The following is a 57671-nucleotide window of genomic DNA, read 5'->3' as shown; positions in this document are numbered from 1 at the left end:
GCGATAGGCGCTGAAATCGAACGGCGGTTTCTTGAAACCGTGGAACGCCTGCACCAGACCGGTGGTGAACGAGTCCAGCCGATGCGGGTCGGTACCCAGGGTGTCGATGGGCACCGTGACCTGGCCGGTGTCGGCCTTGCCAAAGGCATGGCAGCCAGCGCAGTTATGCTCCCAAAGCGGCTTGCCCTGGGCCACCCGGGCCTGGTCCAGGGCGAATGGCCAGGCCGGTGGCTGGGTACCGAGCAGCCAGTTGGTGACCCGGTTGAAACTCTCCGGCAGCACCGACTGCGGCGTTGCGCCCACGGCCATCGCCGCCGCGTAGTTGCGCTCGTGGATATTGTTGTTATTACCGTCCCAGTGCAGGTACAGCGACTCGCGCGGCTTCTGGTTCCAGATCTGCGGCAGGTCGACAGTGCCGATGGTCGAGTCATCCGGGAAGCCGAACACCACCATCTTGGTCGGGTTGAAGGTGTCGGTACGCCCCGGTCCTTGGGCCGGGCGCAGTTTCTGCCAGGCATAGGCCTGCTTCTGCTTGAGCAGCGCGGTCTTGGCCATGGGAATGATCAGGTAGCGGTTGTACAGCTTCTCGAAGAAACCGAGCTGGAACTTGGCATTGATCGCCGTCATCACCGCATCGGCGGTGAATTTCGGATCACTGGCGCAGTCGTAGGCGAACCACTGGAAGGCCTGCAACTGCAGGGTATTGGCCGGTGCCGTGACCAGCGGTCGGGCGACATCGCTGGCCGCGGCACGGTACGAGCCGGTGTGGCACAGCGCGCAGTTGGGCTCCACGGTCGGATAGCCGATCTGTCGCTTGGCCATGCCGATGGGCAGGTCGCGGCCGTTTTCATAGAGAAAGCCGAAGGCCTCCCAGCCGGCACCCGGCTTGGGCATCTTCTCCGGGCACATCTGCGGCAGCACGGAAAACAGGTAGTAGGGAATCCGTGCCTCGATCCCCAGGCCGATGGCGGCGTACTTGAAGTGGTCTTCGTCGGCGGCGAACTTCTCCTCGGGCACCACCCGCAGCATGTTGTACCAGGTCTGGTAGCCGATGAAACCGAGCACCAGCAAGGTGACCAGCAGTCCGACCCGGAAGCCGTGGCGCTGCCAGCGCACCTGCCAACCGTGGCACCAGGCATGCCAGCCGTCGACCAGAAGCGCCCAGGGCCGGGTGGCCGGTGGGCTGCCCAGGTACAGCGTGATGCCCAGCAGCAGGAACATGCTCAGGTCGCCGTAGAGCATCGGCACGAACACCGAAGGCGTGGTGCTGGTCTGGATCAGGTAGATCCAGAACGCCACGGCCACCAGCCGACTGAGTACGCAAAGCCAGGAGTTGATCGGAAAACGCCGGGCATTGAAGCCCGACGGCATGTAGAACAGGCTGATGCCCACCAACAGCATGCCGGCGTTTTCCAGCCAGGGGTCCGACAGCACCGGCGGCAGGCCGACCACCGAGGTCAGTAGCGCCGGAGCAAACAGGGCCGGCAGTGCGAACACCATGTTCATCACGATGCCGAGCCAGATGAAGCGTTGGTACCAGCGGATGTAATTGTCCATATCACCTTCTACCTGCAGATCCATTTTCGATCACGGGATTACTGACTGTGGCTGTAGCCATGACTGTGACTGTGGCTGTGACTGTGGCTGTGGCTGTGGCTGTGGCTGTGGCTGTGGCGAGCAGGCTTGCCTGCGCTGGGGCGCGAAGCGGCCCTGAAATCGACTGACGCGAACTGTCAGGAAAACGCGCCCAGCTGATTTGCGGCTGCTGCGCAGCCGAGCGCAGGCAAGCCTGCTCGCCACAAACAACCAGCAACAAACCACTGACCACCAGCCATAAGCCATAAGCCATAAGCCATAAGCCATAAGCCACCAACGGTGACCCATCAGCCAAGCGCGGTTTTCTCCAGATGCGCCAGGATCAGCGGATACACGTCGACCACCGCGTCCTTGCCGAACATGCAGTCAATATGGCCGTACCCGGGCACCACATGCCGGCTGTACAGCTGCGGCCCATGCATCTGCACCAGTCGCTCGTAGGTCTTCTCGGTACTCTCTGGCAGGTAGCACTGGTTGTCCGCACCGCTGATGAAACAGATCGGCAGATCCAGGCGGTCGAAATGCGGCATGTAGATGTCGTTGCCCTTGAAATTCACCAGGTGCCCCTTGCGGCAGATCAGCGCCAGGTGTTCGAAGGTTTCGATGTTCGACTCGCCGAACAACTCGTGCAGGTTGTCGTGCAGGGTTTCGTTGAGGGTGTCGTGGCGGTACAGCGAGGCGTACATGAAGGTGATCCGGTGACAGACCGGGTTGGTGCAGTAACCCTGCGCCTCGACGCGCGCATAGGCGTTGAGGGCCTTGTCATAGAGCTTGTTGAACCAGCTCTCCTTGCTGTCGGCGTAGGCGGTCAGGGACTTGATGCCAATCGTGTCGAGTACCCCCGGCAGGTGCAGGCCGGCCTTGATCCCGGTCGCCGTCGCCACCACCGTGTCGGCGGCGATCTGCGAGCAGACCACCGAGCGCACATCCTCCAGCCCCGCCAGCAGCGCCATGAAGAACGTCGTAGCCCCATAGCAATGCACCACGCACTGTACGTCCAGGGCACCGGTGGCCTGGCGGATCTGGGCAATGGCCGCCTTGAAGTCGTACTGGGCGATCTGGTCGCCATTGCACTCCTGCCTGCTCGCCGGCAGCAGGATGCTGACGCGAAAATCCAGCAGCCAGACGTCATAGTCATGCTTGCACAGATACTCCAGCAGGTTGGTCTGGATGGTATCGGTGGAGAAGATGTTCGAGCCCACGCCGAGGCCATGCACCAGCATCACCGGGCCCTTGCTGCCGGCCTGGTAGCGGGTCAGGCGCAGTTGCACCTGGTCCTCGGTCTCGAAGAAGTGCACGGTCGGCACCGGTGCGTCCAGCGGCCGCTTGTACCGGGGTGGCGCGTCTGGGTTGAAATAGATGTCGCCGGCGAAGACTCCGCCATAGCTTTCCCAGAGAATCCCGGCGAAGAACTTGCCGAAACGCGCCAGGGCGTCGATGCGCTCGCGTTCGTTACGTGCGTTGAGCACCTTCATGGTGGTCATCTGCCTGGCGAAGTCGGCCGGCTTGATATGCATGACCCCGGAGCCGATCACCGTGCCGGTCTTGTCCGGGCCCTGGTAGAGCGTGACGTAGAGAGTGCTGGTGTCCGGCCAGATGTTGAGCAGGCCATGATCCTCGGGGACCGTCTTGAAGGCACTGAAGTAGTAGTCGCGGCCGTCCTCGGCGGTCAGCTTCATGTCGTAGTTCATGTGCCGTACGCCCACCTGCTGCTCATATTGCTCGAACAGGTTGAACACCCCGTTGCTGGCGGTCAGCGGATAGGGCGACAGCGCCGGTGCATCGAGGGTGCCGACCAGGGTCGCGACATGCGCCGGCTCGCGGATCATCCGGTCGAGGTCATTGGCGGTGATGGTCAGGGTGAACTCGATGGGCGAGTTCTGCGCCTCGCCGCTTTTCGCCGCCGCCTGGTACACCCCCAGGTCCGTGCCCTGGGGCTGGGTGAAGTCCCGGGAGAAATAGCCCTTCATGGTCTCGGTGAACTGCACGCCCAGGGTGGGCGGCGCCACCGGTTTGCGTGGCGCCGACGGCAGGGTGTAGTCGATGATCCAGCCACGATCGGCCGCCAGCAGGCTCATGTTGCGCTCGCTGACGGCGGAAATGGTCAGCAGCGGATTGACCGCCAGGGAGGTCGGGATCACCGCACCATCGGCCACGTACAATCCCGCGTACACCTCGGTGCCGGTGGCGCCGCTGAACACCTGGCCCTTGTGGTTGACCACCCCCTGCCCGGCATCCTCGCCCATCACGCAGCCACCCAGCGGATGCACCGAGACGATGCTGTGCCGCAGCAACCGGGTCCAGATCGGGTTGGGCACCCAGACGCCGCCCAAGGCCTGGGTCGAGCGATGCAGGCGCTCGTTGCCCAGCTTGAAGTTCTCCTGCTCGCCGACGCCCGGCCAGTCAATGCGCAACTGGTCCTTGTCATCGAGCACCATGCGCCCCTGGCCGCTGTCGTGGCTCATGATCAGGTAGGTCTGCATGTTGTGCAGCGCGCCGTAGTACGGGCCCCGCAGGAAACTCTCGGCCTCGCGGGCCTTGTAGTGCAGTTCGGCGCTGACGCCCTTTTCGGTCGCCACCCCTTCCAGTTCGGCGAAGCCGGCCATGGCTGGCACCATGGACCGCCCCAGCGCTCCCGGGATCGACCCCTCCTCTATCACCATGCGGCTACGCCAGTCGCCATCGCCGCGCATGTCGATGATCGAGGTGATGCAGGGGCCGACCGGCTGCAGTTCCTTCGCCGAGTGATTGCCGAAACCGATGCCGTTGATCGCCTGCCCGCAATTGTGGCCAAAGCCGAGGATGTCGCCGTTGCCACTCATGTTTTCGCCGAGCTGGTTGGACAACGACAGGCCCTTGGCGCGCGAGCGCAACAGGATCTCCGTGGACCCCAGGGTGCCGGCGGAGAGCACGACGATGTCGGCCTTGACGAACAGGGTCGGTGCCGAGAATTTCTCGCGACCGCTGTCCAGGTACTGGAAGTGCACGATCCAACCCTCGCCGTCACGCTCCAGGTGACGGACCTCGGCCTGGCAGAAGATTTCCGCGCCATGGTTCCAGGCGTCCGGCAGGTAGTTCATCAGGGTGGTGTTCTTGGCCTTGTTGTTACAACCCGAGACGCAGTCGCCGCAGTGATTGCACGGCAGTTGCTCGACACCGACGTGGTTGAGGTTGTCGGGCAACGGGTCGAAGGTCACGTTGATCGGCGGCGTATAGAAATGCGTCTCCTCCTGCAGGTAGTCCGCCGACTTGCGATTGGCTTCCAGCTTGGCCAGCGCGGGGGCCGCGGCCGGATACGGGTTGGGCTTGAGCATCTCGCGGGCACGGGCATAACCGTCGGCCAGCAGCGTGTCGCGGTGTTCGCGCACCGCCTGGGGCCAGCGCGGGTCCTCGAAGACACCCGGCATCGGCTCCAGGGACACGTTGGCGTTGATCAGCGAGGTGCCGCCCAGGCCGCAACCGACCACCACGTTCTGCTGGGCATTGACGTGCAGGTCGTACAAGCCGGTGCGCGAACCGATGTGGCCATCGGGATCATGCACCTGCAGTTGCTCCGTCGCCGCGATCAGGGTGTTGGGGTACTCGCCCGGACGGATCTCCCGCCCGCGTTCGAGCAGGCACACGCGTTTGCCGGCACGGGACAGGCGCGATGCGGCAATGCCGCCGCCATAGCCGGAGCCGATCACGATGACATCGTAATGCTCCTTGATTGCGCTGATGGATGTGGAAATCCGAGTCATGGTCGTTTCCTCTATCGGGCTAAGTCGGGCAACTCTGCGGTTGCCGCTACGGGGCAGACGGTGGTGCAACAGGCGAGAGGCGAGCGCGCGCGTTCTCCGGACAGGTCGGGCATGCGCGTGGGATCAGGATTGGCGGACGGGCGCCGGTTCAGGCGCTACAGGCGCGCCCGCGGGTTGTTGGAGGCCGAACGATGGACACGCCCGGATGCCAGGATGAAGAGCCTGGCCAAGGCGCTGGCAAGAGGGGGTTGCAGCAAGCGATGAAACAACTGGGAACTCATGAAACGTTCTCCCTGAACCTGGCATGGATGCCGACGACGCTCTGTCCTTGTGCCATCAGTGAAGACTTTGCCCGCAGGGGTGTCAATAAACCCCCTTAGAACTGTATGAAATTTGATCTATAGCGCCCCGCGCTATAAAAACCGGGGCCTGCCGGACTCGGCGAACAACTTATCCACAGAGCCACCCACAGCAAATGTGGGCAAGTGGCGGTTTATGCACCGCGACCCGCGAGAGAATCTGAATAAAATCCGTGACTTATTCATGAACACCGATTACGGCAAGGATTGAACATTTTTTGACCAATCCTCTACAAGCCAGGTAATTAGAGGCTTGCAGAGGATGGCGAACACCTTATCCACAGAAAGGCCAACAGACTTTGTGCGCAACTCGCCCACCGCCGCGCACGACTGTGGAAAACCGCTGAAAACCGCGCAGAATGAAGCGCTCAGGTCTTTCAGCCATTGAAAAACGGCCTACCGATCATTTTTTGATCAATCCTTCAGAAGCCATATGGGACAAGGCTTGCGTGAGATAGCGAACAACTTATCCACAAAAGCGCCAACAGACTTTGTTGAAAACCCCGGGGACGTCGCCCTCGGCCGCCAACCGTTATCCACATGAAAAAGCCAATAGAAACCGCAAGTTAGGCTGGTCATTTTTCGTACGACGGTCTACAGGCGTTGATTTCAGCAGGCTACAGCGATGCGCGAACATGTTATCCACAGATCGGCCAACAGTCTCTGTGGACACTTGTACAAAACACTGCCCGACAGGCCTGGCTGGCGCTGCCAGACTTTCAGCTACACTCCTTGGCACAGCGCGCCATGTTCTTGCAGTAAAGGTGTCTTGGCCTGACGCATTTACTCGAGGAACTCCAGATGGTGCGATCTCCATGTGGCCGCTTGCGCTATTTCCCCTAGCCGCTCGCCGCCCATCCACAGCCGGCTTCACCCTGATCGAGTTGCTACTGGCCCTGGCCCTGCTGGCAACCCTGGCCACGGTGGCCTATCCGCTGACCGCCCTGATGGGTAAGCGCGAACGTGAACTCGACCTGCAACGCTCGTTGCGGGAGATCCGCCGTGCCATCGACGCCTACAAGGAGGCCGTCGATGACGGGCGGATCGACAAGGGCATCACCAACGGTTATCCACCGTCCCTCGAAACCCTGGTCGACGGGGTCGTCGACAAGAGCGACCTGGGCGGCAAGAGGATCTTTTTCCTGCGCCGTATTCCCCGAGACCCGGTCTGCGAGTGCCCCGACCTGCCCGCCGGGAAAACCTGGCGCCTGCGCAGCTACAAGAGCACCGCCGAGGACCCGGCCGAAGGTGACGACGTCTTCGACATCAGCTCCACCAGCCAGCGGGAGGGCCTCAATGGCATTCCGTACGACCAATGGTAGTGCCCGCAAGGGCCGCGCCAGGGGCTTCACCCTGATCGAGCTGCTGGTGGTGATGGCCATCATCGCGACGCTGATGACCCTGGTGATGCCGCAGTACTTCCGCCAGCACACCAAGGCCCAGGAAACCGTGCTGCGCCACAACCTGGTGTCGATCCGCCAGGCGCTCGATCACTACCGCGAAGACAAGGGCGGCAACCCCGAGTCCCTGGAGGACCTGGTCAACGGTCGCTACCTGCGCGAGATTCCGCGCGACCCGCTCACCGGCCGGCGTGATACCTGGCGCCTGCAGAGCAGCGAAGACGGTGGTTTCGGCGATGTGCACAGCGGTGCCCCCGGCCGGGCGGTGGATGGAAGCGATTATGGCACCTGGTAGCGCCCGGCCGGCGCGCACCGCGCAGCGCGGCTCGGTGTTCATGGGCCTGCTGGTGTCGGTGGCCATCGTCGCCGTGCTGCTGATGGAAGTCGGCGTGCTCTGGTCGACCCAGCTACGCCGCGAGCGCGAGGCGAACCTGCTGGCCCATGGCGAGGAAATCCGCCGCGCCATCGGCCTGTATTACGAACGGCAGGGACAGTACCCGAAGCGCCTCGAAGACCTGCTGCTGGACCGCCGCCAAGCGACGATCCAGCGCTACCTGCGACGGGTCTACCCCGACCCCATGAGCGGCACGACCGACTGGGGCATCATCGCCGGCCCCGGGGAAACCATCATGGGCGTGTTCAGCCAGGCGGCGGGGCACCCCCTCAAGCAAGGCAACTTTCGCCGATACCAGGAGAGCTTCACAGGGCAAGGCAGTTATCAGGGGTGGCAGTTTCTGTACCGGCCTGGACAGAGTAACTCCTCCAAGAGGACGTGGAACCGGGAGGTGGGCATGTGGCGTGATCAAGCCAGCCGTTGAGCGAAATACCGAAAGCCCGACCGGTTCGGGAGGTTTTTTCCAACTTGAACGTGGACTGAACGATGAACAGCTTACATTTCTACGCACGACCCCTTACCCGCTGCGCCCTGACGACGCTCTTGGCCCTGCCCGCGCTCGGCTGGGGCCATGGGGCGATCGAAACGCCTCCGACACGCCAGGTCCTGTGTCGAAGCTTTCAGGACTTCCACGGGCCTGTCGAGCAAATGAAGAACGAAGGTTGCCGCAAGGCCAGGACCGAACGCCCTGCGCAGCTGGTTCACGGGATCACTCAGTGGCATGAGGTCAGCGCGAATATCAAGGGGCACTACGCGGACCAGGACGGCGGCGACGCGGCCACCCGGAACGTCGTCCCCGACGGCACGCTGTGCTCGGCAAACCGCTCGGGGATGGATGTGCTGAACACCGCCATGCCGGAGTGGACCAAGACCCTGGTGACACCCGATGCCTCGGGCAAGATCAAGGTACGCCTCGCCACCACCCAGCCCCACATCCCCAGCTTCATCAGGGTCTACCTGAGCAAGCCCGGCTACGACAGCGCGACCCGTAAACTGGGCTGGGACGACCTGGAACTGATTCACGCCCAGGAGTTGACCGAGGTCCGCAAGGACTGGGCGCCGGCCCCCATCATCTCCGACCCCAACACCTTCTTCCTGCTCGATGTCCAGCTTCCGCGCGGTCGCACGGGCAATGCCGTGCTCTTTACCCGCTGGCAACGCCGGGACCCCGAAGGTGAAGGCTTCTACGGCTGCAGTGATATCGCCTTCGATGACCAGGGCCAACCTCCCGCCTGGGTCAAGGAAAAGGTGTTCATCGACGGCAACGGGATAGCGCCCAAACCCGGCGACAAGGTGCACTATCGCGTGTTCGGGCATGACCGGGCCGTCACCGAGCTGGTTGACCTGAAACTGCCCATCGACGCCAGCAACCAGGCCCCCGCGGTCTGGGGCAAGCAACTGGCGGACCGCCTGGCGAGTCATCAGAACCTGATTCGTGTCGGCGTCGAAAGAAACGGGAATATCGCCTTCGACACGACTCGCCCCTACGCCAACTACAACTACCTGAGCGACGCCAGGAACTCCACGCAGATGTCCATCGATTCGGGCGGCGATGGCGAGGATCCCGGCCAGGTGGATCAACGTCCGCCAGTGGCCGTGATCGAAGGGGCGACCCAGATCAAGGCCGGTGAGCGGTTCGTCCTGGATGGCAGGAAATCCCTCTCCTACAACACCACGCCCTTGCGCTATACATGGGCCTTCGTGGGCGGACCGGGTTGGACTTACGGCTCGAACACCGAGCAAGCCTTCACCATCGACACGCCGGCCAGCGACAAGGTCTCGACCGCGAAGCTGCTGCTCAACGTCTACGATGAGACCAACAGGAAACGCCACGAAACCGAAGTGACCCTGACAGCGACACCCGCAGCCGGAGGGGGTGATGCCCCAGCCTACCAGGAGGGCACGGACTACAAGGCAGGCGACGTCGTGAGCAATGCCGGCGCTACCTACAAGTGCAAGCCTTGGCCCTATACCGCCTGGTGCAAGGGCGCGGCCTGGGCCTATGCCCCCGGCACCGGCGTGCACTGGCAGGAAGCCTGGGAAAAACTCTAGCTCACTGAGCGATAGCGCCGTACAGAGGGTACGGCGTTATCCCGGCGAGCCGTCTCTTTTATATTCCACGGCCAGAAGAAACACGCCGTCTAATCGTAAAGAGATATAACGTGCCGCCAAGGGTCTTGAACTAGAGTTACATTCAGTCATTCACCCATGAGACATGTTCGACGTGTACCTGCCGGTGGTGCCCACCTGATGTAGGGCCGGAATAGGTTATGAAGTAACCGCGTTCCCTGCCTCATCAGCCGAGCGGCCTCCATGAACGGTCTATCGTCACGCCTGCGCCCCGCCCACCCCTCACGCGGCTTCACCCTGCTCGAACTGCTGGTGGTGCTACTGATCATCGCCCTGCTGGCCGGCTACGTCGGGCCGAAGATGTTCGATCGCCTCGAACTGGCCAAGGTCCAGACCGCCAAGGGCCAGATGAAATCCCTGGCCGATGCCCTGCACCAGTACCGCCTCGACAACGGCCACTACCCCAGCGAGGCCCAGGGCTTGAACGTGCTGGTCGAGCGGCCCGCCAGCGAACCCGGCTGGCACGGACCGTACCTGTCCAAGGGCGTACCACCCGATCCGTGGAACAACCCCTACCTGTTCAAGAACCCCGGCACCGGCCATGAAGCCGAGATCATCTCCCTCGGCCGCGACGGCAAGGCGGCGGGCGACGGGACCAACGCCGACATCGTCTATGGCTTCTGAGCCCGGAGGCCACCATGCGTCACTCACTCGAACTGCTGCTCGCCCTGGGCGCTCTCGCGATAGCCGGTACCGGCGGCGCCAACTGTTTCCAGGACGCCGGCGAACGCTACCGCATCGATCCGCTGCTGCTCTACGCCATCGCCCAGGTCGAGTCCGGGCTCGATCCCCGGGCCCGCAACACCAACCGTGACGGCAGCCGCGACATCGGCCTGATGCAGATCAACAGCCGGCACCTGGGTCGCCTCGCCGCCTTCGGGATCGGCGAGCAGAACCTGCTGGACGAGCCCTGCACCAGTGTCATGGCCGGCGCCTGGATTCTCGCCCAGTTCATCCAGCAACTGGGTTACGGCTGGCAGGCGGTGGGCGCCTACAACGCCGGCGCCCGCGTCGAGCGCGACGCCAACCGCCACCGCTACGCACGGCGGGTCTGGGGTTACTACGCCAGCCTGCTGGAGCTGCGCCAGCGCCACGCGGGCACGCTCGCCGTGCGCAACGGTGCACGCCCATGAGGGAATTCGACGCCCGCGTCGTCAGCCAGGGCCAACTGCGCAACCTGCGCCTGCAGGCCGTCGACCTCGACGATGCCCGCCGCCAGCTGCAGGACGCCCAGGTGGTCTCGCTGCGCCCGCGCCCCTCGTTCAAGTGGCCGGGGCGCGGCGCTCGCTTTGCCCTGGGCCTGTTCATCCAGGAACTGGTGGTGTTGCTCGATGCCGGGCTGGTGCTGGTGGAGTCGGTGGAAACCCTGCGCGACAAGGCCGCGCCGGGGATCAACCGGCAGGTGCTGAGCGAACTGCTGGAGTCGATGTACCAGGGCAACGCCTTTTCCCGGGCCATGCAGGCCAAGCCGGCGATCTTCCCGAGCCTGCTGGTGGCGACTGCCGCGTCGTCCGAACACAGCGGCCAGTTGTCGCTAGCGCTGCGACGCTACCATCATTTCGAAGCGCATCTGGAAACCGTGAAGAAGCGTGTCGGCAGTGCGCTGATGTACCCCCTGGTGGTGCTCGGCGTCGGCGCGGTGATCCTGCTGTTCCTGTTGTTCTTCGTGATCCCGCGCTTCGCCTCGGTGTTCGACGCCATGAACGACCTGCCGGCGACCGCCCGGTTCATGGTCTGGTGGGGGGAGTTGGTAGAGCAGCAGGGCGGCCTGCTGATGAGCGGCCTGCTGATCGTGATCGCCGCCCTGGTGCTGCTGGGGCGAACCGCGACGGTCAAGCGTGAACTGGCCGCGCTGCTATGGAAAATCCCCAGCCTCGGCGCCCAACGCACCCTGTTCATCCTCGCCCGTTTCTACCGCACCGCCGGCATGCTGCTGATGGGCGGCATGCCGGCGGTGGCGGCCCTGGAAATGGCCGGGGCACTGCTCCCGGCCGAGCGCCAGGGCGACCTGGGCCGCAGCCTCGGCGATATCCGCGCCGGCCAGCCGCTGTCGAGCACCCTCGCCCGGCACCGGCTCACAACGCCGGTCGCCGAACGCCTGCTGCGCGTCGGCGAGCAGAGCGGCGAACTGGCGTCCATGTGCGAGCGGATCGCGCAGTTCCACGACGAAGCACTGGAGCGCGCCATCGAGCTGTTCAGCAAGGTCTTCGAGCCGCTGCTGATGCTGGTGGTCGGCGGGCTGATCGGGTTGATCGTGTTCCTGCTGTACATGCCGATCTTCGAACTGGCCGGTTCCATCCAGGGGTAGCACGATGGACACACTCAGGCAGCAATGGCAGCAGCAGGCACGGCAGGACAACATCCCGTTGGCGCAGTACCTGCAACAGGTGCTGGCGGACACCCCGGAACACCTGGCCGATGTCGCCGCCCTTCTCGGCCTGACGCCCCTCAGCGAGACCCAGCTCGACGGACACGAGCGCTTCGACACCCTGTCCCTGCCCCAGGCCCTGAACCGCCGGACCCTGCCGGTGGAGATCGACGGCCAGGCCTACCTGGTGCTCGGCGCGCCCTTCTCCCTGAGTGGCCGCCAATGGCTGCAGGCCCATGCCGAACTGGCGCCGATGACCCTGGCGATGAGCCTGCCGGGGGTGGTCGAGGCGCAGTTGAAGAAGGCCGAGACCAGCCAACGCGTGATGGACCCGTTCGCCCGCGACGACGAGGACGCCCGGGTCGCCGACGCGGTGCCGGAGATTTCCCTGAGCAGCATCGCCCGCGACGACAACCCGGTGGTGCGACTGGTCAACTCGATGCTCTTCGACGCCCTGCAGAGCCGGGCCAGCGATATCCATGTCGAGAGCACGCCCGACGGCCTGGTGATCAAGTACCGGATCGACGGCGTGCTGCAACAGATCGGCCAGAGTGCCGGGCTCGACACCGCCGAGCAGGCGCTGTCACGTCTCAAGGTCCTTTCCGGGCTGGATATCGGTGAACGCCGGGTCCCCCAGGACGGTCGCTTCAAGGCACGCATCCAGCAGCGCGACGTCGACTTCCGGGTCTCTATCATGCCCAGCATCCACGGCGAGGACGCAGTGCTGCGGGTACTCGACAAGTCGCAGCGCGGCGAGTCCCTGAGCCTCGACAGCCTGGGCCTGGACGCGGACGCGATCCGCCGCATCCGCCTGCTGGCCAGCGAACCCTACGGCATGCTGCTGGTCACCGGCCCGACCGGCAGCGGCAAGTCGACCACGCTCTATGCCGCCCTGTCGGAGACCAACACCGGCGAGAAGAAAATCATCACCATCGAAGACCCGGTGGAGTACGAACTGCCCGGCGTGCTGCAGATCCCGGTGAACGACAAGAAGGGCCTGACCTTCGCCCGTGGCCTGCGCTCGATCCTGCGGCACGACCCGGACACCATCCTGGTGGGCGAGATCCGCGACGGCGAGACCGCCGGGATCGCCGTACAGGCCGCCCTGACCGGCCACCTGGTGCTGTCCTCGGTGCATGCCAACAGTGCGTTCAGCGTGCTGGAGCGCTTCAACTACCTGAAGGTCGAACCGGCCAGCTTTGTCGAGGCGCTCAACGGCGTGGTCGCGCAGCGGCTGCTGCGCCGGGTCTGCAGCGAATGCGCCGAGCCCAGCGAACCCGATGCGCAACTGCTGCAACTGGCGCACCTGCCGGCCCATTCGTCCGCCCGCCACTACCGGGTCGGCCGTGGCTGCGAGGCCTGCCGCCAAACCGGCTATCGCGGCCGCCTGGCGCTGGCGGAAGTGCTGACCGTCACCGATGCGCTCAAGGAAGGCCTGCTGCAACGCCGCTCGGCCGCCGCCCTGCGCGAGCTGGCAGGCGAGTCGGGCCACCGTTTCATGCGCGATATCGCGCTGGCGAGCGCGGCGGCCGGAGAGACCACCCTGCAGGAGGTTCATCGTGTCCTCTCCCTTTATTGATCATGTGGTGCTGCTGGGGCAGGACGAGTTCCACTGGGCCAGCCGCCCACGCTGGCCCGCCGGTCCCCTGTGGCAGGGGCGCGAGTCGGGCGAGCCGCTGGCGGCCTGTGCGACGCTGCTGGAACGGGCCCCGCATGGCCGCCTCGGCTACCTGGAGCGGATCACCCTGCTGCTGGGTTTTCCCCATGTGCATTACCAGATCCTGCCCTGGCAGGCAGGTCTCTACGCGCCACTCGACTGGCAAGGGTTCGCCCTGGCGCTGTTCAGCCAGCACAACGATCTCGATCCCGGCCAATGGCAGGTTGCGGTCGACCCCGCGCCGTTCGGCCGCGCGCGCCTGGCCGCAGCGGTCAATATGGCGTTGATCACGTCGCTCAAGGCACTGTTCCAGGCCCGCCACCTGCCGATCCGGCGTTGCACGCCGTTGCTGACCGATGCCTTGCAACGCCACTGGCGTGACTTGCCGCCGGACTGTCGCTTCGCCGTCCGCGAACCCGGTGCCCTCGCCTGCGTGTTCGCCCGCCAGGGCTGGCCAACGCAGGTCTGCATGCTGCCGCTGGCGCCACAGACAGCCTTGTCCGACGCCTTGCTGATGGCCGATGTGCTGTGCGACGAGCAGGCACCGCAGACCCTGGTGGTGGCCGCCGGGGCCGCTCGCGAACCTTCGGCGCATTTGTCATGGCGCTGGCTGGGCCCCCTGCACCCGTGGTTCGCGGAGCAGGCCGGATGAACCGCTCGTGGATCCGCCGCTGGCGGCAGCCACGGGCACCGCAGATCGACCTGCGCGGCGCGCGAGCCCGCCCCTGGCTGGTGATCCCGCTCGGCACGGTGGCCCTCGGCCTGTGGCTGCTGCTGTTCTCGGACTGGCAGGCCCTGCAGGTCCGGGAAGCCGAGGCGGAGCAGGTGGAGCGGCAATTCACCGCCCTGGCGATCCGCCAGGAACAGCTGATGCAGGCCGCCCTGCGTACTTCGCCCGAGCAGAAAAAACAGCTGGAAGCCTTTGCCCGCCAGGGCGCCACGCCCTTCGCCCTGCTCGATGCCCTCGGCCGGGCCTGGTCACCGGACGTCGCGCTGTTGCGCCTGGAACTCAACACCGTGGCCCGCGAACTCAGCCTGGACCTGGAAAGCCAGCGCCTGGAAGGCAGCCTGCGCTTCATCGAGCACCTCAAGCGCGACACCGGCCTCACCGTCAGCCTGCAACAGAGCGCCCGCAACACCCAGGACCCGATGCGGCCGATGAGCGTCAAATTCAAACTTGGCGGCCCCTCGGGAGCGGACCGGCCATGAAACCGATCTCTCGCCCATGGCCCGACGCCGCGCAACTGCAGGCCCGGCTGCGCTGGTCCGTGGCCCAGGGGCAGCGCCTGCTCGGGTTCTCGGGCGGCCTGGCACTGCTGTTGATCGTTGCGGCCCTGGTGATTCGCCAGGGGCTGATCGTTCCCGGCCTCGACGCCAGTGCGGTGCGCCTGCGCGAGGCCCGCGCGGGTATCGCCGAACGCCCGCTGGACCTGCAGGCCAGCGAACCGCAGGCGGTCCGGCGGTTGCCCGACACCGACAGCTTCGAGGCCCGCCTGGAAAGCCTGCTGACGGTCTTGCAGCGCAATGGCTTCGCGGTCCTGCAAACCGACTTCCAGTACTCGTCGGCGGCAGACGAACAGACCCGGCGCCTGGAGCTGGATATCCCGTTGAGCGGCGCCTACCCGAACCTGCGCACGACGCTCGACGAGGTGGCACGGCAACCGGCGGTCCGCATAGAGAGCCTGAGCCTGCAACGCAAGGAGATCGCCAGCGCGCAACTCGACATCCGCCTGCGCGTCAGCCTGCTGGCGGTGCTCAAGTGAAACTGTCGCTGTATCTGCGCGTACTGCTCGGGGCCGTGCTGCTCGGCTGTGGCTGGCTGTTCTGGCAGGAGCGCGTCACGCCGTTGCCAGCCAACACCCCGGCGCCCGCCCCGGCAGCGCCGAAGCCGGACGCCACGACACCACCGACGCCCGACGACGACCGGCCGACGCAGGCTTCGACGCCGGTTGACCTGTTTCCCAGCCAGAGCTGGCTGCCGCCACCGCCTCCCGTAGCCGCCACCCAACCCGCCGCGCCGCAGGCGCCGCCGATGCCCTTCACGGTCAGCGCGCAATGGCGCTACCAGGGCCAATCGAAGATCGTCGTGCTGCAAGGCCAGGGCGTGCGCTACACCCTGTGCCAGAGCTGCTCGGTGGCAGGCCATATCCGTCCGGGAGCGACGTTCGACAAGGGTTATCGCCTGGACAAGCTGACCGACACCCGCGTGGTGCTGACCTACCTGCCGCTGCGCCAGGTGACCACCTTGCGCCTGGATACTCCCTGAGCACGGACGGCTCTAGCGATGAGAGCGATCATGTCAAAATCTATCCGGCCGTGGCTGGCCCTGCTGCTGATCGGCCTGACGGCCTGCCAGTCCCACGGACCGCTCAACGAAAGTGAGCTGTTGCGCCAGGACGGAGATATCACCCGTTCGGTGGATGTGCTGCGGGAGGCCGTGAGAGAGCACCCGGACGACATCCCGTTGCGCGCCGCGCTGTTCAGCCGCACCGAGCAACTGGTCAACCAGTACAGCCGCCAGTCCGGCGAGGCGCTGGCGCGCAACGACGATGCCGGGGCCATTGCGGCCATGCAGCAGATCCTCAAGTACGACCCCGGCAACCTCGGTGCCAGCCAGGCCATCCGCACCATCCAGAACCTCGCCCGGCTGCGCCCCGAGCTGGCCCGCGCCCAGGCCCTGGGCAAGAGCAACCCGCGGGAGGCGCTGGCGCTGGTGCGCCAGATCATCGCGCAGCAACCCAACTACCGCGAGGCGCTGGACCTGCGTGACAGCCTGACGCGTACCCTGGTCAGCGTCGACAGCCTCAAGCCGAAACTGGGCGAGGCGATGAAAAAACCGGTCAGCCTGCACTTCAGCTCCCAGAGCCTGACCACCATTTTCGAGACCATCGCTCGGCTCTCGGGGATCAACTTCGTGATCGACAAGGACGTCAACCCGAACGCGGCCGCCAGCATCTCCGCATCGCGCACCACCGCCGAGGACGCACTGAACCTGCTGTTGTCGACCCACCAGTTGCAGATGAAGGTGCTCAATGCCGACACGGTACTGATCTACCCGGCGCGACCTGACAAGGAGCGCGAATACCGCGAGCTGGCGGTGCGCACCTTCTACCTCAGCCATGCCGATCCGAAACTGGCGGCGGCCGAAATCAAGCAGTTGCTCAAGCCCAAGGAGGTGCTGGTGGACGAACGGCTCAGCGCGGTGATCGTGCGTGACGGCCTGGAAACCCTGAGCGCCGTGGAGAAACTGGTGCAGGCCATCGACCTGGCCGACTCGGAAGTGACCATCGATATCCAGGTGATGGAAGTCAGCCTGGTGGACGAACTCAACCTGGGGATCAACTATCCCGGTTCCATCGGCCTCTCGCTGCCCGGTACCCTCCAGTCCGCCACCGGCCTGGGCGATCGCCAGCTCGAAATCGGTAGCCTGGAGGCCAAGATCAACCTGCTGCAACGCAGCGGCAACACGGTCACCCTGGCCAACCCGCGGATCCGTGTGAAAAACCGGGAGAAGGCCGAGATCAAGATCGGCGACAAGATTCCGGTGATCACCTCGACCACCGCCAACCTCATGACCACCGCCTCGGTGTCCTACCAGGATGTCGGGCTGCACATCGAGGTCCAGCCCAGTATCAGCCTCAACGACGAGATCAACCTGCAGATGCTGATCGACATGACGCACATCACCAAGCGCAATGAAGGCACCGACAATATCCCGCCGACCTTCGAACTGGGCTCGCGTTCGACCCGCACCACGCTGACCGCACGCAACAATGAAACCCAGGTCGTGGCGGGGCTGATCCGCACGGCGGACACCGAGGAGGGGGTCGGTTTGCCGGGACTCAGCCGGCTGCCCGGCCTGGGCCAGGCGATTTTCGGCAACCGCAAGAGCGAGCTGGGCAAGAGCGAGATCATCCTGCTGATCACCCCGCGGATCGAGCGTAATCTTGACCTGCCGGCGTCCCAGGTCAGTACCTTCAGCAGCGGGACCGAAGCGCGCAGTTCGACCGAGGGCATGGTGCTGCAAAACAGCCAGAACCTGAACATGAAGACCAGCGGCGGCGGTGGCGACATCCCCCCGCCCCTGGCCGTGCCGCGGGGCAATGAAAACTGGCAGCCGCTGCCGGCACCGATGGAACAACCGGTGATGGAGTCGCCACTGCCCAGGCCGGCGGAACCACCGGCAACAGCGCCGCCTGCGACTACACCGCCCTAGCCCGAAGCAGCACGGAGCCCTGTAGGAGCCGGCTTGCTGGCGATAGCGGTGTGTCAGGCAGCCGATCTGCTGGTGGCGAGTGCGCGATCGCCAGCAAGCCGGCGCCTACAATCGACCGCGACGGCAAGGAAGTCTCAGCGCACCACGCCTTCCTCGACCAGCAACTTGAGAATCGCCTCGGCCCCGGCTTCGGCGCTCACGCCCTTGAGTACCTGCCCGCCGCCGCCGCTGGCCTTGGCCGTGGCGGCCTTCATCCGGTCGGCACCGCTTTTCGCCTTGATCACCTTGAGGCGCTTGGGCCGTGGCTTGGCCGGTTGCAGTTGCGCGTTGGCGAGCAATTCGTCGTCGAGCACTTCCACCTCGTCGGCGTGCAGCACCCCGCGTTGCGCCGGGCCATAGGCACTCTGGCGCGGCTTCGGCGCGGCGTTATCCACCGTGGCGAGAAACGGCAGGCGCACCTTCAACCGCCGCCGCTGGCCACGCGGCAAGGCCTGCAGCACCTGGGCCACGCCGCCATCGATCGACTCGACCTCGGCCAGCCCCACCACCAGCGGCCAGCCCAGGTTCTCCGCCAACAGGAACGGCAGCATGCCCGAACCCTCGCCGGTTTCCGCCTGGCTGCCGGTGAGTACCACTTGGGCGCCAACATCACGCAGGTAGTCGGTCAGCACCGGCAGCGCATCAGCGCCGAGCGGCTGCTCAAGCACGCGCAATTCCTCCAGGCCCATGCCCAGGTAGGCGCGCAAAGCCGGTTCAGCAACGTCACCGGCATGCACCACCTGCAAGTTATCCCCAGCCAGTTGCAGGCCCAACTCCACCGCCCGCGCATCCTGTTCGGCGCGACGCGCGCGACCGGAGGTCGGGTGGGCACCGATGGAGACCAGGCTGATTACATTCGTGTTCATGCGTTCATCCCCACCTTAGGCCGCATCGCGCTTGGCGCCGCTGCGGTATGCCGTCACCGCGGCGATCAGCGCGCGACAGATCTCGTTGCTGTCGCCGATCACCGACAGGTCGGCGCGCTTGATCATGTCGCAGCCCGGATCGAGGTTGATCGCCACCACCTTGTCGCAGGCGCCGATGCCCTGCAGGTGCTGGATCGCCCCGGAAATCCCCACGGCGACATACACCCGTGCCGTGACCCAGGTGCCGCTGGCCCCGACCTGCCGGTCGCGACTCATGAAACCATCGTCCACCGCCACCCGCGAAGCGCCTTCGGTAGCGCCCAAGGCCGCCGCCGTCTCGTGGAACAGCGGCCAGTCCTGCACGCCGTTGCCACCGGAGAAAATGAACTCGGCCTCAGCCATGGGGATCGCCGCCGGGTCCACCGCCACCGCCCCCAGGTCCTCGATGCGCGACAGGCTGCGGGCGACGCTTGTGGATAACTCCACGGGCAAGGCTTCGTGACGGGTTTCGCTGACCGGTTCGGCACATTCGGCAGCGGCCAGGATCACCCTCGCCAGCGGCCGCGCCAGGTCCTGCAAGCCGGCACCGGCGCGGCCAATGCACTGGCCGTCCTTGACCTGCCAGACCCGCGTGGCCGGACGTTCGCCCAGACTCGCGGAAAACCGCCGGCCCAACTCGCCACCGCCGCTGCGGCTGTCCGGCAGCAGCCAGTGGCGTGGATCGAACTGGTTATCCACAGCCCGCAGACCCTGGACCCGTTGCTCCGGTGAATAACCGCTGAACTCGTCGCCTTCGAGTACCAGCAGGCGGTCAACGCCGGCTGCCTCGAAGGTGCTTTCCTTGTGCTCGCCAAAGATCACCGCCAACACCGCGCCGTCCTGGCCGGCCAACTGATGGGCCAGGCCGAGCAGGTCGCGGTCGTGGCTGCTCAGGCGGCCACCGACCATGTCCGGCACCACGCAGATATGGAACGCCGGTTGCGCCACCTGATGCAGCGGCAATTGTACTTCGACGCTGGCCGAGCGCTTGGTGCTGCCACCCTGCTGGGCGCCGCTGCGGTCGATACGCTTGATGCCGTTGGGGCCGATGAACCCGACACCATGGGGGCTCTTGCGGATGATCCCATTGGGGCCCATCCAACTGTGTTGTACCGGCTGCATCGCCGCATGCAGCGGATGCAGGCGGTTACGGGCGATCCGCTCGGCACGCGGGTCACGACGGATAATATCGCTCATCAGTGCACCTCCGCAGGTTCACGCCTGGGCGCCGACTTGCTCGGCTGCGCCTCTTCCAGCAGGGCGTCGGCGACCAGTTCGGCCAGGTCCTTGATCATCGGCCGGGGTTCGACCACGCCTTCGAGCATCGCCGTGCATTGTGGACAACCGACCGCCACCAGCTCGGCACCGGTCTCGCGGATGTCCTCCATGCGCATGTCGGGAATCCGCTGCTTGCCGGGAATGTCGGTGATCGGCGCGCCGCCACCGCCACCGCAGCAGCGGGAACGGAAGCCGGAGCGCTGCATTTCCTTGACCTCGATCCCCAGCGCCCGCAGTACCTCGCGCGGCGCCTCGTACTCGCCGTTGTAGCGGCCCAGGTAGCACGGGTCATGGTAGGTCACGCTGTTGCCCTTGTGCTGGCCGATGTTGAGGGCACCGGCGCCGATCAGCTCGGCCATGTAGGTGCTGTGGTGCTGCACCAGGTAGTTGCCGCCAAAAGCGCCGTATTCGTTCTTCAGCACATGGAAGCTGTGGGGGTCGCAGGTGACGATGCGCTTGAAGCTGTACTTGGCCAGGGTCTGGATATTGCGCTTGGCCAACAGCTGGAAGGTCGCCTCGTCGCCCAGACGCCGGGCCACGTCACCGCTGTCGCGCTCTTCCAGGCCGAGCACCGCGAAGTCGACCTTGGCCGCCTTCAGCACCTTGACGAAGGCGCGCAGGGTACGCTGGTTGCGCATGTCGAAAGCACCGTCGCCAACCCAGAACAGCACGTCGGTGTTCTGTTTCTCGGCGAGTACGGAAAGGTTCAGGTCGGCCGCCCAGTTCAGTCGACCGCCAGGAGCGAAGCCGCCAGGGTTGTCAGTGGCGATCAGGTTTTCCAGGACTTCGGCGCCCTTGTTCGGCGTGGCGCCCTTTTCCAGGGTCAGGTGCCGGCGCATGTCGACGATGGCATCGACGTGCTCGATCATCATCGGGCATTCCTCGACGCAGGCCCGGCAGGTGGTGCAGGACCACAGGGTTTCGGCGTCTACCAGGCCGTTGACGATCGGCTGGTGCGGGTTGCCCGAATGCTCGCCAATGGCCTTGCCCGGATACGGGCTGCCGGCGAAATGCGCATCGGTGCCGCCGGCCAGGCCGACGACCATGTCCTGGATGAGTTTTTTCGGGTTCAGCGGCTGGCCGGCAGCGAACGCCGGGCAGGCGGCCTCGCACTTGCCGCACTGCACGCAGGCGTCGAAGCCGAGCAGTTGGTTCCAGGTGAAGTCCTTGGGCTTTTCCACACCCAGGGGCGCCTGTGGATCGGTCAGGTCCAGCGGCTTGAGGCCGGTGGAACGGCCGCCACCGAAGCGTTCGGCGCGCCGGTGCCAGGCCAGGTGCAGGGCACCGGCGAAGGCGTGCTTCATCGGCCCGCCCCAGGTCATGCCGAAGAACAGCTCGGACACGCCCCACAGCACGCCAACGCCGAGGATCAGCGCCAGCACCCAGCCACCGAAGTCCTGCGGCAGGATCCCGGCCACCGGCAGGGTCACCAGGAAGAATGATGCCGAGAACGCCAGCAGGCTTTTCGGCAGGCGCATCCACGGGCCTTTCGACAGCCGCGACGGCGGGTTGCGCCGACGCCGGTAGACGAAGATCGCGCCGACGAACATCACCGCCGTCATCAGCAGCAAGGCATAGCCGAGGATACGGTTGTGCAGGCCGAAACCGTGGACCAGCAGCGCCAGGATGATCGACGCCACGGCGCCACCGGCGGTAGCGACGTGGGTGTTGGCAATGTATTTGTCCCGCGCCACCACATGGTGCAGGTCGACCATGTAGCGCTTGGGCATGGCGAAAAGGCCGCCGAGCAGATCGACCTTCGAGGGCCGGCCGCGGCGCCACATGGCTACCCGCCGCAGCGCGCCGAGGACGGCGAGGCCGATGGCTGCGAACAGCAGGATGGGCAGAAGGGTGTTCAACATGGTGAAGCTCCCAAAGACCTGAGGCCTTGCAAGGGTTCATAGACAGGCTGGTGAAAGCCCTGCACCGGGTTGTGGCAAGGATGCTGGCTGGCGATGGGCGTGCCTTTGTGGCGAGGGGGCTTGCCCCCGTTCGGCTGCGAAGCAGTCGTAACCCGGCCAACGCGGATGTTCTGACCAGACGCGTCGGCTGACCTGGGGCCGCTTCGCAGCCCAGCGGGGGCAAGCCCCCTCGCCACAAAAAGCCCCGTCACCACACAATCAATCTCTCATCACACAACAGGCCCCATCACCACAGGCGATGCACCATCAGAAATCCTTGCACAGACGCAGCGCGTCATAGATCGCCGCATGCGTGTTGCGCTGGGCCACGCAGTCACCGATCCGGAACAGCAGGTAGCCGTCGCCAGGCTGGCTCAGGCATGGCTGCGGCTGGATCGCGAACAGCGCCTCGACATCGATCTGGCCCTTGTTGCGCGAACCTTCCTTGAGCCCGTAGTAGAGGGCTTCGTCCGGCCGCACGCCGTTCTCCACCACCACCTGGTCGACCACCCGCTCTTCTTTCGCGCCGGTGTATTCGTTCTCCAGCACCGCCACCAGCTTGTCGCCCTCGCGATAGACCTTTTCCAGCATCATGTCGCCGGTCATGATCACTTCCTTGGGGTACATGCTGCGGTAGTAGGTCGGGAACGACGTACCGCCAATCGCCACGCCCGGCTTGATGTCGTCGGTGACGATCTCGACCTGGCTGCCCTTGTCGGCCAGGAAGTCGGCCACCGACATGCCGGTGAATTCGCAGATGGTGTCGTAGACCAGCACGTTCTTGCCCGGCGCCACCTTGCCATCGAGCACGTCCCAGCTGCTGACCACCAACCCTTCGGCGGCGCCCCAGTGTTCGTTCTGCTCCAGGTTCGGATGCCCGCCGACGGCCAGCACGACGATGTCCGGACGCAGGTCGAGAATGGTCGCCGCGTCGGCGGCGGTCCCCAGGCGCAGGTCGACCTTCAGTCGTGCCAGTTCCAGCTGGAACCAGCGGGTGATACCGGCGATCTGGTCACGCTGTGGCGCCTTGGCCGCCGTGGTGATCTGCCCGCCGATACTGTCCTTCTTCTCGAACACGGTCACGTCGTGACCCCGTTCGGCCGCCACGCGGGCGGCTTCCATGCCGGCCGGGCCGGCACCGACGATCACCACCTTGCGCCTGGGCCCGGTGGACTTCTCGATGATGTGCGGCACGCCCATGTATTCACGGGAGGTCGCGGCGTTCTGGATGCACAGCACGTCCAGGCCCTGGTACTGGCGGTCGATGCAGTAGTTGGCACCGACGCACTGCTTGATCTGGTCGACCTGGCCCATCTTGATCTTGGCGATCAGGTGCGGGTCGGCGATGTGCGCACGGGTCATGCCGACCATGTCCACGTAGCCACCTTCGAGGATCCGGGTGGCCTGGTTCGGGTCCTTGATGTTCTGCGCGTGCAGCACCGGCACCTTGACCACTTCCTTGATCCCGGCGGCCAGGTGCAGGAACGGCTCCGGCGGGTAACTCATGTTCGGGATGACGTTGGCCAGGGTGTTGTGGGTGTCGCAACCCGAGCCGACCACGCCGATGAAATCGAGCATGCCGGTGTCGTCGTAGTACTTGGCGATCTGCTTCATGTCCTCGTGGGACAGGCCGTCCGGGTGGAACTCGTCACCGCAGATACGCATGCCGACGCAGAAGTCGTCACCGACTTCCTTGCGCACGGCCTTGAGCACTTCCAGGCCGAACTTCATCCGGCCCTCGAAGCTGCCGCCCCATTCGTCGGTACGCTTGTTGACCCGCGGGCTCCAGAACTGGTCGATCATGTGCTGGTGCACGGCGGACAGTTCGACGCCGTCCAGGCCGCCTTCCTTCGCCCGGCGCGCAGCCTGGGCGTAGTTGCCGATCACCCGCCAGATCTCTTCCGGCTCGATGGTCTTGCAGGTGGCACGGTGTACCGGCTCACGCACGCCCGAGGGCGACATCAGGGTCGGCCAGTGGTAGCCGTCCCAGCGCGAGCGCCGGCCCATGTGGGTAATCTGGATCATGATCTTGGCGCCATGCTTGTGCATGGCATCGGCCAGATTCTGGAAATGCGGGATGATACGGTCGGTGGACAGGTTCACCGAACTCCACCACTGCTGCGGGCTGTCGATGGCGACCACCGACGAACCGCCGCAGATCGCCAGGCCGATACCACCCTTGGCCTTTTCCTCGTAGTACTTCACGTAGCGGTCGGTGGTCATCCCGCCGTCGGTGGCATACACCTCGGCGTGGGCGGTACTGAGCACACGGTTGCGGATGGTCAGCTTGCCGATCTGAATCGGCTGGAACATAGCTTCGAATGCCATGGTGCGATCCTCGACTTACAGCGGCTTGACGGTGAACAGGCCATCGTCGTGGCCTTCTTCGGAACCGCCATAGACCTGCTCGGCCACAGTGCGGATCTGGCTGCCACGGGCAGCGAGGATCTGGTCCATGGCACCGGCGAACCAGCCGGTGAACATGTAGTCGACCTTGCGGCCGACCTTGCCGTAGACATAGACGAACGCCGAGTGCTCGAGCTTGACGCTGGCGGTGCCCTTGTCGAGGTCGATGTCCTGGATCTTGAACAGGCCCCAGCCACGCTGGGACAGGCGCTTCATGTAATGCTCGAACACCGCGACGCCTTCCAGGCCGTGGCATTCGGCTTCCTTTTCGCACCAGTGCCAGGCGGACTTGTAGCCGGCCTTGTAGAGGATTTCGGCATAGGCCTCGGCGCCCAGCACTTCTTCGATGCCGATGTGGTTGTTGACGAAGAAATGGCGTGGCACGTAGAGCATCGGCAACGCATCGCTGGTCCAGACACCGGTTTCGCTGTCGACTTCGATAGGCAGTTGCGGGGCGATTTTAGCCATGGGAAACACTCCAGAATTCATTGTTTGCGGCTGGCCGCGTACGCCCTGCGCGACCGGCGCGCAGGGGAGGAAATCAGCAAAAGGGGGTGGTCGGGGTTATTCGCCCCAGACCTCCTTGAGGACGTTGACCCAGTTCTCGCCCATGATCTTGCGCACCACGCGCTCACTGTGACCGCGCTTGAGCAGGGTCTCGGTGAGGTTGGGGAACTCGCCCACGGTGCGGATGCCCAGCGGGTTGATGATCTTGCCGAAGCTGGTCAGGCGGCGGGCGTAGCCCTTGTCGTGGGTCAGGTACTCGAAGAAGTCCTGGCCGTGGCCCTGGGTGAAGTCGGTACCGATACCGATGGCGTCTTCGCCGACGATGTTCATCACGTACTCGATGGCCTCGGCGTAGTCGTCGATGGTCGAGTCGATGCCCTTGGCCAGGAACGGCGCGAACATGGTCACGCCGACGAAACCGCCATGGTCGGCGATGAACTTCAGCTCTTCATCGGACTTGTTGCGCGGGTGTTCCTTCAGGCCCGAAGGCAGGCAGTGGGAATAGGTCACCGGCTTCTTCGACTCGAGGATGACTTCCTCGCTGGTCTTGGAACCGACGTGGGACAGGTCGCACATGATGCCGACGCGGTTCATCTCGGCGACGATCTCGCGGCCGAAGCCCGACAGGCCGCCGTCACGCTCGTAGCAGCCGGTACCGACCAGGTTCTGGGTGTTGTAGCACATCTGCACGATGCCCACGCCGAGCTGCTTGAAGATCTCCACGTAGCCGATCTGGTCCTCGAAGGCATGGGCGTTCTGGAAACCGAACAGAATGCCGGTCTTGCCCAGTTCCTTGGCCTTGCGGATGTCGGCGGTGGTGCGCACCGGCATCACCAGGTCGCTGTTCTCGCGGATCAGCTTCTGGCTGGCGGCGATGCTGTTGACGGTCGCCTGGAAGCCCTCCCAGACCGACACAGTGCAGTTGGCAGCGGTCAGCCCCCCCTTGCGCATGTCCTCGAACAGTTCGCGGTTCCATTTGGCAATGATCAGCCCGTCGATAACGATGCTGTCGGCGTGCAATTCGGCTGGGCTCATCAGGCGTCCCCTTTATTGGCAATTCACGCGCCGAATCGTCTGCCGGCGCTTTGGAGCCAGCATATGCCCAGGGCTTGTCGGAGCCGGGTGCAAAAACGACAGGGGAATTGCCGAAAGCGTCAATCCGCGACAAAGGGCGTCAAGACGGTAGGCTTAAGCACTTAGCGTGGTACGACTATTCTTTGCATTCGGCTTGAGACAGAATTGCCGTTTACCGTTCTCCTACCAGCTTCAGGACGCCGTGATGAAATCGATTTTCCTGGCCTTGGCCCTTGTCAGCGTGGTTGTTCATGCGGCCGAAGACACCGACAACTCGCCGTGCGACGCGGTTGCGGACGACCAGCAGACCCTGGAATGCGCCACCTACAACAAGAACACCGCCGATCAGTTGCTCAAGGACAACTTCCAGGCGCTGCTGGATCGGGTGACGTCGCAATACGCGAGCAAGAAAGCCGAGCAGACCGACATCACCGCCCGTCTGCAAAAGGCCCAGCAGCTCTGGACCCAGTCGCGCGACGCCGACTGTGCCATCGCGCCGCTGCCGGCCAAGATCGGCAGCAAGCAGTACAACATCGACCTGAACGACTGCCTGGCGAGCAAGAGCGACGAGCGCTCCGAGTTCCTCGAATCGCTGCTGCAGGAATGACGCAAACGGGCATCGACAGGTCGCTGCCCCGCGCCGGCTGGCCGTTTGCGGCCGGCACCTTGACAAGGCCGACGACGAAACTTAACTGAATAGGCAGCAACTCACGTCCTGAAACGGCTGTACAGGCGAGTCGATCACGATAATCAGAGGATTTTCGTATGCACTCACTCTCAGCCATTCCGCTGTATGCCCTGCTTATTTTCGGCGCCATCGTGCTGTTCATCGAGATCGGCCGGCGGGTCGGTGCCCGTCACTTGTCCGCCGACCCCGAGGGTGCACGCACCGGCATCGGCGCCATCGAGGGCGCGGTGTTCGGCCTGCTGGCGCTGCTGATCGCCTTCACCTTCTCCGGCGCGGCCACGCGCATGGACACCCGGCGCACGCTGATCGTCGAGGAAACCAACGCCATGGGCACCGCCTGGCTACGCCTCGACCTGCTGCCCCCGGCCAGCCAGCCGGCGCTGCGCCAGGCCTTTCGCGATTACCTGGACGCGCGCATCGCCTATTACCGCGACCTGAGCGACGTCGACCTGGCCAGCCAGGAAAGTGCCAGGGCCAACGCCCTGCAACTGGACATCTGGAAGCAGTCGATCGCCGGTTTGCAGCAAATGCCGACGCCGAACCTGGGTGTCAGCCTGTTGCAGGCGCTCAATGCGATGATCGACATCACCACCACTCGCAGCGTGGCCCTGGAGACCCACCCACCGCTGATCATCTACCTGATGCTGATCGCCCTGACCCAGGTCAGCGCGCTGTTCATCGGCTACGGCATGGCCGGCAGCGCCCGGCACAACTGGCTGCACATCCTCGGCTATGCACTGGTGCTGGTCTGCGTGCTCTACGTGATCCTCGATTTCGAGTTCCCAAGGCTGGGCATCATCCGGGTCGATCACTTCGACAAGATCATGCTGGACTTGCGTAAAAGCATGGATTGACCGGCTCGCGCTCAAGGCAACATCAAGCAAACCTTATCGTGTTGTCGGCTGGAGAAAATATAAGCAAACATTCGTTTTCTTATAAAAAGACTTATATTTCTCCATTGACACGATTCGTCGACGGCGCGACCCCGATCAGGGCGTGGCGTGAATACCTGGACCTGACGCAGGGTGAAGTCCCCACGCGCATGGGCCTCTCGCAACCGGCTTATGCCCAGCAGGAAGCCGTGGCCAAGCCGCGCAAGGCGACACGCGAAAAATTGCCTCGGCATTCGGCATCAAGGCAGGCCAACTGGAACTCCGATCCTCCAGCCCCACTACCCAAGGACTCAAATGACTATCTGCGGTATCGAAATAAAGGGCAGCGAAGCCATCTTCGCGCTCGCCGGCCTGCAGGGCGCGAGCCCGGAACACTTGGCTGTCACCACCAAAAAGCTTGGCCTGGACGACGATGAGGACGCGGCCTGCGTCAAGGCGTTCGCGGCGCAGTTGCGGGCGTTTGTCGAGGCCAACGGCATCACGCGGATCGCGATCAAGAAACGCAGCAAGAAAGGCGAATTCGCCGGTGGGCCGATCACGTTCAAGATCGAAGGCATGCTGCAGTTGCTGGACAACTGCGAGGTCACGCTGCTGTCGCCGCAGACCGTCAATGCCCAGCACAAGAAGCACGGCTTCGAGTTGCCGGCGACACTGAACAAGTACCAGCACGAGGCCTACAAGACGGCCTGTGCGGCGCTTTTGAAGAAGTAATACCCGAGGCCTGGAACACCGAACACCCATGTGGCGAGCGGGCTCGTCGGACCGCCGCGCTGGGTTGCGCAGCAGCTCCAAGCCGTCCCCGCGTTCTTTCAGGAGTACCCGGTCTGCTGATTTTGGGGCCGTTTCACGGCCCAGCGCGGGCGAGCCCGCTCGCCACAGTGCGGTGCACCGGTTCCCGCGGCTAGGCCTTGAGCGCCCTGCGGTCTTCGCGCGGGCACTGGGCAAACCGGGCCCGGTAGCTGCGGGTGAAGTACGACGGTGATTCGAAGCCGCTGGCGATACTCACTTCCAGCACGCTCATGTCGGTCTGGCGCAGCAACTGGCGGGCTTTCTCCAGGCGCAGGCCAAGGTAGAAGTTGCTCGGGGTGTCCTTGAGATAAAGGCGAAACAGCCGCTCCAACTGGCGCCGCGTCACCTTGATCGACTGCGCCAGTTCCAGCGTGCTCAGCGGCGGCTCCATGTGCTGCTCCATCTCGCCGACCACCTGCACCAGCTTCTTGTTGCTGATGCCATAGCGCGTGGCGACCTGCATGCGCTGGTGGTCCTTGCGCGGGCGGATGCGCCCGAGCACGAACTGCTCCGACACCTGGATCGCCAGTTCCGGGCCATGGGCCTGGCCGATCAGGTCGAGCATCATGTCGATCGAGGCCGTGCCGCCCGCGCAGGTGATGCGCCGACGGTCGATCTCGAACAGCTCCTGGGTCACTTCCAGCTGTGGATAAGATTCCTTGAACGCTTCCAGCGCCTCCCAGTGCAATGTCACCCGATGCCCCTCGAGCAGACCGGCCTCGGCCAGCACCACGCTGCCGGTGTCGATACCACCGAGGGTGACACCCTCGCCGTCCAGGCGACGCAACCAGTGTTCCAGTGCCGGAGTGACGAACTTCAACGGTTCAAAGCCGGCGACCACCAACAGCGTCGCACCTTTCTTCAACGGTTCCAGCGTGGCATCGGCGTTGACCGACATGCCGTTGCTCGCCAGCACCGCCCCGCCGTCCGCGCTCAGCACATGCCAGCGATACAGCTCGCCACGGAAGCGATTGGCCACGCGCAGCGGCTCGATCGCCGAGATGAAGCCCATCGCCGAGAAACCCGGCATCAACAAGAAGTAGAGATCCTGGGACATGGAGCGCACTCGCAAGACGGGTAGCGTTGTCGCTGTGATACGCCAGTTCGTCTGTCGCGGCAATAGCGCTGGTCGCCGCTGTGCAAGAGTCGGTCGCCGTAGTGCGTTTTCAGATAACTCAAGCTGAGTAACTTGAGCATCACCGGCGCACCAGACGCCGGAACCGACAATAACGACCTGCCGAGGATACCCGCATGAAACGACTGATCAGCCGCTGTGCACTCGCACTCACCGGCGCCGCGCTCCTGAGTACCAGCGTGATGGCCGCCGACCAGGCCTCCTGTCAGAACGTCCGCCTCGGCGTGGTCAACTGGACCGACGTGATCGCCACCAGCGCCATGAGCCAGGTGCTGCTCGAAGGTCTCGGCTACCAGGTCAAGCAGACCAGCGCTTCCCAGCAGATCATCTTCGCCGGCATCCGCGACCAACGCCTGGACCTGTTTCTTGGCTACTGGAACCCGCTGATGACCCAGACCATCACCCCGTTCGTCGACGCCAGGCAAGTCAAGGTCCTGGCCGAACCCAGCCTCAAGGATGCCCGCGCGACCCTGGCGGTACCGACCTACCTGGCCGACAAGGGCCTGAAGAGCTTCGCCGACATCGCCAGGTTCGAGAAGGAACTGGGCGGCAAGATCTACGGCATCGAACCGGGCTCGGGTGCCAATACCCAGATCAAGGCGATGATCGCCAAGAACCAGTTCGGCCTCGGCAAGTTCCAACTGGTGGAGTCCAGCGAGGCCGGCATGCTCGCCGCCGTCGACCGTGCCGTACGCCGCAAGGAAGCCGTGGTGTTCTTCGGCTGGGCGCCGCACCCGATGAACGTCAACGTGCAGATGACCTACCTCACCGGCAGCGAGGACGCCCTGGGCCCGAATGAAGGCATGGCGACGGTATGGACCGTCACCTCGCCGACCTACGCCGAGCAGTGCCCGAACATCAACCGGCTGCTGACGAACCTGACCTTCAGCGCCGCCGACGAGAGCCGGATGATGCAGCCACTGCTCGACCACAAGGACGCCCTCGAATCGGCCCGCCAATGGCTCAAGGACCACCCGCAGGACCAGGCCCGCTGGCTGCAGGGCGTGACCACTTTCGATGGCCGCCCGGCCGCCGCGAACCTGCAACTGACCAGCCAGTAGACCCAAGCCGACCATCTCCCCCGCAGCCGCTGCCGGCTGCGGTGTGAACCACCACGCCTGTAAGGAACCTGCACCATGAACCACGACGTCATCATCACCTGCGCACTCACCGGTGCGGGCGACACCACCGCCAAGAGCCCGCATGTGCCGGTCACGCCCAGGCAGATCGCCGCCGCAGCGGTCGAGGCGGCCAAGGCCGGCGCCACCGTGGTGCACTGCCACGTGCGTAATCCCGAGACCGGCAAGTTCAGCCGCGACGTGGCGCTGTACCGCGAAGTGATGGAGCGCATCCGCGAGGCGGACGTCGACATCATCGTCAACCTCACTGCCGGCATGGGCGGTGATCTGGAGATCGGCCCAGGCGAAACCCCGACCGAGTTCGGCCCCAACACCGACCTGGTGGGCCCGCTGACCCGCCTGGCCCATGTCGAGGAACTGCTGCCGGAGATCTGCACCCTGGATTGCGGCACCCTCAACTTCGGCGATGGCGACACCATCTACGTCTCTACCCCGGCGCAATTGCGTGCCGGCGCCAAGCGCATCCAGGAACTGGGGGTAAAGGCCGAGCTGGAGATTTTCGACACCGGCCACCTGTGGTTCGCCAAGCAGATGATGAAGGAAGGCCTGCTGGACGACCCGCTGTTCCAGCTGTGCCTGGGCATCCCGTGGGGCGCCCCGGCCGACACTACCACCATGAAGGCCATGGTCGACAACCTGCCGGCGGGCGCGGTCTGGGCCGGCTTCGGTATCGGCCGCATGCAGATGCCGATGGCCGCGCAAGCGGTGCTGCTGGGTGGCAACGTGCGGGTCGGCCTGGAAGACAACCTGTGGCTGGACAAGGGCGTGTTGGCGACCAACGGCCAACTGGTGGAACGGGCCACGGAAATCCTCAGTCGCTTGGGCGCCCGTGTCCTGACCCCGGCCGAAGGGCGGGTGAAGATGGGCCTGACCCGGCGCGGCTGAGCCACCGAATCCAACTGTAGCCGTGGGCGCCGGCTTGCTGGCGATAGCGGCCACATGAACACCCTCAATGTATGGGATGGCCGCCTTCGACGGATCGCCAGCAAGCCGGCTCCCACACAGGTAACCGCGTACTTCTTCAGGAATTCGTCATGAGCTTTATCACTGAAATCAAAACCTTCGCCGCCCTCGGCAGCGGTGTCATCGGCAGTGGCTGGGTCGCCCGTGCCCTCGCCCACGGTCTGGACGTGGTGGCCTGGGACCCGGCGCCCGGTGCCGAGGCGGCCCTGCGCAAGCGTATCGCCAACGCCTGGGGCGCCCTGGAAAAACAGGGCCTGGCGCCTGGCGCTGCCCAGGACCGGCTGCGTTTCGTCGCGACCATCGAGGAATGCGTGAAAGACGCCGACTTCATCCAGGAAAGCGCCCCCGAGCGCCTGGAGCTGAAACTCGAGCTGCACGCCAAGATCAGCGCCGCCGCCAAGCCCGACGCGCTGATCGGCTCCAGCACCTCGGGCCTGCTGCCCAGCGAGTTCTACGAAGGCGCCACCCACCCGGAACGTTGCGTGGTCGGCCACCCGTTCAACCCGGTGTACCTGCTGCCGCTGGTGGAAGTGGTCGGCGGCCAGCAGACCGCGCCCGAAGCCGTGCAGGCGGCGATCAGGGTCTATGAGTCGCTGGGCATGCGTCCGCTGCATGTGCGCAAGGAAGTCCCCGGTTTCATCGCCGACCGCCTGCTCGAAGCGCTGTGGCGCGAGGCGCTGCACCTGGTCAACGATGGTGTCGCCAGCACCGGCGAGATCGACGATGCGATCCGTTTTGGCGCCGGGTTGCGCTGGTCGTTCATGGGCACTTTCCTGACCTACACGCTGGCCGGAGGCGACGCCGGCATGCGCCACTTCATGGCCCAGTTCGGCCCGGCGCTACAACTGCCGTGGACCTATCTGCCGGCGCCGGAATTGACCGACAAACTGATCGACGATGTGGTCGAAGGCACCCGCGAGCAGTTGGGCAGCCACAGCATCTCTGCGCTGGAGCGCTATCGTGATGACTGCCTGCTGGCGGTGCTGGAGGCGGTGAAGAACACCAAGGCCAAGCACGGCATGAGTTTCAGCGAGTAAGTTTCTGCGGGGCTCGGAGGGCCCCTTCGCGGGCAAGCCCGGCTCCTACAGGAGTGGCGTCGTACATGAGTTCTGCGTACGCCTAGATCCCTGTAGGAGCCGGGCTTGCCCGCGAAAGCGCCCGTCCTGACAACACCCACTGCGATCCATCCACATTCGGGAGCCTGCACATGCCCCACCTCACCACCTACACCACCACCGTCATCCCCGACTGGGTCGACTACAACGGTCACCTGCGCGACGCGTTCTACCTGCTGATCTTCAGCTATGCCACCGATGCCCTGATGGATCACCTGGGCCTCGATAGCGACAACCGAGAAGCCACCGGCAGTTCGCTGTTCACACTCGAATTGCACCTGAATTACCTGCACGAGGTGAAGCTCGGCGCCCAGGTCGAGGTGCATACCCGGATCATCGCCCATGACGCCAAGCGCCTGCACCTCTACCAAAGCCTGCACCTGGCGGACGGCGACAAGGAGCTGGCCGGCAACGAGCAGATGCTGCTCCACGTCGACCTCGCCGGCCCACGCGCGGCGCCCTTCAGCGAAGCCGTGCTGGAACGCCTGCAGGCCCTGCTTGAGGAACAGGCCGACCTGCCCCTGCCCGAGTACATCGGCCGAGTGATCGGGCTGCCAGGCAAGCAATAACCTCGCAACGACCAAGGCGCTCACCGAGAACACCGTCGCCGCTTTTGCCAGCTACCGCAGTTATCCACCGATCGGTGCCCTGGCCGCCATGCAACCGCTGGCGGATCGGGTCCGAGTGAGCTGGGCCGATGGCCGGGCGGCGCTCCGCTTGCTGGCGACCAGCGGAGACGTGCGCCCACAGGCAAACAGCAGGCAAAAAAAACCCCGATCAAGCCGTGACAGGACCGAGGCGAGAGAGTGTCTTCAGCAGTGGCGTCGAGAAGGTGACCAAACCGTCGACGAGCCCAACTGGACGCCAGTTTGCCCATTCGCCCAGCCCCCGACTTTGCCGAAAACGACATGTTCATAGGCATCTATGACATGACGACAATCTGTTCTTGCCGACACCCCGATGGCCTACCAGAATCGAGACACGAACAGCCCTGAATAGGAAAAGCGCCATGATGTACGCAGATCTGATTGACCAGGAAGACCTGTTGGGCCAACTCAAATCCCTTGGCGTGCAAGTACCCGGCGGCGTCACCGCCGAGCAGGCCTGCGAACATGCGGTACGCGGCCTGGACGACGCACGCGCCTATGCGCTGCGCAAGATGGTCAAGGAGATGTACACCAGCAGCGCGACGATCCTGCCGGCCGTGCGCCAGGCCATCGACAAGCAGTTGCTGCCGGCGCTGGCCGAATACCAGCAGCAAAAACGCGCCTGACCCACCCAGTGGCGAGTGGGCTTGCCCACGCTGGGGCGCGCAGCGGCCCTGGAGCCAGGCACTGCGGTGCATCAGGCAGAATGGCGGCGACGGGTTTCACGGCTGCCCTGCAGCCGAACGCGGGCAAGCCCGCTCGCCACATTGCCAGTCAGCCAGAACAGAGCTTCGCTCACCCTCAACAACCGCTCTAGAGCCACCCTGTGGCGAGTGGGCTTGCCCACGCTGGGGCGCGCAGCGGCCCTGGAACCAGGCACTGCGGTGCATCAGGCAGAATGGCGGCGACGGGTTTCACGGCTGCCCTGCAGCCGAGCGCGGGCAAGCCCGCTCTCCACAGGGGTAAGCTCGTCTTAACCGATTTCGTTAGAGACGCACGCTGGCAAAGGTCGACTCGTTGCGCGCCTGGCTCAAGGCCGACATCGGCCCTGACAGCGGGGCCAGGACCAAGGCCTGCGGGATCGGCATCATCGCCACCTGCTGCGCGGTGTTGGAGCCAACGCGCTCGTCACGCGGCGGAATGCCGAAGTACTCGCGGTAGCACTTGGAGAAGTGCGGCGTCGAAACGAAGCCGCAGACCGAAGCCACTTCGATGATCGACATCGGCGTCTGCTTGAGCAGTTGCCGTGCACGGATCAGCCGCAGCTTGAGGTAGTAGCGCGACGGCGAGCAGTGCAGGTATTTCTGGAACAGCCGCTCCAACTGCCGACGGGACACGGAAACGTAGACCGCCAGTTCATCGAGGTCGATCGGCTCTTCCAGGTTGGCTTCCATCAGCGCGACGATTTCCTGCAACTTCGGCTGGTTGGTGCCGAGCATGTGCTTGAGCGGCACGCGCTGGTGATCCTGTTCGTTGCGGATGCGTTCATAGACGAACATCTCGGAGATCGCCGCCGACAGCTCGCGGCCATGATCACGGCTGATCAGGTGCAGCATCATGTCCAGTGGCGCGGTGCCGCCGGAGCTGGTGAAGCGGTTACGGTCGAGGGTGAACAGGCGGGTGCTCATGGCCACCCGCGGGAAGGCTTCCTGCATCGCCGCCAGGCATTCCCAGTGCACACTGCAATCGAAGCCGTCGAGCAGGCCGGCACAGGCCAGCGCCCAACTGCCGGTGCACACCGCGCCCAGGCGGCGCGACTGGCGGGCCTGGCTCTGCAGCCAGGAGACATGTTCACGGGTGACGGTGCGCTGGATGCCGATGCCACCGCAGACAATCACGGTGTCCATCGCAGGGGCTTTGTGCATCGCGGCGTCAGGCGTGATCTGCAGGCCGTCACTGGCCCAGACCTGTCCGCCATCGACGCTCAGGGTGGTCCAGCGATACAGCTCCCGACCGGACAACTGGTTGGCCATGCGCAGCGGTTCCACTGCGGAGGCCAGGGAAATGAGCGTGAAATTATCCAGCAGCAGGAAGCCGATGGATTGAGGCGCACGGTTCTGAGGCTGAGCCCCGGAGTTGAACGACGTCATCGCGATATCTCCTCACACAAAGCGGGTTATGGCCTCAGGCGGAGGCTCTTGTTATTGCCCTAGTTCCCTGTGGGAAAAGGCGCTTTGTAATGACAGAGCAATTGCCATGCCTAAGTTTGAATGTCTATTCAATAACTCCTGAAAACGACATGCCAGCGTGTCTGCATAGCCCTTGCCGGGAGTATGGATTAAGGGGCTGGGAAACTGATGCAGGTGGCGGGCTCCACGGATGTGAGCAGATCGGTAGCACTTGTGTTTCGGGCGAGGGGAGCGCCGCGCGCGAGTGTCACCACAAGCACGCGAAAGGTATTTGAGAAGCGTTGCCGACAAGGCTGACGGCAACGGCCCAGTTATCTGTTTGCGACGCGCCAAAAGGTGGCGCGAGGGGTGATGAGTGGGCGATTAGTGCACAGCTCTCGGTCTGTGGAGAGCCGACGAATCCTGCCCGCACAGATTGGACGGCCCGCTAAAAGATCAGCACTCCACCGCGCTGACCGCCAACCCGCCGCGCGAAGTTTCCTTGTACTTGTCATGCATGTCGGCCCCGGTATCGCGCATGGTGCGGATCACCCGGTCGAGGGAAATGAAGTGCTGGCCATCGCCGCGCAGGGCCATCTGCGCGGCGTTGATCGCCTTCACCGCGGCAATCGCGTTGCGCTCGATGCACGGTACCTGGACCAGCCCGCCGACCGGGTCGCAGGTCAGGCCGAGGTTGTGCTCCAGGCCGATCTCGGCGGCGTTGCACAATTGTTCCGGGCTCGCTCCGAGAATCTCGGCCAGCCCGGCGGCAGCCATCGCGCAGGCCGAACCGACCTCGCCCTGGCAGCCGACTTCGGCACCGGAGATCGAAGCGTTTTTCTTGCACAGGATGCCGACCGCCGCCGCACCGAGGAAGAAGTCGACGACGTTGGCGTCGGTCACCGCCTCGCTGAACTTCATGAAGTAGTGCAGCACTGCGGGGATGATCCCCGCCGCGCCATTGGTCGGCGCCGTCACCATGCGCCCGCCGGCGGCGTTCTCTTCGTTGACGGCCAGGGCGAACAGGTTGACCCACTCCATGGCACTCAGGGTCGAGCCGATCACGTTCGGCTTGTTCAGTTCCTGCAGGCTGCGGTGCAGCTTGGCCGCGCGCCGCCGGACGTTCAGCCCGCCTGGCAAAATGCCCTCATGCTGCAGGCCATGCTCGACGCACTCCTGCATCGCCCGCCAGAGCCTCATCAACCCGGCGCGGATCTCGTCTTCCGAACGCCAGACACGCTCGTTGGCCATCATCAGTTCGGCCACGCGCAGATTGTGCTTGCGGCACAGCTCGAGCAGTTCGACCGCACTGGAGAAATCATAGGGCAGCACGGTGCTGTCCATGTCCGCCACGCCGCTGGACGCCTGCGCCTCGTCGACGACAAAACCACCACCGACCGAATAGTAGGTGTCGCGATGCAGCTCACCGTCATCGCCGAACACCACCAGGGTCATGGCATTGGGGTGGAACGGCAGGTTCTCTTCGAGCAGCAGCATGTCCCGCGACCAGACAAAAGGCACCGGCAGGCGGTTGTCGAGCAGCAGCGTGTCGGTTTCGCGCAGGGTGGCGATGCGCAGGCCGATCTGCGACGGGTCGATCGCGTCCGGCCATTCGCCCATCAGGCCCATGATCACCGCCGTGTCGCTGCCGTGGCCGATGCCGGTGGCCGACAGCGATCCGTAGAGCTGCACCTCGACCCGCCGGACCTGCTCCAGCAGGCCGCGCTCACGCAGCCCCTGCACGAACAACGCCGCCGCCCGCATGGGCCCCACGGTGTGAGAACTGGAGGGGCCGATGCCGATCTTGAACAGGTCAAACACGCTGATTGCCATGACTGCGAAGTCCTCTGGATGCGGGAACCGGGCGGCCAGGCACCCGGTGGCGGGACTGCTACGCTGAGGTCGCGATCCGCCGGTATGAAAGCATCATCAGCCTTTTGAAATTGCCTTCGACGTCTCGCACCGACGCAATCTTGTCCAACAACGCCAGACGCCGCCAAGAGGCTTTTTTCGCTGCTTTTTTGCGTTCACAGGACAGAAAAAACCGATGAAAAGTCTGTAAGCGACCTCATCGACACTGGATGCGACCCCCCCTGTACTGGATACGACGCACCCGGTAGGCGACATTTTCAGGCTGGTACATGATCAATCCCGACTCGATTGCAAGGCACAGGGGTAGAGCTGTCCTCGACGCCTCCAACCGCAACAGAACAATTAAGCGCAATCGTCCCTTTGGACACTGCCAAGAAAAAAACTGATAGGAGTCTACCCCGATGAAAGGTTCCCCCTCGTTGTTGTGGGCCGCGATGCTGAGTCTCCCCCTGCTGGCCCAGGCCGCAGAGCCGGCACAATGCAGCACCGTGAACTTCTCGGATGTCGGCTGGACCGACATTACCGCCACCACGGCGACCACCAGCGTCGTCCTTGACGCACTCGGCTACAAGACCAAGACCACGATGATTTCCGTGCCGGTGACCTACAAGTCGCTGGCCGATGGCAAGAACATGGACGTGTTCCTCGGCAACTGGATGCCGACCATGGAAAACGACATCAAGGCCTACCGCGATGCCGGCACCGTGGACACCGTGCGCACCAACCTCAAGGGCGCCAAGTACACCCTCGCCGTTCCCCAGGCGCTGTATGACAAGGGCTTGCACGATTTCGCCGACATCGCCAAGTTCAAGAAGGAACTGGACGGCAAGATCTACGGCATCGAACCTGGCAACGATGGCAACCGCCTGATCCAGAGCATGATCGACAAGAACGCCTTCGGCCTGAAGGACGCCGGTTTCAAGGTGGTCGAGTCCAGCGAGGCCGGGATGCTCTCGCAAGTCGATCGTGCGCAGAAACGCGACACCGCCGTGGTCTTCCTCGGCTGGGCGCCGCACCCGATGAACAAGCGCTTCAAGATCCAGTACCTGACCGGCGGCGACGACTTCTTCGGCCCGGACTTCGGTGCCGCCACCGTCCTGACCAACACCCGCAAGGGCTATGTGCAGGAATGCAGCAACGTCGGCCAACTGCTGAAGAACCTGGAGTTCACCGTCGACATGGAGAGCTCGCTGATGGGCAACATCCTCGACGACAAGATGAAACCTGAAGCCGCGGCCAAGGCCTGGCTGCAGAAAAACCCGCAGGTACTCGATACCTGGCTGGCTGGCGTGACCACCATTGACGGAAAACCCGGCCTGGAAGCCGTGAAAGCCAAGCTCGCGCAATAACCGCCGCGACCGGGCGGGCCCGCCCGCCTGGTCTGGCATTTATTTCCCTGCATGTGGACGTTCGATACCATGCTGACTGAACACAAGATACCCCTGGGCCAGTACATCGCAGCCTTCGTCGATTGGTTGACCAAACACGGTGCCAACTACTTCGATGCAATCGCTTCGACACTGGAAACGATGATCCACGGCGTGACGTTCGCGCTGGCCTGGTTCAATCCGCTGGCATTGATTGCGTTGATCGCGCTGATCGCCCACCTGATTCAGCGCAAATGGGGCCTGACCGCCTTCGTGGTCGCTTCCTTCCTGCTGATCCTCAATCTGGGCTACTGGCAGGAAACCATGGAGACCCTCGCCCAGGTGATGTTCGCCACCCTGGTCTGCGTGATCATCGGCGTGCCGCTGGGCATCGTCGCCGCGCACAAGCCGGTGTTCTATACCCTGATGCGCCCGGTCCTCGACCTGATGCAGACGGTACCGACCTTCGTGTACCTGATCCCTACCCTGACCCTGTTCGGCCTGGGCGTGGTCCCCGGACTGATCTCAACCGTGGTGTTCGCCATCGCCGCGCCGATTCGCCTCACCTACCTGGGTATCCAGGACGTACCGCAGGAACTGATGGACGCCGGCAAGGCCTTCGGCTGCTCGCGTCGCCAGTTGCTCGCCCGAATTGAACTGCCCCATGCCATGCCGAGCATCGCCGCCGGCATCACCCAGTGCATCATGCTGTCGTTGTCGATGGTGGTGATCGCCGCGCTCGTCGGCGCCGATGGGCTGGGCAAACCCGTGGTCAACGCACTGAACACCGCCGATATCGCCCTGGGCTTCGAAGCCGGCCTGGCGATCGTGTTGCTGGCAATCATGCTCGACCGCATCTGCAAACAACCCGACGCACAGGTTAAGGGGGACGCATGAGCATCATCCGCTTCGACAAGGTAGACGTTATCTTCTCCAAGAACCCGCGCGAGGCACTCGCGTTGCTGGACAAGGGCCTCAAGCGGGAAGAAATCCTCAAGAAGACCGGCCAGATCGTCGGCGTCGAGAACGCCAGCCTGGAAATCGAGAAAGGCGAGATCTGCGTGCTGATGGGCCTTTCCGGCTCCGGCAAATCCAGCCTGCTGCGCTGCATCAACGGCTTGAATACCGTCAGCCGCGGCCAGCTGTTCGTCGAGCATGAAGGCCGGCAGATCGATATTGCCTCCTGCACGCCCGCCGAACTGAAGATGATGCGCACCCAGCGCATCGCCATGGTGTTCCAGAAGTTCGCCCTGATGCCCTGGCTGACGGTGCGCGAAAACATCAGCTTCGGCCTGGAGATGCAGGGGCGCCCGGAAAAGGAACGACGCAAGCTGGTGGACGAGAAGCTCGAACTGGTGGGCCTGGCGCAATGGCGCAACAAGAAGCCCGACGAACTCTCCGGCGGCATGCAGCAACGGGTCGGCCTGGCCCGCGCACTGGCGATGGACGCCGATATTCTGCTGATGGACGAACCCTTCTCGGCCCTCGACCCGCTGATCCGCCAGGGCCTGCAGGACGAGTTGCTGACCTTGCAGAACAAGCTGGCGAAAACCATCGTGTTCGTCAGCCACGACCTCGATGAGGCACTGAAGCTCGGCAGTCGCATCGCGATCATGAAGGACGGTCGGATCATCCAGTACAGCAAGCCCGAGGACATCGTGCTGAACCCGGCGGATGACTATGTGCGCACCTTCGTCGCCCATACCAACCCGCTCAACGTCCTTTGTGGCCGCAGCCTGATGCGCAGCCTGGACAACTGCAAGCGCGTCAACGGTTCGGTGTGCATCGATCCGGGTGGCGACTCGTGGATCGACCTGGCCGAAGGCAACACGATCAAGGGGGCCCGCCAGAACGGTTCCAGCCTGAACCTGCAGAGCTGGGTCCAGGGCCAGGCGGTGGAAAGCCTGGGGCGCAGCCCGACCCTGGTGGACTCCAACATCGGCATGCGCGACGCCTTGCAGATCCGCTACCAGACCGGCAACAAGCTGGTGCTGCACGACAACAACAAGGTGGTGGGAATACTCGGCGACAGCGAGCTGTATCACGCGTTGCTGGGCAAGAACCTGGGCTAAAGCAGAAACAAGAACGCCGCGAGACTCTCGCGGCGTTTTCGTTTACGGCTTTCACTTGTAGCAAGGAGCTGGTTCACCCAGTGGCGAGGGGGCTTGCCCCCGCTGGGCCGCAAGGCGGCCCCAAAACCGGTAATCGCGCAGTATCAGTTAGAACGCGGCAACCGATTTTACGACTGCTTCGCAGCCGAGCGGGGGCAAGCCCCCTCGCCACAGGGAACCTGCCAGCTCTTGAGGAAAGGGCGGTACAACGAATGCACCGCCAAACCTCAGCTGTAGACCCGGCCCAAGAGCTGCCGATGGCTTTCGAACTGATCGAGCACATCACGGGTGATCTGCTCCCGGGTGAAGCCCATCAGGTCGTACTCCTGGCTGCCGTTGTGCAGGTACACCTCGGCGCGGTAGTAACGGGCGCGCACTTCGCTCTCGGCACCCTCGACCTGGGCCGATTCGCTCGGTGCCGCCAGGTAGCCGTCCAGGCTCACTTCGTAGACGAAGGGATTGCCCTCCTCCATTTCCACCCGCAGGCCGATCAGGCTCTTGGACTTGCCCAGCTGCGTCTGCACCGTCAGACCCAGGTTGCGCAGTTGCTCCGCCGCCTCTTCCAGCGCCGGGCTGACCTGCTTATCCATGTAGCGCTGGACGATCGCCTGGGTCGGTTGCAGGTCCAGCAGGCTCAGGCGCTCGCTGAAACCGCGACGGCCGCGGGCCGCCAGCTCGGCCTGTTCGTCTTCGATCTGCACGTCCTGGCGCATGGCCTTGTGCAGGCCGAACATGAAGAACACCAGCACCACCGAGAACGGCAGCCCCGCCAGCACCACCATGGTCTGCATGGCTTCGAAGTTACCGGCGAACAGCAAACCGATGGTCACCAGGGTGATCACCACCGACCAGAAGATCCGCAGCCAGTGCGGGGCGTCCTCGTCAACCTGGCCACCGGTGCACGACAAGTTGGCCATCATCACCGCACCGGAGTCGGCCGGCGTCAGGAACAGCACGAAACCGACGAAGATCGACACACCGATCACCACCTTGGCCGCCGGGTAGAAGTCCAGCAACTGGTAGATCGCCATCGACGGCTGTTCCAGTGCGGTCTTGCCCAGTTCCGCGGCTCCGTGGTTCATCACCAGGTCCAGGGCCGAGTTGCCGAAGATCGACAGCCACGCCAGGGTGAAGCCCAACGGGATCAGCAGCACGCCAGCGACCAGTTCACGCACGGTACGGCCACGGGAAATACGTGCGATGAACATGCCCACGAATGGCGCCCAGGAAATCCACCAGGCCCAGTAGAACAGGGTCCACAGGCCCAGCCAGCGATCGGATTTCTCGGCGTTGTTTTCATAGACGTAGAGGTCGAAGGTCTTCAACACCACGCCATTGAGGTAGTCGCCGATGTTCTGCACGAAGCCGTTGAGCAGGTGCAGGGTCGGCCCGAACAGCAGCACGAAGATCAGCAGGCCGCTGAACAGCACGATGTTCAGGTTGGACAGGCGGCGAATGCCGTTTTCCACACCCGACACGGCGGCGATGGTCGCCACGGTGCTCATGACGATGATCACGATCAGCAGGTTGGTGTTGCTGTGCTCCATGCCGAACAGGTTTTCCAGGCCGGAAGACACCTGCATCGCGCCGATACCCAGGTTGGTCACCAGGCCCAGCAGGGTAACGAACATGCCGAAGCCGTCCACCGCGTGCCCGGCCGCGCCCTTGACCCAGCGCTCACCGGCCAGCGGGTACAACGCCGAGCGCAGCGCCAGCGGCTGGTTGTGCCGGTAGGCGAAGTACGCCACCGCCAGGCCCACCAACGCATAGATCGCCCAACCGTGCAGGCCCCAGTGCAGGAACGTCAGTTGCAGCGCCTGGCGTGCAGCCTCGTTGCTGCCGGGCGTGCCCTGTGGCGGGTTGAAGAAGTGATCCAGCGGCTCGGACGCACCGAAGTACAGCAGCGAGATACCGATCCCCGAGGAGAACAGCATGCCCGCCCAGGCGCCGTAGCTGAAATCCGGGGTGTCCTGCTTGGTACCCAGTTTCAGCTTGCCGTAGGAGGAAAACGCCAGCCCGATGACGAACACCAGGTAGGCGGCAATCACCACCATGTAGTACCAGCCAAAGCTGCGCGAGAGCCAGGACTGGGCCACGCCGAGCATTTTGCCGGCCTCTTGCGGGGCGATGATCAGGATGGCGGTCAGCAGCAGTATCAGCGCGGTCGAGGTGTAGAACACCCAACCGTTGACCCGCACCTTTTCGGCGGGGGTCTTTATAAGAGAGGCAGAACTCATTGCACAGATGCTCCAGGCAGTGCGAGAGAAAGACACAAGGCAACACGGGACCCGACCAATCGGTTAGTTGGCAGCCGACCAGCGGGTGATATAAAGACACCCCGAAAAACTCGAACGTGCGTGGATTGCGCCTGAACCGGTGCGCCAGGACCTTGTGCAAGACGTTGCCGTGCTGCCGGTGCCTTTCGTGCCTGTTCGCAATGTCCATCCTGGCCTGCGCAGAGTGTCTGCCCCGCAGGTTCGGTGTTTTTTCGGAGGTCGTTTTTCCGTCAGCCGCACGTAGGAAAAACCTGTAGGCAGCGACGATTTGTCGCAGATCTTATTCTTTGTTGATTGAACGTTCAATCAAAACAAAATAGACTGGTCCACATACCGGTAGCCGTTTCACGTCTGCCGGAGGGCCTAAGGAGAGATGCACGATGCCCAAGGTCGGTATGCAACCCATCCGCCGCCAGCAATTGATCGAAGCCACCCTGACGGCGGTCGATCAGGTCGGAATGGGGGACGCCAGCATTGCGCTGATTGCCCGTCTGGCCGGTGTCTCGAATGGCATCATCAGTCATTACTTTCAGGACAAGAACGGCCTGATCGCTGCCACGATGCAGTACCTGATGAATGTCCTCACCGAGAATGTCGCCACGCGCCGCCAGGCGCTGGCAGATGACAGCCCACGGGCGCATCTGCAGGTGATCATCGAAGGCAACTTCGACGCCAGCCAGGTCAATGGCCCTGCAATGAAAACCTGGCTGGCCTTCTGGGCCGCCAGCATGCACCACCCGTCTTTGCACAGGTTGCAGCGGATCAACGATCACCGCCTGTATTCCAACCTGTGCTACCAGTTCCGTCGCGTCCTGCCGGCATCCACGGCACGCAGCGCGGCAAGGGGACTGGCAGCGTTGATCGACGGTTTGTGGTTGCGCGGCGCGTTGTCGGGAGACGCTTTCGACACCGCACAAGCGCAACGGATTGCTTACGAATACATGGATTTGCAATTGGCGAAACAGGAGCGCTAGAGCACAGAGAACCGCTCGGCCCCTGAACGACTGCCAATCGGCGTTGCCAGAGTTTCATGGCACGTCCGGCGGTTAACGCCCACCACTCATGCACTTGCGAGGACACTATGGCCCGTTTCGAACTGCAAAAACTCTACATTGACGGCGGCTACACCGATGCTGGCAGCGATGCCACCTTCGATGCCATCAACCCGGCTAACGGTGAAGTTCTCGCCCAAGTGCAGCGTGCGACGAAGGAAGACGTCGAGCGCGCCGTGGTCAGTGCCGAAAAGGGCCAGAAGATCTGGGCCGCCATGACCGCCATGGAGCGCTCGCGCATCCTGCGTCGCGCCGTGGAAATCCTCCGTGAGCGCAACGACGAACTGGCCGCGCTGGAAACCCTGGACACCGGCAAGGCCTACTCCGAAACCCGTTATGTCGACATCGTCACCGGTGCCGACGTGCTCGAATACTACGCGGGCCTGGTCCCGGCGATCGAAGGCGAGCAGATTCCGCTGCGCACCACGTCGTTCGTCTACACCCGCCGCGAGCCGCTGGGCGTGGTCGCCGGTATCGGCGCGTGGAACTACCCGATCCAGATCGCCCTGTGGAAATCCGCACCGGCCCTGGCTGCCGGCAACGCGATGATCTTCAAGCCGAGCGAAGTCACTTCGCTGACCACCCTGAAGCTGGCCGAGATCTACACCGAAGCCGGCCTGCCTGCCGGTGTGTTCAACGTCCTGACCGGCAGCGGCCGTGAAGTCGGCACCTGGCTGACCGAGCACCCGCGCATCGAGAAAGTCTCCTTCACCGGCGGCACCGACACCGGCAAGAAGGTCATGGCCAGCGCCTCGAGCTCGTCGCTCAAGGACGTGACCATGGAGCTGGGCGGCAAGTCGCCACTGATCATCTTCGACGACGCCGACCTGGATCGCGCCGCCGACACCGCGATGATGGCCAACTTCTACAGCTCCGGCCAGGTCTGCACCAACGGCACCCGCGTGTTCGTCCCGAGCAGCCTGAAAGCCGCCTTCGAAGCCAAAATCGCCGAGCGCGTGGCGCGCATCCGTGTCGGCAACCCGGAAGACGAGAACACCAACTTCGGTCCGCTGGTCAGCTTTGCCCACATGGAAAGCGTGCTGGGCTACATCGCCAAGGGCAAGGAAGAAGGTGCCCGCCTACTGTGCGGCGGCGAGCGCCTGGGCGGCGAATTCGCCAACGGTGCCTACGTGGCGCCAACCGTGTTCACCGACTGCACCGACGACATGACCATCGTCCGTGAAGAAATCTTCGGCCCGGTGATGAGCATCCTCACCTACGAGACCGAGGAAGAAGTGATCCGTCGTGCCAACGACACCGACTTCGGCCTGGCCGCTGGCCTGGTGACCCGCGACCTGAACCGCGCCCACCGCGTGATTCACCAGCTCGAAGCCGGCATCTGCTGGATCAACGCCTGGGGCGAGTCCGACGCGAAGATGCCGGTCGGTGGCTACAAGCAGTCGGGCGTTGGCCGTGAGAACGGCATCAGCTCGCTGAACAACTTCACTCGCATCAAATCGGTTCAGGTCGAGCTGGGCGACTACGCCTCGGTGTTCTAAACCCGAGCCCTGTATTGCCCGCGAGGCCGTCTTCGCGGGCAAGCCCTGCTCCTACAGGATCGTGGCGTACACATGATTGAAGTACGCCGCCACTCTGTAGGAGCAGGGCTTGCCCGCGAACAGGTGCATCACACCCGCAACGGCCCTATCTGACCCACTTCAACAGAGGGAGTGCATTTCATGTCCCAGGAATACGATTACATCATCGTCGGTGCCGGTTCGGCCGGTAACACTATCGCCACCCGCCTGACCGAAGACGCCGGCGTCACCGTCCTGCTGCTCGAAGCCGGCGGCCCCGACTACCGCTTCGATTTCCGTACCCAGATGCCCGCCGCCCTGGCCTTCCCGCTGCAGGGTCGCCGCTACAACTGGGCCTACGAGACCGACCCGGAGCCGCACATGGACGGCCGCCGCATGGAATGTGGCCGCGGCAAGGGCCTGGGCGGCTCCTCGCTGATCAACGGCATGTGCTACATCCGCGGCAACGCCATGGACTACGACGGCTGGGCCAAGCTGCCAGGCCTGGAAGACTGGAGCTACCTGGACTGCCTGCCGTACTTCCGCAAGGCGGAAACCCGTGACATCGGCCCCAACGACTACCACGGCGGCGAAGGCCCGGTGCGGGTGACCACGCCCAAGGCCGGCAACAACCCGCTGTTCCACGCCATGGTCGAGGCCGGCGTGCAGGCCGGCTACCCGCGCACCGACGACCTCAACGGCTATCAGCAGGAAGGCTTCGGCCCGATGGACCGTACCGTGACGCCGAACGGCCGTCGCTCCAGCACCGCCCGCGGCTACCTGGACATCGCCAAGAAGCGCTCGACCCTGACCATCGTCACCCACGCCCTGACCGACAAGGTCCTGTTCGACGGCAAGCGTGCCGTTGGCGTGCGTTACCTGGTGGGCTCGGCCGAAGAACGCGTCGAAGCCCGTGCCCGCAAGGAAGTCATCGTCTGCAGCGGCGCGATCGCCTCGCCACAACTGCTGCAGCGCTCCGGCGTCGGCCCGCGCAAGCTGCTGGAAAGCCTGGACATTCCAGTGGTGCATGACCTGCCGGGCGTCGGCGAGAACCTGCAGGACCACCTCGAGCTGTACCTGCAATATGCCTGCACCCAGCCGGTGTCGCTGTACCCATCGCTGCTGTGGTGGAACCAGCCGGCCATCGGTGCCGAGTGGCTGTTCAACGGTACCGGCATCGGCGCCAGCAACCAGTTCGAAGCCGGTGGCTTCATTCGTACCCGTGAAGAGTTCGAATGGCCGAACATCCAGTATCACTTCCTGCCGGTTGCCATCAACTACAACGGCAGCAACGGTGTGAAGGAACACGGCTTCCAGGCGCACATGGGCTCGATGCGTTCGCCGAGCCGTGGCCGCGTGCAGCTCAAGTCCAAGGACCCACGCCAGCACCCGAGCATCCTGTTCAACTACATGGCCACCGAGCAGGACTGGCAGGAATTCCGCGATGGTATCCGCCTGACCCGCGAGATCATGGCGCAGCCGGCACTGGACGCCTACCGTGGCCGCGAACTGAGCCCAGGCGCCGAGGTGCAGACCGACGAGCAACTGGACAAGTTCATCCGCGAGCACGCCGAGACCGCGTTCCACCCGTCCTGCTCGTGCAAGATGGGCACCGACGAGATGGCGGTGGTCGACAGCCAGGGTCGCGTGCATGGCATGCAGGGCCTGCGGGTGGTCGACGCATCGATCATGCCGATCATCACCACCGGCAACCTGAACGCGCCGACGATCATGATCGCCGAGAAAATCGCCGACAAGATCCGTGGCCGCCAGCCGCTGCCGCGCAGCACCGCGCCTTACCACGTCGCGGGCGACGCGCCGGTGCGTGGCAAGCCGTTGCGTGAAGTGAGCCAGACCGCGCAGTAAGCTTCACCCCAGAGGGAGCCGGCCTACCGGCTCCCTCTGTCATCAGTCCCTGAAATCTCCCCCGGCATTTTGTTTCGCTGACTGGATTGCGCGCGCCTGACGCCGCACTATGACGGTATTGGCGCGATGCGCCCCTAACCGACATGTCCAGGGAGGTTTCCTCATGTTCGATTTCCACCCCCAGCTCAAGCAGCACTTCGCTGCCTTGCGTACCGGGGCCGAATTCTTTTCGCTGCGTTACGTTCGCCAGTCCGGGCAGTACCTGTCGGTGCGCAAGAACGTTCCGGAGCCTCCCAGCCTGAGCCGCGACGAGGGTGCGATGCTGACCGTGCGGGTCAATGGCGTCGAAGCCTATGCCGCCACCAACGACCTGTCCCTTCGGGGCCTGCAGGCCGCGCTGCAACGGGCCGAAGAGCAGGCTCGCGCAATTGCCGTCCATGCCCTGCTCGACCTGCGCCAGCAGGCGGTTTCCAGCGAGCGGGGCGACTACTGCTCGCCACAGCTCGAACAACCGTTCCCGTCACTGAGCGACTGCTACGCCCTGCTCGCCGCCGAATCCGCAGCCGTGCCCAGGGACGAGCGCCTGGTGAACTGGGAGGTCAGCCTGGGCGTAACCCAGGTCGAGCAGATCTACCTCAACAATGCCGGTGCCGAACTGCGCCAGGCCCAGCGCTTCGTGTTTCCCGGTTTGAGCGTCACCGCCTTCGACGGCAACGATAGCCAGACCCGCACCCTCGGCCGGGAGAACTTCGGCCAGCAGGGCAGCGGTGAAGTACTCGGTCGTTCGGGCCTGATCGGCGCCGGGGCACTGGTTGCCGACCAGGCCCTGCAACTGCTGTTGGCGCCCAATACGCCATCGGGCCCACGCGACCTGCTGCTGATGCCGGACCAGATGACCCTGCAGATCCACGAGTCCATCGGCCATCCGCTGGAGCTGGACCGCATCCTGGGCGATGAACGCAACTACGCCGGCACCAGCTTCGTCCAGGCCAGCGACTTCGGCTACCTGCAATACGGCTCCAGCCTGCTCAACGTGACCTTCGACCCGGAGATCCCCGAGCAACTGGCCAGCTACGCCCATGACGATGACGGCAGCGCCGCCCACAAACAGTTCCTGATCCGCGAAGGCTTGCTGCTACGGCCGCTGGGCGGAGCGCTGTCGCAATTTCGCGCCAGCCTCGACGGGGTTGCCAACAGCCGCGCCAGCAGTTGGAACCGGCCACCGATCGATCGCATGGCAAACCTGAACATCGAGCCCGGCGATCGCTCTTTCGAGCAACTGGTCGGCGGTATCGAGAAAGGCATCCTGATGTCGACCAATCGTTCGTGGTCCATCGACGATGCGCGCAACAAGTTCCAGTTCGGCTGCGAGTGGGGCCAACTGATCGAGAACGGCGAACTCAAGGGCGTGGTCAAGAACCCCAACTACCGTGGCATTTCCTCGCAGTTCTGGCGCAACCTCAGTGCAGTCGGCGACGCCAGCACCTTCAAGGTCCTCGGCACGCCGAACTGCGGCAAGGGCGAACCCAACCAGGTGATCCGCGTCGGCCACGCCTCGCCCGCCTGTGTATTCAGCCACGTCGATGTCTTCGGAGGAGATGCCTGATGGATCACACTCATTTCCAGGCGCTGGTGGACTGGCTACGGGCGAACCTGCAGGACAAGGAACAGTTCACCCTGGGCTATGCGGCCGAGTCGTCCGAGTTCATTCGTTTCAACCATGGCCGGGTACGCCAGGCCGGACAGGTACAGCAAGCCAGCCTGAGCTTCAAGCTGATCGACGCGGGTCGCCACGCTGACCTGCAGATCACCCTCTGCGGCGAACCGGAGCAGGACCGCCAGCGCCTCGCCGATGGCCTGCGACAACTGCGCGAGATCCTGCCGCTGCTGCCGGCCGATCCATACCTGCTGCTCAACCACACGGCCTGGCAAAGCAGCAGCGTGCAGGAACAGCCATTGCCCGAAAGCGCCCAGGTACTGGAGCAGATCAGCCGCGCCGCAACCGGCCTGGACCTGGTCGGTTTCTATGCCGCCGGCCCGATCAGTCGTGGTTTCGCCAGTTCGGACGGCGCTTTCGGCTGGCACCAGGCCAACAGTTTCAATTTCGACTGGAGCCTGTTCCACGAGAACGGCCAGGCAGTGAAGGCCAGCTACGCCGGTGACCATTGGGACAGCGACAGCTTCGCCCGACGTTTCCAGCAGGCCCGCGAACAACTGGCGTTCCTCGGTCGACCGCTGCGAACCCTGGCGCCCGGCCAGTATCGGGCCTACCTGGCACCGGCAGCATTGGAAGAGATCATGGGCATGCTCTGCTGGGGCGGTTTCTCGGCCCAGGCCATCGCCAGCAAGTACAGCCCGTTGCAGAAGCTGTATGCCGGCGAGGCATCGTTCCATCCGCTGGTCTGGCTGGACGAACAGGTCAGCGGCTCGCTGAGCCCGGCGTTCTCCAGCGAGGGTTATCCACGCAACGACCTGTCGCTGGTGGCCAAGGGCTCGGCCAACGACCGCATGGTCAGTTCGCGCAGCGCCGCCGAATATGGCCTGAGCGCCAACGGTGCGGACGGCGGCGAGTACCCGAGCAGCCTGGAGATGCGTGCTGGCCAACTGGCGCAAGCGGATATCCTCAAGGAACTGGGGACCGGCCTGTACATCAGCAACCTCTGGTACCTGAACTATTCGGACCAGTCGGCAGCACGCATGACCGGCATGACCCGCTTCGCCACCTTCTGGGTGGAAAATGGCGAGATCCAGGCCCCGGTCAGCACCATGCGCTTCGATGACAGCGTCTACAGCCTGCTCGGCAGCGAACTGCTGGCCCTGACCGAAGAGCGCGAACTGCTGCTATCGGCCAGCACCTACGACCAGCGGCAGACGTCCTCCAACCTGCTGCCAGGCGCGCTGATCGGCAAGCTGACCCTCACGCTCTAGAACCTGCGGGAGCCGGCCGGCCCGCGAGAGGCTATAAAAAGCTTCGCGGGCAAGCCCGCTCCCACAAGACCTGCGCAAGCCCCTGCCCCCTGGCCAAAACACCCGCACACCTATCCATTCAGACGGTTGTCCCGCCCGCACGGGCGCGCTATACATATCCCTTCATCCGACACGGCATTAAAAAGCCAGCACCCTCCCTCGTCCCCCGATCATAGAACCATCAGGCTTCACCCCCGATTTCGTTACTCAATGCCGCGTCTCTTTCCCCTTTAGAAAGTGTTTTGCTGGAGTTTGATATGAATCACGGAAGCTTCGTCATCAACAACCTGTTCAAGCATTTCAATATCCACGTCGAGCGCATCGGCGACGATCCACACCGCAATACCGTGCTCATGGTCAACGGCGCGCTGTCCACCACATCCTCCTTCACCCGCACCAGCAAATGCCTGGCCGAACACTTCAACGTACTGCTGTTCGACCTGCCCTTCGCCGGCCGCTCGCAGCCCCACAACCCCGACCCGGGCCTGGTGACCAAGGACGACGAGGTGCAGATACTCCTGGCGCTGATCGAGCGCTTCGCGGTCAACCACCTGGTGTCGGCATCCTGGGGCGGCATTTCCAGCCTGCTGGCCCTGGCGCGGAACCCACCGACCATCGAGAGTTCGGTGATCATGGCCCTGGCGCCCGACCTCAACCCGCCGATGCTGGCCTACGTGCAGCGGGTGCACGAGCTGATCCAGGTCGACGACAAGTCCGCCATCGGCCACCTGCTCAACGATACTGTCGGCCACTTCCTCCCGCCCCGCCTCAAGACCACCAACCACCAACACCTCGCCAACATGGCCAGCACCGAATACCGCCAGGCGCGCTTTCATATCGACCAGGTCCTGCAGCTCGGCGACGGCAACTACCTCAAGACACTCTCCGACATCCGCACACCGGTGCACTTTCTCAACGGCGCCAAGGACATCTACACCCCCGCCGAAGGCGCCCGGCAGTTCCAGCGGCATATTCCCCATTGCAGTTTCTCGGTGGCCGAGGACACCGGTCACCTGCTCGACCTGGAGTCGCGCACGGCCGCCGACAACGTGCACCGGGCCCTGCTCGGTTTTCTGCTGGAGAAGGCGCAAATAGCACGCCGACACAACGCTCAAGTGCAGACCGATCAGGCATAATCAGGTCCATAGCCTGCTAACGAAGAGCCGTTCCATGCCCGACCGCGCCTTGCTGGACGCAACGACCGCTCGCTGGCTACCCTGGGTGGTAGCCATTGCCTTCTTCATGCAATCCCTCGACGGGACGATCCTCAATACCGCCCTCCCCGCCATGGCCCGCGACCTGGCGGAGAACCCGCTGCGCATGCAGGGCGTGGTGATCGCCTACATGCTCACCGTGGCGCTGCTGATCCCGGCTTCGGGCTGGATTTCCGACCGCTTTGGTACACGACGAGTGTTCTTCAGCGCCATCCTGCTGTTCAGCATCGGTTCGTTGCTGTGCGCGCTGTCGAGTTCGCTGAACATGCTGATCGGTGCCCGGGTGATCCAGGGCCTCGGTGGTTCGCTGATGCTGCCGGTCGGGCGGTTGGTGGTGCTACGGGCCTATCCCCGTTCGGAACTGGTGCGGATCATGGGTTTCATCACCATACCCGGCCTGCTCGGCCCGCTGATCGGGCCGACCATGGGCGGCTGGATGGTGCAGTTCCTGACCTGGCACTGGATCTTCCTGATCAACCTGCCGGTGGGGCTGGTCGGCTGCTACGCGGTGTGGAAGTTCATCCCCGACCTGCGCGGCAGCGAGCGCACCCGTTTCGACAGTATCGGCTTCGTGCTGTTCGGCGCGGCGATGCTGCTGATCACCATCGCCATGGAGGGCCTGGGCGAATTGCAACTGCCGCACCTGCGGGTGATGTTGTTGCTGTTCGCCGGCCTGGCTTGCCTGGCGGCCTACTGGCTGCGCGCCGGGCATATCGACAATCCGTTGTTTGCGCCGTCGCTGTTCAAGACCCGGACCTTCGCCGTGGGCATCCTCGGCAACCTGTTCGCCCGCCTGGGCAGCGGCGCCCTGCCGTTCCTGGTGCCGTTGCTGCTGCAGGTGGCGCTGGGTTATTCACCCTCCCAGGCCGGGATGAGCATGTTGCCACTGGCGGCGGCGGCGATGTTCGCCAAGTCGATCGCCCGGCCGCTGATCGAGCGCCTGGGCTACCGCATCGTGCTCACCGGCAACACCCTGGCCCTGGGCGTGATGCTCGCGGCCCTGGGGCTGGTCACCGAACACACGCCCTATCCACTGTTGCTGGGGATGCTGGCGATTGCCGGGGCGATCAACTCGTTGCAGTTCACCGCGATGAACACCGTGACCCTGATCGACCTCGACGACAAGTCCGCCAGCAGCGGCAACAGCCTGTTGTCGGTGGTGGCGCAGTTGTCCCTGAGCCTGGGCGTGGCCTGTGCCGGCGCGCTGCTCGGCGGCTTTACCGCGGCGATCGGCAATGACGGCGTGGAAACGGTACTTGGCGCCTTCCAGCTGACCTTCCTCACCGTGGGCATCATGGCGATGCTGGCGGCGGCGATCTTCCTCCAGCTCTCGCCCCAGGACGGGCGTCGGGCACGGGTGGTGCAGGAGCAGCATATCGAGCACTGAGACCGCCCCTGCGACCGGCACGCCCACTGTGGGAGACGGCCGGGCGGCGCTCCGCGTGCTGGCGATAGCGTTCAATCAGTCGGCAGCTCCATTGGCAGGCATACCGCTATCGCCAGCAAGCCGGTTCCTACAGGGCTCCGGTGTTTTTGAGGTGGACGTGGGGATATCTGGCTACTTTTCGTCCAGAAATTACGGATTGACGGGGCGGGACTGATACACTGCGCGACATTTTGTTTTGCAGGCCCGTCCCGTGACCACCATTGCCACTGCTTTCAACTCGTTGCCCCTGTCCGCCGCCATGCTGGCTAACCTGGAGTCCCTCGGTTATGCCCAGATGACGCCGATCCAGGCGCAGAGCCTGCCGGTGATGCTCAAGGGCATGGACCTGATCGCCCAGGCCAAGACCGGCAGCGGCAAGACCGCGGCCTTCGGCATCGGCCTGCTCAACCCGATCAACCCGCGTTTCTTCGGTTGCCAGGCCCTGGTGATCTGCCCCACCCGCGAGCTGGCCGACCAGGTCGCCAAGGAAATCCGCCGCCTGGCCCGCGCCGAAGACAACATCAAGGTGCTGACCCTGTGCGGCGGCGTGCCCTTCGGCCCGCAGATCGCTTCGCTGGAACACGGCGCACACATCATCGTCGGCACCCCGGGACGTATCCAGCAGCACCTGGACAAGGGCACGCTGGTTTTGCGCGGCCTGAACACCCTGGTACTCGACGAAGCCGACCGCATGCTCGACATGGGTTTCTACGACGCGATCGAGGCGATCATCACCCAGACGCCGGAGCGCCGGCAGACCCTGCTGTTCTCCGCCACCTACCCGGCCGGCATCAAGCAACTGTCGGCGAAGTTCATGCGCGACCCGCAGCAGGTCAAGGTCGAGACCCTCCATACCGACGGCCAGATCGAGCAGCGCTTCTTCGAAGTGGCCCCGCAGGAACGCCTCGATGCGGTGGTGAAGGTGCTCAACCACTATCGCCCGCAGTCGTGCGTGGCGTTCTGCTTCACCAAGCAGCAGGTGCAGGAAACCGTCGACCTGCTCAGCGCCAAGGGTGTATCCGCCGTCGGCCTGCACGGCGACCTTGAACAGCGTGACCGCGACCAGGTCCTGGCGATGTTCGCCAACCGCAGCACCTCGGTACTGGTGGCTACCGACGTCGCCGCCCGCGGCCTGGATATCGATGCCCTGGACATGGTGATCAACGTCGAACTGGCCCGCGACGCCGAAATCCACATTCACCGTGTCGGTCGTACCGGCCGGGCTGGAGAAAAAGGGATTGCGGTCAGCCTGGTGGCGCCATCCGAGGCCCATCGCGCCCGGGCGATCGAGGAATTGCAGAAGGCGCCACTGCTCTGGGAGCAGCTCGACAGCCTCAAGGCCAAGGGCGGCGGCCCGCTGCTGCCGGCCATGAGCACCTTGTGCATCGCGGCCGGGCGCAAGGACAAGGTACGTCCGGGCGACATCCTCGGCGCACTGACCGGCGATGCCGGGATTCCCGGAGCCCAGGTCGGCAAGATCGCGATTTTCGATTTCCAGGCCTATGTCGCGGTGGAGCGCGGGGTCGCCAAGCAGGCCCTGCAACGCCTCAACAGCGGCAAGATCAAGGGCCGTTCGCTGCGCGTGCGGATTCTCTGATACCCGCCGGAGTCTCCCACAGGAAAAAGACCTTTCAGCCAGATATCGATTGAGGAACGCGTTGTGCGCTCTACTGAAGTTGTAATCATCGGCGCCGGTGCCGCCGGCCTGATGTGCGCGTTCAGCGCTGCTGCCCGTGGGCGCCAGGTGCAGTTGCTCGACCACGCCAACAAGGCCGGGAAGAAGATCCTGATGTCCGGTGGCGGGCGCTGCAACTTCACCAATATGTACACCGAGCCTGGCAACTTCCTCTCGCAGAACCCGCATTTCTGCAAATCGGCGCTGGCCCGCTATACCCAGTGGGATTTCATCGCGATGGTGGCCAAGCACGGCGTGCCCTATCACGAGAAAAAACTCGGCCAGCTGTTCTGCGACAACAAGTCCAGCGACATCCTCGGCATGCTCCTGGACGAGTGCGACCAGGCCGGCGTCAGCCTGCACCTGGACACCTCGGTCCAGCAGATCGAGAAACTGGAAAACGGCTACCTGCTGCAGACCAGCCTTGGCCCGATCACCTGCCAGTCGCTGGTGGTCGCCACTGGCGGGCTGTCGATCCCGACCCTCGGTGCCACCGGTTTCGGCTACCAGATCGCCCGGCAGTTCGGTCACCAGGTGTTACCGACTCGTGCAGGCCTGGTGCCATTTACCATTACCGATCAACTCAAGGCGCTGTGCACGGAACTGTCGGGGACCTCGGTCGACTGCCTGGTGAGCTGCAACGACCAGGGCTTCCGGGAAAATATCCTGTTCACCCACCGCGGCCTCAGCGGCCCGGCGATCCTGCAGGTGTCCTCGTTCTGGCAGCCTGGCGATACCGTGCATATCAACCTGCTGCCAGACCACGATGCCCTGCAATGGCTGCAACAGCAGCAAGCCGAGCGCCCCAACAGCGAACTGAAGACCTTGCTGGGCGAGATTTTCACCAAGAAGATGGCCAACCTGCTGGCCGAACACTGGTTCGTCTCCAAGCCGATGAAGCAGTACACCCCGTCGGAACTGGCCGAGGTCGCGCAAAAGCTCGGTGACTGGCAAGTGATTCCGGCAGGAACCGAGGGTTATCGCACCGCCGAGGTCACCTTGGGCGGGGTCGATACCCGCGAGGTGTCGTCCAAGACCATGGAGTCGCTGAAGAGTCCGGGGCTGTATTTTGTCGGTGAGGTGCTGGACGTCAGCGGCCACCTGGGCGGGTTCAACTTCCAGTGGGCCTGGGCCTCGGGCTACGCAGCTGCGCAGTTTGTCTGACTATTGATCTGTAGGCCTTTCTGATCCTTCGGGAACAAATTTTGCTTTGTTTCGATGTGGCGTCATTGTATTGCCACCCGTCTATAAGCTATTACAGATCAACCGCTTGGCAGGCCCTCACACCTTCATGGCATCGACCTCGTTCAATCAGTCCCTGCGTCGCCTCTGGGCCCTGGATAAATTCAGCTATAGCGTCCGGGTCTTCATCGCCCTGACCGGCATCATGACCCTGTGCTGGTTCCAGAACGAAATGAAGCTTCTGATCCCGCTGTTCCTCGGGGTTATCGCCTGTGCGCTGGCCGAAACCGACGACAGCTGGCAGGGCCGCCTCAATGCGCTGGCGGTGACCCTGGTGTGTTTCAGCGTCGCCGCGTTCTCGGTCGAATTGCTGTTCCCCTACCCACTGATATTCGTCTGCGCCATGGCCCTGGCGGCCTTCGGTCTGACCATGCTCGGCGCGCTGGGCGAGCGCTATGGCGCGATTGCCTCGGCGACCCTGATTCTCTCGGTCTACACCATGATCGGCGTGGACCAGCGCGGCGGCGAGGTCACCAACCTCTGGCACGAGCCCCTGCTGCTGGTGGCTGGCGCCGGCTGGTACGGCGTACTTTCGGTGCTGTGGCAGGCGATGTTCTCCAACCAGCCGGTGCAGCAGAGCCTGGCCAAGCTGTTCCGCGAACTGGGCTACTACCTCAAGCTCAAGTCTTCGTTGTTCGAACCGATCCGCCAGATGGACGTGGAAGCACGGCGACTGGAACTGGCCCAGCAGAACGGTCGGGTGGTCGCGGCCCTGAACACCGCCAAGGAAATCATCCTGCACCGGGTCGGCAACGGTCGGCCGGGCTCGAAGGTCAGCCGCTACCTGAAGCTGTATTTCCTCGCCCAGGACATCCACGAGCGCGCCAGTTCCTCGCATTATCCGTACAACGCCCTGGCCGAAGCCTTCTTCCACAGCGACGTGCTGTTCCGCTGCCAGCGCCTGTTGCGCCAGCAGGGCAAGGCCTGCCGGGCGCTGGCGGCGTCGATCCAGTTGCGCCAGCCGTTCGTCTATGACGCCAGCTTCGCCGAAGCCCTGGCTGACCTGAATGCCTCGATGGAACACCTGCGCATCCAGAGCAACCCGGCCTGGCGCGGCCTGTTACGTTCGCTGCGGGCGCTGGCGGCCAACCTCAGCACCCTCGACCGGCTGCTCAGCGCCGCGAGCAACCCCGACAGCCTGGCCGACGCCACCGACAGCAGCCTGCTGGACCGCTCGCCACGCAACTTCAAGGACGTGCTGACCCGCCTGCGCACGCAACTGACGCCGACCTCGCTGCTGTTTCGCCACGCCTTGCGCCTGCCCCTGGCCCTGAGCATCGGCTACGGCATGGTGCACCTGGTGCACCCGTCCCAGGGCTACTGGATCATCCTCACCACCCTGTTCGTCTGCCAGCCGAACTACGGCGCCACCCGGCGCAAGCTTGGCCAGCGGATCATCGGTACCGCCTTCGGCCTGACGGCGGCCTGGGCACTGTTCGACCTGTTCCCCAGCCCGTTGATCCAGGCGTTCTTCACCATCGCCGCCGGCCTGGTGTTCTTCATCAACCGCACCACCCGCTACACCCTGGCGACGGCGGCCATGACCCTGATGGTGCTGTTCTGCTTCAACCAGGTGGGTGACGGCTACGGGCTGTTCCTGCCACGCCTGTTCGATACCCTGCTGGGCAGCCTGATCGCG

47 protein-coding genes and 1 pseudogene (2 of these 48 only partly in view) are annotated in these 57671 nt (G+C 64.1%); 35 read left to right on the top strand and 13 right to left on the bottom strand.

Going from position 1 to position 57671, the window contains the following annotated elements:
- From AC6I6U_RS06085 to AC6I6U_RS06075, 3 genes are all read right to left on the bottom strand, one after another.
- Positions 1-1557 carry the 5' portion of a c-type cytochrome gene (locus AC6I6U_RS06085; RefSeq protein WP_497881132.1) on the bottom strand. 315 nt of this gene lie to the left of the window's left edge, so the window shows 1557 of its 1872 coding nt (coding positions 1-1557); it begins with the start codon at positions 1555-1557; its stop codon lies off the left edge, out of view.
- Positions 1558-1883: 326 nt separating this feature from the next.
- Positions 1884-5336: an alpha/beta fold hydrolase gene (locus AC6I6U_RS06080; protein ID WP_497881131.1), complete on the bottom strand. Its 3453-nt coding sequence runs from the start codon at positions 5334-5336 to the stop codon at positions 1884-1886.
- Between the two features lie 155 nt (positions 5337-5491).
- On the bottom strand, positions 5492-5617 hold the full coding sequence (locus tag AC6I6U_RS06075; protein WP_497881130.1) for a hypothetical protein: 126 nt from the start codon (positions 5615-5617) through the stop codon (positions 5492-5494).
- Between the two features lie 893 nt (positions 5618-6510).
- On the opposite strand from AC6I6U_RS06075, the gene AC6I6U_RS06070 reads away from it, so the two are divergent.
- The 13 genes from AC6I6U_RS06070 to AC6I6U_RS06010 all read left to right on the top strand — a co-directional run bounded on the left by AC6I6U_RS06070 (position 6511) and on the right by AC6I6U_RS06010 (position 17860).
- Positions 6511-7017 carry a type II secretion system protein gene (locus AC6I6U_RS06070; RefSeq protein WP_497881129.1) on the top strand — a complete coding sequence of 169 codons (507 nt, stop codon included), beginning with the start codon at positions 6511-6513 and terminating at the stop codon, positions 7015-7017.
- Entirely contained in the window at positions 6992-7390 is a 399-nt protein-coding gene (locus AC6I6U_RS06065; protein ID WP_497881128.1) for a type II secretion system protein, read from the top strand. Before AC6I6U_RS06070 ends, AC6I6U_RS06065 begins: the two co-directional genes overlap by 26 nt.
- A 40-nt stretch (positions 7391-7430) precedes the next feature.
- Positions 7431-7913, top strand: a complete 483-nt coding sequence (locus AC6I6U_RS06060; RefSeq protein WP_497882994.1) for a type II secretion system protein — start codon at positions 7431-7433, stop codon at positions 7911-7913.
- 62 nt (positions 7914-7975) lie between these two features.
- The gene (locus AC6I6U_RS06055; RefSeq protein ID WP_497881127.1) at positions 7976-9541 is read left to right on the top strand and encodes a lytic polysaccharide monooxygenase; all 1566 of its coding nucleotides are present in this window, start codon (positions 7976-7978) and stop codon (positions 9539-9541) included.
- A 261-nt stretch (positions 9542-9802) separates the two neighbouring features.
- Positions 9803-10243 (top strand): type II secretion system major pseudopilin GspG, encoded by a 441-nt coding sequence (gene gspG / locus AC6I6U_RS06050; protein ID WP_497881126.1) that lies wholly within the window; start codon positions 9803-9805, stop codon positions 10241-10243.
- Between the two features lie 14 nt (positions 10244-10257).
- Positions 10258-10752 (top strand): lytic transglycosylase domain-containing protein, encoded by a 495-nt coding sequence (locus tag AC6I6U_RS06045; RefSeq protein ID WP_497881125.1) that lies wholly within the window; start codon positions 10258-10260, stop codon positions 10750-10752.
- Positions 10749-11927 carry a type II secretion system F family protein gene (locus AC6I6U_RS06040; RefSeq protein ID WP_497881124.1) on the top strand — a complete coding sequence of 393 codons (1179 nt, stop codon included), beginning with the start codon at positions 10749-10751 and terminating at the stop codon, positions 11925-11927. The genes AC6I6U_RS06045 and AC6I6U_RS06040 overlap by 4 nt, the downstream gene beginning before the upstream one ends.
- Positions 11928-11931: 4 nt before the next feature.
- Positions 11932-13566: a GspE/PulE family protein gene (locus tag AC6I6U_RS06035; RefSeq protein ID WP_497881123.1), complete on the top strand. Its 1635-nt coding sequence runs from the start codon at positions 11932-11934 to the stop codon at positions 13564-13566.
- Positions 13547-14296: a hypothetical protein gene (locus tag AC6I6U_RS06030; protein ID WP_497881122.1), complete on the top strand. Its 750-nt coding sequence runs from the start codon at positions 13547-13549 to the stop codon at positions 14294-14296. Before AC6I6U_RS06035 ends, AC6I6U_RS06030 begins: the two co-directional genes overlap by 20 nt.
- Complete coding sequence (locus AC6I6U_RS06025) at positions 14293-14853, top strand: hypothetical protein (protein ID WP_497881121.1); 561 nt, start codon at positions 14293-14295, stop codon at positions 14851-14853. Before AC6I6U_RS06030 ends, AC6I6U_RS06025 begins: the two co-directional genes overlap by 4 nt.
- Positions 14850-15407, top strand: coding sequence for a GspMb/PilO family protein (locus AC6I6U_RS06020; RefSeq protein WP_497881120.1), 558 nt, complete (start codon positions 14850-14852; stop codon positions 15405-15407). The genes AC6I6U_RS06025 and AC6I6U_RS06020 overlap by 4 nt, the downstream gene beginning before the upstream one ends.
- Entirely contained in the window at positions 15404-15910 is a 507-nt protein-coding gene (locus AC6I6U_RS06015) for a hypothetical protein (protein WP_497881119.1), read from the top strand. Before AC6I6U_RS06020 ends, AC6I6U_RS06015 begins: the two co-directional genes overlap by 4 nt.
- A gap of 30 nt (positions 15911-15940) precedes the next feature.
- The gene (locus AC6I6U_RS06010) at positions 15941-17860 is read left to right on the top strand and encodes a secretin GspD/PilQ domain-containing protein (RefSeq protein ID WP_497881118.1); all 1920 of its coding nucleotides are present in this window, start codon (positions 15941-15943) and stop codon (positions 17858-17860) included.
- 134 nt (positions 17861-17994) lie between these two features.
- On the opposite strand, the gene etfB is transcribed toward AC6I6U_RS06010, so the two are convergent.
- The 6 genes from etfB to AC6I6U_RS05980 all read right to left on the bottom strand — a co-directional run bounded on the left by etfB (position 17995) and on the right by AC6I6U_RS05980 (position 25931).
- The gene (gene etfB / locus AC6I6U_RS06005) at positions 17995-18765 is read right to left on the bottom strand and encodes an electron transfer flavoprotein subunit beta (protein WP_497881117.1); all 771 of its coding nucleotides are present in this window, start codon (positions 18763-18765) and stop codon (positions 17995-17997) included.
- A gap of 15 nt (positions 18766-18780) precedes the next feature.
- Positions 18781-20001 carry an electron transfer flavoprotein subunit alpha gene (etfA, locus tag AC6I6U_RS06000; protein ID WP_497881116.1) on the bottom strand — a complete coding sequence of 407 codons (1221 nt, stop codon included), beginning with the start codon at positions 19999-20001 and terminating at the stop codon, positions 18781-18783.
- Positions 20001-21944 carry a dimethylglycine demethylation protein DgcB gene (dgcB, locus tag AC6I6U_RS05995; RefSeq protein WP_497881115.1) on the bottom strand — a complete coding sequence of 648 codons (1944 nt, stop codon included), beginning with the start codon at positions 21942-21944 and terminating at the stop codon, positions 20001-20003. Before dgcB ends, etfA begins: the two co-directional genes overlap by 1 nt.
- Positions 21945-22250: 306 nt before the next feature.
- Positions 22251-24311: a dimethylglycine demethylation protein DgcA gene (dgcA, locus tag AC6I6U_RS05990; RefSeq protein ID WP_497881114.1), complete on the bottom strand. Its 2061-nt coding sequence runs from the start codon at positions 24309-24311 to the stop codon at positions 22251-22253.
- A gap of 15 nt (positions 24312-24326) precedes the next feature.
- Positions 24327-24857 carry a DUF5943 domain-containing protein gene (locus tag AC6I6U_RS05985; RefSeq protein WP_497881113.1) on the bottom strand — a complete coding sequence of 177 codons (531 nt, stop codon included), beginning with the start codon at positions 24855-24857 and terminating at the stop codon, positions 24327-24329.
- Between the two features lie 96 nt (positions 24858-24953).
- The gene (locus tag AC6I6U_RS05980; protein ID WP_497881112.1) at positions 24954-25931 is read right to left on the bottom strand and encodes a dipeptidase; all 978 of its coding nucleotides are present in this window, start codon (positions 25929-25931) and stop codon (positions 24954-24956) included.
- 244 nt (positions 25932-26175) lie between these two features.
- Here AC6I6U_RS05980 and AC6I6U_RS05975 point away from each other — a divergent pair, with 244 nt between their 5' ends.
- The 4 genes and pseudogenes from AC6I6U_RS05975 to AC6I6U_RS05960 all read left to right on the top strand — a co-directional run bounded on the left by AC6I6U_RS05975 (position 26176) and on the right by AC6I6U_RS05960 (position 28262).
- Positions 26176-26577 (top strand): lysozyme inhibitor LprI family protein, encoded by a 402-nt coding sequence (locus AC6I6U_RS05975; protein ID WP_497881111.1) that lies wholly within the window; start codon positions 26176-26178, stop codon positions 26575-26577.
- Positions 26578-26735: 158 nt separating this feature from the next.
- Positions 26736-27512 carry a bestrophin-like domain gene (locus tag AC6I6U_RS05970; RefSeq protein WP_497881110.1) on the top strand — a complete coding sequence of 259 codons (777 nt, stop codon included), beginning with the start codon at positions 26736-26738 and terminating at the stop codon, positions 27510-27512.
- Positions 27513-27616: 104 nt separating this feature from the next.
- Positions 27617-27849, top strand: a pseudogene (locus AC6I6U_RS05965) (helix-turn-helix domain-containing protein); the annotation flags it as partial.
- Entirely contained in the window at positions 27846-28262 is a 417-nt protein-coding gene (locus AC6I6U_RS05960) for a DUF3010 family protein (protein WP_497881109.1), read from the top strand. The pseudogene AC6I6U_RS05965 and the gene AC6I6U_RS05960, both read left to right, overlap by 4 nt.
- Before the next feature lie 190 nt (positions 28263-28452).
- Here the strand turns inward: AC6I6U_RS05960 and AC6I6U_RS05955 are convergent, their stop codons facing one another.
- Positions 28453-29397 (bottom strand): GlxA family transcriptional regulator, encoded by a 945-nt coding sequence (locus tag AC6I6U_RS05955; RefSeq protein WP_497881108.1) that lies wholly within the window; start codon positions 29395-29397, stop codon positions 28453-28455.
- A gap of 194 nt (positions 29398-29591) precedes the next feature.
- Here AC6I6U_RS05955 and AC6I6U_RS05950 point away from each other — a divergent pair, with 194 nt between their 5' ends.
- The 5 genes from AC6I6U_RS05950 (at position 29592) to AC6I6U_RS05930 (ending at position 33965) form a co-directional block, all read left to right on the top strand.
- A complete protein-coding gene (locus tag AC6I6U_RS05950; protein ID WP_497881107.1) occupies positions 29592-30536 on the top strand; it encodes a choline ABC transporter substrate-binding protein in 945 nt (314 codons plus the stop codon).
- Between the two features lie 75 nt (positions 30537-30611).
- Positions 30612-31499 carry a 3-dehydrocarnitine:acetyl-CoA trimethylamine transferase CdhC gene (cdhC, locus tag AC6I6U_RS05945; RefSeq protein ID WP_497881106.1) on the top strand — a complete coding sequence of 296 codons (888 nt, stop codon included), beginning with the start codon at positions 30612-30614 and terminating at the stop codon, positions 31497-31499.
- Positions 31500-31648: 149 nt separating this feature from the next.
- Positions 31649-32614 carry an L-carnitine dehydrogenase gene (locus AC6I6U_RS05940; RefSeq protein ID WP_497881105.1) on the top strand — a complete coding sequence of 322 codons (966 nt, stop codon included), beginning with the start codon at positions 31649-31651 and terminating at the stop codon, positions 32612-32614.
- A 170-nt stretch (positions 32615-32784) separates the two neighbouring features.
- Complete coding sequence (locus tag AC6I6U_RS05935) at positions 32785-33261, top strand: thioesterase family protein (RefSeq protein WP_497881104.1); 477 nt, start codon at positions 32785-32787, stop codon at positions 33259-33261.
- Positions 33262-33701: 440 nt separating this feature from the next.
- Complete coding sequence (locus tag AC6I6U_RS05930; protein ID WP_497881103.1) at positions 33702-33965, top strand: hypothetical protein; 264 nt, start codon at positions 33702-33704, stop codon at positions 33963-33965.
- 360 nt (positions 33966-34325) lie between these two features.
- Here AC6I6U_RS05930 and gbdR read toward each other — a convergent pair whose 3' ends face one another.
- Positions 34326-35429 (bottom strand): choline metabolism transcriptional regulator GbdR, encoded by a 1104-nt coding sequence (gene gbdR, locus AC6I6U_RS05925; RefSeq protein WP_497881102.1) that lies wholly within the window; start codon positions 35427-35429, stop codon positions 34326-34328.
- Positions 35430-35903: 474 nt separating this feature from the next.
- Positions 35904-37280, bottom strand: a complete 1377-nt coding sequence (locus tag AC6I6U_RS05920; RefSeq protein ID WP_497881101.1) for an L-serine ammonia-lyase — start codon at positions 37278-37280, stop codon at positions 35904-35906.
- A gap of 440 nt (positions 37281-37720) precedes the next feature.
- On the opposite strand from AC6I6U_RS05920, the gene AC6I6U_RS05915 reads away from it, so the two are divergent.
- The 3 genes from AC6I6U_RS05915 (at position 37721) to choV (ending at position 40758) form a co-directional block, all read left to right on the top strand.
- Positions 37721-38668 carry a choline ABC transporter substrate-binding protein gene (locus AC6I6U_RS05915; RefSeq protein ID WP_497881100.1) on the top strand — a complete coding sequence of 316 codons (948 nt, stop codon included), beginning with the start codon at positions 37721-37723 and terminating at the stop codon, positions 38666-38668.
- Between the two features lie 69 nt (positions 38669-38737).
- Positions 38738-39583 (top strand): choline ABC transporter permease subunit, encoded by an 846-nt coding sequence (gene choW, locus AC6I6U_RS05910; protein WP_497881099.1) that lies wholly within the window; start codon positions 38738-38740, stop codon positions 39581-39583.
- Positions 39580-40758 carry a choline ABC transporter ATP-binding protein gene (choV, locus tag AC6I6U_RS05905; RefSeq protein WP_497881098.1) on the top strand — a complete coding sequence of 393 codons (1179 nt, stop codon included), beginning with the start codon at positions 39580-39582 and terminating at the stop codon, positions 40756-40758. The genes choW and choV overlap by 4 nt, the downstream gene beginning before the upstream one ends.
- Positions 40759-41024: 266 nt before the next feature.
- Here the strand turns inward: choV and AC6I6U_RS05900 are convergent, their stop codons facing one another.
- Positions 41025-42977, bottom strand: coding sequence for a BCCT family transporter (locus AC6I6U_RS05900; RefSeq protein WP_497882993.1), 1953 nt, complete (start codon positions 42975-42977; stop codon positions 41025-41027).
- 476 nt (positions 42978-43453) lie between these two features.
- Here AC6I6U_RS05900 and betI point away from each other — a divergent pair, with 476 nt between their 5' ends.
- The 10 genes from betI to yccS form a co-directional block, all read left to right on the top strand.
- Entirely contained in the window at positions 43454-44047 is a 594-nt protein-coding gene (betI, locus tag AC6I6U_RS05895) for a transcriptional regulator BetI (protein WP_497881097.1), read from the top strand.
- Positions 44048-44154: 107 nt separating this feature from the next.
- A complete protein-coding gene (gene betB, locus AC6I6U_RS05890; protein WP_497881096.1) occupies positions 44155-45624 on the top strand; it encodes a betaine-aldehyde dehydrogenase in 1470 nt (489 codons plus the stop codon).
- A 180-nt stretch (positions 45625-45804) separates the two neighbouring features.
- Positions 45805-47508 (top strand): choline dehydrogenase, encoded by a 1704-nt coding sequence (gene betA, locus AC6I6U_RS05885; RefSeq protein ID WP_497881095.1) that lies wholly within the window; start codon positions 45805-45807, stop codon positions 47506-47508.
- A 163-nt stretch (positions 47509-47671) separates the two neighbouring features.
- On the top strand, positions 47672-49114 hold the full coding sequence (locus AC6I6U_RS05880; RefSeq protein WP_497881094.1) for a TldD/PmbA family protein: 1443 nt from the start codon (positions 47672-47674) through the stop codon (positions 49112-49114).
- Positions 49114-50436 carry a TldD/PmbA family protein gene (locus AC6I6U_RS05875; protein ID WP_497881093.1) on the top strand — a complete coding sequence of 441 codons (1323 nt, stop codon included), beginning with the start codon at positions 49114-49116 and terminating at the stop codon, positions 50434-50436. The genes AC6I6U_RS05880 and AC6I6U_RS05875 overlap by 1 nt, the downstream gene beginning before the upstream one ends.
- A gap of 296 nt (positions 50437-50732) precedes the next feature.
- Complete coding sequence (locus AC6I6U_RS05870; RefSeq protein ID WP_497881092.1) at positions 50733-51611, top strand: alpha/beta fold hydrolase; 879 nt, start codon at positions 50733-50735, stop codon at positions 51609-51611.
- Between the two features lie 34 nt (positions 51612-51645).
- Positions 51646-53076, top strand: a complete 1431-nt coding sequence (mdtD, locus tag AC6I6U_RS05865) for a multidrug transporter subunit MdtD (RefSeq protein ID WP_497881091.1) — start codon at positions 51646-51648, stop codon at positions 53074-53076.
- Between the two features lie 298 nt (positions 53077-53374).
- On the top strand, positions 53375-54712 hold the full coding sequence (gene dbpA, locus AC6I6U_RS05860; protein WP_497882992.1) for an ATP-dependent RNA helicase DbpA: 1338 nt from the start codon (positions 53375-53377) through the stop codon (positions 54710-54712).
- 63 nt (positions 54713-54775) lie between these two features.
- The gene (locus AC6I6U_RS05855; protein WP_497881090.1) at positions 54776-55954 is read left to right on the top strand and encodes a BaiN/RdsA family NAD(P)/FAD-dependent oxidoreductase; all 1179 of its coding nucleotides are present in this window, start codon (positions 54776-54778) and stop codon (positions 55952-55954) included.
- Positions 55955-56081: 127 nt separating this feature from the next.
- Positions 56082-57671 carry the 5' portion of a YccS family putative transporter gene (yccS, locus tag AC6I6U_RS05850; RefSeq protein WP_497881089.1) on the top strand. Its footprint extends 603 nt past the window's final position, so the window shows 1590 of its 2193 coding nt (coding positions 1-1590); its start codon is at positions 56082-56084; the stop codon falls past the right edge of the window.

It is taken from the genome of Pseudomonas sp. UTLPPB19802 (assembly GCF_059730225.1).
This window is presented reverse-complemented; position numbering and strand designations above follow the sequence as displayed.

Excerpts from the sequence above, each read along its gene's own strand:
- AC6I6U_RS05930 (WP_497881103.1), top strand. The coding sequence starts at position 33,702 with ATGATGTACGCAGATCTGATTGACCAGGAAGACCTGTTGGGCCAACTC.
- AC6I6U_RS05955 (WP_497881108.1), bottom strand. The coding sequence starts at position 29,397 with ATGTCCCAGGATCTCTACTTCTTGTTGATGCCGGGTTTCTCGGCGATG.
- AC6I6U_RS06025 (WP_497881121.1), top strand. The coding sequence starts at position 14,293 with ATGAACCGCTCGTGGATCCGCCGCTGGCGGCAGCCACGGGCACCGCAG.
- AC6I6U_RS05940 (WP_497881105.1), top strand. The coding sequence starts at position 31,649 with ATGAGCTTTATCACTGAAATCAAAACCTTCGCCGCCCTCGGCAGCGGT.
- cdhC (WP_497881106.1), top strand. The coding sequence starts at position 30,612 with ATGAACCACGACGTCATCATCACCTGCGCACTCACCGGTGCGGGCGAC.
- AC6I6U_RS05920 (WP_497881101.1), bottom strand. The coding sequence starts at position 37,280 with ATGGCAATCAGCGTGTTTGACCTGTTCAAGATCGGCATCGGCCCCTCC.
- AC6I6U_RS05870 (WP_497881092.1), top strand. The coding sequence starts at position 50,733 with ATGAATCACGGAAGCTTCGTCATCAACAACCTGTTCAAGCATTTCAAT.
- AC6I6U_RS05935 (WP_497881104.1), top strand. The coding sequence starts at position 32,785 with ATGCCCCACCTCACCACCTACACCACCACCGTCATCCCCGACTGGGTC.
- dgcA (WP_497881114.1), bottom strand. The coding sequence starts at position 24,311 with ATGGCATTCGAAGCTATGTTCCAGCCGATTCAGATCGGCAAGCTGACC.
- choW (WP_497881099.1), top strand. The coding sequence starts at position 38,738 with ATGCTGACTGAACACAAGATACCCCTGGGCCAGTACATCGCAGCCTTC.
- AC6I6U_RS06010 (WP_497881118.1), top strand. The coding sequence starts at position 15,941 with ATGTCAAAATCTATCCGGCCGTGGCTGGCCCTGCTGCTGATCGGCCTG.
- betA (WP_497881095.1), top strand. The coding sequence starts at position 45,805 with ATGTCCCAGGAATACGATTACATCATCGTCGGTGCCGGTTCGGCCGGT.
- AC6I6U_RS06045 (WP_497881125.1), top strand. The coding sequence starts at position 10,258 with ATGCGTCACTCACTCGAACTGCTGCTCGCCCTGGGCGCTCTCGCGATA.
- AC6I6U_RS06070 (WP_497881129.1), top strand. The coding sequence starts at position 6,511 with ATGTGGCCGCTTGCGCTATTTCCCCTAGCCGCTCGCCGCCCATCCACA.
- AC6I6U_RS06055 (WP_497881127.1), top strand. The coding sequence starts at position 7,976 with ATGAACAGCTTACATTTCTACGCACGACCCCTTACCCGCTGCGCCCTG.
- betI (WP_497881097.1), top strand. The coding sequence starts at position 43,454 with ATGCCCAAGGTCGGTATGCAACCCATCCGCCGCCAGCAATTGATCGAA.
- AC6I6U_RS06065 (WP_497881128.1), top strand. The coding sequence starts at position 6,992 with ATGGCATTCCGTACGACCAATGGTAGTGCCCGCAAGGGCCGCGCCAGG.
- etfB (WP_497881117.1), bottom strand. The coding sequence starts at position 18,765 with ATGAACACGAATGTAATCAGCCTGGTCTCCATCGGTGCCCACCCGACC.
- AC6I6U_RS05915 (WP_497881100.1), top strand. The coding sequence starts at position 37,721 with ATGAAAGGTTCCCCCTCGTTGTTGTGGGCCGCGATGCTGAGTCTCCCC.
- AC6I6U_RS05980 (WP_497881112.1), bottom strand. The coding sequence starts at position 25,931 with ATGAGCCCAGCCGAATTGCACGCCGACAGCATCGTTATCGACGGGCTG.
- AC6I6U_RS05880 (WP_497881094.1), top strand. The coding sequence starts at position 47,672 with ATGTTCGATTTCCACCCCCAGCTCAAGCAGCACTTCGCTGCCTTGCGT.
- betB (WP_497881096.1), top strand. The coding sequence starts at position 44,155 with ATGGCCCGTTTCGAACTGCAAAAACTCTACATTGACGGCGGCTACACC.
- AC6I6U_RS05985 (WP_497881113.1), bottom strand. The coding sequence starts at position 24,857 with ATGGCTAAAATCGCCCCGCAACTGCCTATCGAAGTCGACAGCGAAACC.
- AC6I6U_RS06020 (WP_497881120.1), top strand. The coding sequence starts at position 14,850 with ATGAAACCGATCTCTCGCCCATGGCCCGACGCCGCGCAACTGCAGGCC.
- AC6I6U_RS05950 (WP_497881107.1), top strand. The coding sequence starts at position 29,592 with ATGAAACGACTGATCAGCCGCTGTGCACTCGCACTCACCGGCGCCGCG.
- gbdR (WP_497881102.1), bottom strand. The coding sequence starts at position 35,429 with ATGACGTCGTTCAACTCCGGGGCTCAGCCTCAGAACCGTGCGCCTCAA.
- etfA (WP_497881116.1), bottom strand. The coding sequence starts at position 20,001 with ATGAGCGATATTATCCGTCGTGACCCGCGTGCCGAGCGGATCGCCCGT.
- AC6I6U_RS06075 (WP_497881130.1), bottom strand. The coding sequence starts at position 5,617 with ATGAGTTCCCAGTTGTTTCATCGCTTGCTGCAACCCCCTCTTGCCAGC.
- dbpA (WP_497882992.1), top strand. The coding sequence starts at position 53,375 with ATGCTGGCTAACCTGGAGTCCCTCGGTTATGCCCAGATGACGCCGATC.
- mdtD (WP_497881091.1), top strand. The coding sequence starts at position 51,646 with ATGCCCGACCGCGCCTTGCTGGACGCAACGACCGCTCGCTGGCTACCC.
- AC6I6U_RS06040 (WP_497881124.1), top strand. The coding sequence starts at position 10,749 with ATGAGGGAATTCGACGCCCGCGTCGTCAGCCAGGGCCAACTGCGCAAC.
- choV (WP_497881098.1), top strand. The coding sequence starts at position 39,580 with ATGAGCATCATCCGCTTCGACAAGGTAGACGTTATCTTCTCCAAGAAC.
- gspG (WP_497881126.1), top strand. The coding sequence starts at position 9,803 with ATGAACGGTCTATCGTCACGCCTGCGCCCCGCCCACCCCTCACGCGGC.
- AC6I6U_RS05875 (WP_497881093.1), top strand. The coding sequence starts at position 49,114 with ATGGATCACACTCATTTCCAGGCGCTGGTGGACTGGCTACGGGCGAAC.
- AC6I6U_RS06080 (WP_497881131.1), bottom strand. The coding sequence starts at position 5,336 with ATGACTCGGATTTCCACATCCATCAGCGCAATCAAGGAGCATTACGAT.
- dgcB (WP_497881115.1), bottom strand. The coding sequence starts at position 21,944 with ATGTTGAACACCCTTCTGCCCATCCTGCTGTTCGCAGCCATCGGCCTC.
- AC6I6U_RS06035 (WP_497881123.1), top strand. The coding sequence starts at position 11,932 with ATGGACACACTCAGGCAGCAATGGCAGCAGCAGGCACGGCAGGACAAC.
- AC6I6U_RS05975 (WP_497881111.1), top strand. The coding sequence starts at position 26,176 with ATGAAATCGATTTTCCTGGCCTTGGCCCTTGTCAGCGTGGTTGTTCAT.
- AC6I6U_RS06060 (WP_497882994.1), top strand. The coding sequence starts at position 7,431 with ATGGGCCTGCTGGTGTCGGTGGCCATCGTCGCCGTGCTGCTGATGGAA.
- AC6I6U_RS05970 (WP_497881110.1), top strand. The coding sequence starts at position 26,736 with ATGCACTCACTCTCAGCCATTCCGCTGTATGCCCTGCTTATTTTCGGC.
- AC6I6U_RS05960 (WP_497881109.1), top strand. The coding sequence starts at position 27,846 with ATGACTATCTGCGGTATCGAAATAAAGGGCAGCGAAGCCATCTTCGCG.